This is a genomic window from Chryseobacterium sp. P1-3, from assembly GCF_000738495.1.
Taxonomy (GTDB): Bacteria; Bacteroidota; Bacteroidia; order Flavobacteriales; family Weeksellaceae; genus Chryseobacterium; species Chryseobacterium gallinarum.
Genome location: NZ_JPEQ01000002.1, coordinates 230687 through 288006 on the forward strand (window position 1 = coordinate 230687; position 57320 = coordinate 288006).

At 39.6% G+C, this 57320-nt stretch carries 59 protein-coding genes and 9 pseudogenes (2 of these 68 running past the window's edge); 28 read left to right on the forward strand and 40 right to left on the reverse strand.

The window, feature by feature from the left end; all coding sequences use genetic code 11:
- The 18 genes and pseudogenes from HX13_RS23140 to mobA form a co-directional block, all read right to left on the reverse strand.
- Positions 1 to 179, reverse strand: the start of a protein-coding gene (locus HX13_RS23140; protein WP_238554947.1) for an MFS transporter. The gene continues 445 nt to the left of window position 1, outside the view; only the first 179 of its 624 coding nucleotides appear in the window; the start codon lies at positions 177 to 179; the stop codon falls past the left edge of the window.
- Between the two features lie 38 nt (positions 180 to 217).
- On the reverse strand, positions 218 to 556 hold the full coding sequence (locus HX13_RS21785) for a MerC domain-containing protein (protein WP_061084768.1): 339 nt from the start codon (positions 554 to 556) through the stop codon (positions 218 to 220).
- 244 nt (positions 557 to 800) lie between these two features.
- Complete coding sequence (locus tag HX13_RS01715; RefSeq protein WP_024564668.1) at positions 801 to 1241, reverse strand: hypothetical protein; 441 nt, start codon at positions 1239 to 1241, stop codon at positions 801 to 803.
- A gap of 62 nt (positions 1242 to 1303) precedes the next feature.
- On the reverse strand, positions 1304 to 2344 hold the full coding sequence (locus HX13_RS22890) for a TonB-dependent receptor (protein ID WP_238554959.1): 1041 nt from the start codon (positions 2342 to 2344) through the stop codon (positions 1304 to 1306).
- The gene (locus HX13_RS22895; protein WP_202962899.1) at positions 2304 to 3710 is read right to left on the reverse strand and encodes a TonB-dependent receptor; all 1407 of its coding nucleotides are present in this window, start codon (positions 3708 to 3710) and stop codon (positions 2304 to 2306) included. The genes HX13_RS22890 and HX13_RS22895 overlap by 41 nt, the downstream gene beginning before the upstream one ends.
- A 74-nt stretch (positions 3711 to 3784) precedes the next feature.
- Positions 3785 to 4150 (reverse strand): hypothetical protein, encoded by a 366-nt coding sequence (locus HX13_RS01725; RefSeq protein ID WP_024564670.1) that lies wholly within the window; start codon positions 4148 to 4150, stop codon positions 3785 to 3787.
- A complete protein-coding gene (locus HX13_RS23145; RefSeq protein WP_078411585.1) occupies positions 4150 to 4470 on the reverse strand; it encodes a DUF6122 family protein in 321 nt (106 codons plus the stop codon). The genes HX13_RS01725 and HX13_RS23145 overlap by 1 nt, the downstream gene beginning before the upstream one ends.
- A 136-nt stretch (positions 4471 to 4606) precedes the next feature.
- Positions 4607 to 5029 (reverse strand): hypothetical protein, encoded by a 423-nt coding sequence (locus HX13_RS01730; RefSeq protein ID WP_024564671.1) that lies wholly within the window; start codon positions 5027 to 5029, stop codon positions 4607 to 4609.
- 30 nt (positions 5030 to 5059) lie between these two features.
- A complete protein-coding gene (locus HX13_RS01735) occupies positions 5060 to 6898 on the reverse strand; it encodes a heavy metal translocating P-type ATPase (RefSeq protein ID WP_024564672.1) in 1839 nt (612 codons plus the stop codon).
- A 215-nt stretch (positions 6899 to 7113) separates the two neighbouring features.
- On the reverse strand, positions 7114 to 8256 hold the full coding sequence (locus HX13_RS01740; RefSeq protein ID WP_238554948.1) for an efflux RND transporter periplasmic adaptor subunit: 1143 nt from the start codon (positions 8254 to 8256) through the stop codon (positions 7114 to 7116).
- Between the two features lie 75 nt (positions 8257 to 8331).
- Positions 8332 to 12727, reverse strand: a pseudogene (locus HX13_RS01745) (CusA/CzcA family heavy metal efflux RND transporter).
- A gap of 21 nt (positions 12728 to 12748) precedes the next feature.
- Positions 12749 to 13357 carry a hypothetical protein gene (locus HX13_RS01750; RefSeq protein ID WP_002979420.1) on the reverse strand — a complete coding sequence of 203 codons (609 nt, stop codon included), beginning with the start codon at positions 13355 to 13357 and terminating at the stop codon, positions 12749 to 12751.
- A gap of 11 nt (positions 13358 to 13368) precedes the next feature.
- Positions 13369 to 14053: pseudogene (locus tag HX13_RS01755) on the reverse strand (HupE/UreJ family protein).
- Between the two features lie 119 nt (positions 14054 to 14172).
- Positions 14173 to 14436, reverse strand: coding sequence for a hypothetical protein (locus HX13_RS01760; RefSeq protein ID WP_002979422.1), 264 nt, complete (start codon positions 14434 to 14436; stop codon positions 14173 to 14175).
- 91 nt (positions 14437 to 14527) lie between these two features.
- Entirely contained in the window at positions 14528 to 14884 is a 357-nt protein-coding gene (locus HX13_RS01765) for a hypothetical protein (protein ID WP_198418452.1), read from the reverse strand.
- Positions 14885 to 15049: 165 nt separating this feature from the next.
- Positions 15050 to 17050 (reverse strand): conjugal transfer protein MobC, encoded by a 2001-nt coding sequence (gene mobC, locus HX13_RS01770; protein ID WP_024564675.1) that lies wholly within the window; start codon positions 17048 to 17050, stop codon positions 15050 to 15052.
- A gap of 101 nt (positions 17051 to 17151) precedes the next feature.
- Positions 17152 to 18441 carry a conjugal transfer protein MobB gene (gene mobB, locus HX13_RS01775; protein WP_024564676.1) on the reverse strand — a complete coding sequence of 430 codons (1290 nt, stop codon included), beginning with the start codon at positions 18439 to 18441 and terminating at the stop codon, positions 17152 to 17154.
- Positions 18438 to 18881 carry a conjugal transfer protein MobA gene (gene mobA / locus HX13_RS01780; RefSeq protein ID WP_024564677.1) on the reverse strand — a complete coding sequence of 148 codons (444 nt, stop codon included), beginning with the start codon at positions 18879 to 18881 and terminating at the stop codon, positions 18438 to 18440. The genes mobB and mobA overlap by 4 nt, the downstream gene beginning before the upstream one ends.
- 740 nt (positions 18882 to 19621) lie before the next feature.
- Between mobA and HX13_RS01785 the strand changes: the two genes are divergently transcribed.
- The 4 genes from HX13_RS01785 to HX13_RS01800 are packed head-to-tail and all read left to right on the forward strand — an operon-like array spanning position 19622 to position 21751.
- Positions 19622 to 20389, forward strand: a complete 768-nt coding sequence (locus tag HX13_RS01785) for a ParA family protein (RefSeq protein WP_002979427.1) — start codon at positions 19622 to 19624, stop codon at positions 20387 to 20389.
- Positions 20390 to 20394: 5 nt separating this feature from the next.
- Positions 20395 to 20832, forward strand: coding sequence for a DUF3408 domain-containing protein (locus HX13_RS01790; RefSeq protein ID WP_024564678.1), 438 nt, complete (start codon positions 20395 to 20397; stop codon positions 20830 to 20832).
- Between the two features lie 11 nt (positions 20833 to 20843).
- Complete coding sequence (locus HX13_RS01795; protein ID WP_002979429.1) at positions 20844 to 21116, forward strand: DUF3408 domain-containing protein; 273 nt, start codon at positions 20844 to 20846, stop codon at positions 21114 to 21116.
- A 2-nt stretch (positions 21117 to 21118) separates the two neighbouring features.
- Positions 21119 to 21751, forward strand: coding sequence for a hypothetical protein (locus HX13_RS01800; RefSeq protein ID WP_002979430.1), 633 nt, complete (start codon positions 21119 to 21121; stop codon positions 21749 to 21751).
- A gap of 37 nt (positions 21752 to 21788) precedes the next feature.
- On the opposite strand, the gene HX13_RS01805 is transcribed toward HX13_RS01800, so the two are convergent.
- From HX13_RS01805 to HX13_RS01815, 3 genes are read right to left on the reverse strand one after another with little or no spacing between them, the layout of a single operon-like run.
- A complete protein-coding gene (locus HX13_RS01805; RefSeq protein WP_002979431.1) occupies positions 21789 to 23543 on the reverse strand; it encodes an ATP-binding protein in 1755 nt (584 codons plus the stop codon).
- 2 nt (positions 23544 to 23545) lie between these two features.
- A complete protein-coding gene (locus HX13_RS01810) occupies positions 23546 to 24751 on the reverse strand; it encodes an SIR2 family protein (RefSeq protein ID WP_002979432.1) in 1206 nt (401 codons plus the stop codon).
- Positions 24752 to 24808: 57 nt separating this feature from the next.
- A complete protein-coding gene (locus HX13_RS01815; RefSeq protein ID WP_002979433.1) occupies positions 24809 to 25093 on the reverse strand; it encodes a helix-turn-helix domain-containing protein in 285 nt (94 codons plus the stop codon).
- A 204-nt stretch (positions 25094 to 25297) separates the two neighbouring features.
- Between HX13_RS01815 and HX13_RS01820 the strand changes: the two genes are divergently transcribed.
- The 16 genes and pseudogenes from HX13_RS01820 to HX13_RS01900 all read left to right on the forward strand — a co-directional run bounded on the left by HX13_RS01820 (position 25298) and on the right by HX13_RS01900 (position 37038).
- On the forward strand, positions 25298 to 25603 hold the full coding sequence (locus tag HX13_RS01820; protein ID WP_002979435.1) for a DUF4134 domain-containing protein: 306 nt from the start codon (positions 25298 to 25300) through the stop codon (positions 25601 to 25603).
- A 12-nt stretch (positions 25604 to 25615) separates the two neighbouring features.
- The gene (locus HX13_RS01825; protein WP_002979436.1) at positions 25616 to 25948 is read left to right on the forward strand and encodes a DUF4133 domain-containing protein; all 333 of its coding nucleotides are present in this window, start codon (positions 25616 to 25618) and stop codon (positions 25946 to 25948) included.
- Positions 25945 to 28447: pseudogene (locus HX13_RS01830) on the forward strand (TraG family conjugative transposon ATPase). Before HX13_RS01825 ends, HX13_RS01830 begins: the two are co-directional and overlap by 4 nt.
- A gap of 45 nt (positions 28448 to 28492) precedes the next feature.
- Positions 28493 to 29107, forward strand: a complete 615-nt coding sequence (locus tag HX13_RS01835; RefSeq protein WP_372487774.1) for a DUF4141 domain-containing protein — start codon at positions 28493 to 28495, stop codon at positions 29105 to 29107.
- A 2-nt stretch (positions 29108 to 29109) separates the two neighbouring features.
- A pseudogene (gene traJ / locus HX13_RS01840) lies at positions 29110 to 30106 on the forward strand (conjugative transposon protein TraJ).
- A 24-nt stretch (positions 30107 to 30130) separates the two neighbouring features.
- Positions 30131 to 30754 (forward strand): conjugative transposon protein TraK, encoded by a 624-nt coding sequence (gene traK / locus HX13_RS01845; protein ID WP_002979441.1) that lies wholly within the window; start codon positions 30131 to 30133, stop codon positions 30752 to 30754.
- An 11-nt stretch (positions 30755 to 30765) separates the two neighbouring features.
- Positions 30766 to 31197, forward strand: coding sequence for a hypothetical protein (locus HX13_RS01850; protein ID WP_002979442.1), 432 nt, complete (start codon positions 30766 to 30768; stop codon positions 31195 to 31197).
- A gap of 20 nt (positions 31198 to 31217) precedes the next feature.
- Positions 31218 to 31505 carry a hypothetical protein gene (locus HX13_RS01855; RefSeq protein ID WP_024564681.1) on the forward strand — a complete coding sequence of 96 codons (288 nt, stop codon included), beginning with the start codon at positions 31218 to 31220 and terminating at the stop codon, positions 31503 to 31505.
- The gene (gene traM, locus HX13_RS01860) at positions 31492 to 32832 is read left to right on the forward strand and encodes a conjugative transposon protein TraM (RefSeq protein WP_024564682.1); all 1341 of its coding nucleotides are present in this window, start codon (positions 31492 to 31494) and stop codon (positions 32830 to 32832) included. The genes HX13_RS01855 and traM overlap by 14 nt, the downstream gene beginning before the upstream one ends.
- Before the next feature lie 25 nt (positions 32833 to 32857).
- A pseudogene (gene traN, locus HX13_RS01865) lies at positions 32858 to 33762 on the forward strand (conjugative transposon protein TraN).
- 21 nt (positions 33763 to 33783) lie between these two features.
- Entirely contained in the window at positions 33784 to 34344 is a 561-nt protein-coding gene (locus HX13_RS01870) for a conjugal transfer protein TraO (RefSeq protein WP_024564684.1), read from the forward strand.
- Positions 34345 to 34355: 11 nt separating this feature from the next.
- Positions 34356 to 34805, forward strand: coding sequence for a DUF3872 domain-containing protein (locus HX13_RS01875; RefSeq protein WP_024564685.1), 450 nt, complete (start codon positions 34356 to 34358; stop codon positions 34803 to 34805).
- Positions 34806 to 35237: 432 nt separating this feature from the next.
- The gene (locus HX13_RS01885; protein ID WP_002979449.1) at positions 35238 to 35681 is read left to right on the forward strand and encodes a VOC family protein; all 444 of its coding nucleotides are present in this window, start codon (positions 35238 to 35240) and stop codon (positions 35679 to 35681) included.
- Between the two features lie 141 nt (positions 35682 to 35822).
- Positions 35823 to 36134, forward strand: coding sequence for a helix-turn-helix domain-containing protein (locus HX13_RS01890; RefSeq protein ID WP_024564686.1), 312 nt, complete (start codon positions 35823 to 35825; stop codon positions 36132 to 36134).
- Positions 36115 to 36408: a helix-turn-helix domain-containing protein gene (locus tag HX13_RS01895; protein WP_002979451.1), complete on the forward strand. Its 294-nt coding sequence runs from the start codon at positions 36115 to 36117 to the stop codon at positions 36406 to 36408. The genes HX13_RS01890 and HX13_RS01895 overlap by 20 nt, the downstream gene beginning before the upstream one ends.
- 282 nt (positions 36409 to 36690) lie before the next feature.
- Positions 36691 to 37038: a DNA-binding response regulator gene (locus tag HX13_RS01900; protein WP_316931208.1), complete on the forward strand. Its 348-nt coding sequence runs from the start codon at positions 36691 to 36693 to the stop codon at positions 37036 to 37038.
- A 257-nt stretch (positions 37039 to 37295) separates the two neighbouring features.
- Here the strand turns inward: HX13_RS01900 and HX13_RS01905 are convergent, their stop codons facing one another.
- The 12 genes and pseudogenes from HX13_RS01905 to HX13_RS01955 form a co-directional block, all read right to left on the reverse strand.
- Positions 37296 to 38102, reverse strand: a complete 807-nt coding sequence (locus HX13_RS01905; RefSeq protein ID WP_024564687.1) for a PRTRC system ThiF family protein — start codon at positions 38100 to 38102, stop codon at positions 37296 to 37298.
- On the reverse strand, positions 38099 to 38821 hold the full coding sequence (locus tag HX13_RS01910) for a PRTRC system protein B (protein ID WP_024564688.1): 723 nt from the start codon (positions 38819 to 38821) through the stop codon (positions 38099 to 38101). The genes HX13_RS01905 and HX13_RS01910 overlap by 4 nt, the downstream gene beginning before the upstream one ends.
- A complete protein-coding gene (locus HX13_RS01915; RefSeq protein ID WP_024564689.1) occupies positions 38818 to 39981 on the reverse strand; it encodes a hypothetical protein in 1164 nt (387 codons plus the stop codon). The genes HX13_RS01910 and HX13_RS01915 overlap by 4 nt, the downstream gene beginning before the upstream one ends.
- An 18-nt stretch (positions 39982 to 39999) precedes the next feature.
- A pseudogene (locus tag HX13_RS21795) lies at positions 40000 to 40219 on the reverse strand (PRTRC system protein C).
- Positions 40220 to 40236: 17 nt separating this feature from the next.
- Positions 40237 to 40846, reverse strand: a pseudogene (locus HX13_RS01920) (PRTRC system protein E).
- 24 nt (positions 40847 to 40870) lie between these two features.
- Positions 40871 to 41209: a hypothetical protein gene (locus HX13_RS01925; protein WP_024564692.1), complete on the reverse strand. Its 339-nt coding sequence runs from the start codon at positions 41207 to 41209 to the stop codon at positions 40871 to 40873.
- A gap of 26 nt (positions 41210 to 41235) precedes the next feature.
- Complete coding sequence (locus HX13_RS01930) at positions 41236 to 41430, reverse strand: hypothetical protein (RefSeq protein WP_024564693.1); 195 nt, start codon at positions 41428 to 41430, stop codon at positions 41236 to 41238.
- Positions 41431 to 41482: 52 nt separating this feature from the next.
- Positions 41483 to 42556 (reverse strand): DUF932 domain-containing protein, encoded by a 1074-nt coding sequence (locus HX13_RS01935; RefSeq protein WP_050019699.1) that lies wholly within the window; start codon positions 42554 to 42556, stop codon positions 41483 to 41485.
- A 45-nt stretch (positions 42557 to 42601) separates the two neighbouring features.
- A complete protein-coding gene (locus tag HX13_RS01940) occupies positions 42602 to 42994 on the reverse strand; it encodes a single-stranded DNA-binding protein (RefSeq protein ID WP_024564695.1) in 393 nt (130 codons plus the stop codon).
- A gap of 656 nt (positions 42995 to 43650) precedes the next feature.
- Entirely contained in the window at positions 43651 to 44901 is a 1251-nt protein-coding gene (locus tag HX13_RS01945; RefSeq protein WP_002979474.1) for a site-specific integrase, read from the reverse strand.
- A gap of 379 nt (positions 44902 to 45280) precedes the next feature.
- Positions 45281 to 45514, reverse strand: a complete 234-nt coding sequence (locus HX13_RS01950) for a hypothetical protein (protein WP_050019700.1) — start codon at positions 45512 to 45514, stop codon at positions 45281 to 45283.
- A gap of 245 nt (positions 45515 to 45759) precedes the next feature.
- Positions 45760 to 46089, reverse strand: a complete 330-nt coding sequence (locus tag HX13_RS01955) for a hypothetical protein (protein WP_050019701.1) — start codon at positions 46087 to 46089, stop codon at positions 45760 to 45762.
- Positions 46090 to 46667: 578 nt separating this feature from the next.
- On the opposite strand from HX13_RS01955, the gene HX13_RS01965 reads away from it, so the two are divergent.
- Both HX13_RS01965 and HX13_RS01970 read left to right on the forward strand, forming a co-directional pair.
- On the forward strand, positions 46668 to 47069 hold the full coding sequence (locus HX13_RS01965; protein WP_238554950.1) for a hypothetical protein: 402 nt from the start codon (positions 46668 to 46670) through the stop codon (positions 47067 to 47069).
- A 162-nt stretch (positions 47070 to 47231) separates the two neighbouring features.
- Positions 47232 to 48317, forward strand: coding sequence for a fatty acid desaturase (locus HX13_RS01970; RefSeq protein ID WP_050019704.1), 1086 nt, complete (start codon positions 47232 to 47234; stop codon positions 48315 to 48317).
- 20 nt (positions 48318 to 48337) lie between these two features.
- Here HX13_RS01970 and HX13_RS01975 read toward each other — a convergent pair whose 3' ends face one another.
- From HX13_RS01975 to HX13_RS01985, 3 genes are all read right to left on the reverse strand, one after another.
- The gene (locus HX13_RS01975) at positions 48338 to 49504 is read right to left on the reverse strand and encodes a sensor histidine kinase (RefSeq protein WP_050019705.1); all 1167 of its coding nucleotides are present in this window, start codon (positions 49502 to 49504) and stop codon (positions 48338 to 48340) included.
- Positions 49488 to 49889: a hypothetical protein gene (locus HX13_RS01980; protein ID WP_050019706.1), complete on the reverse strand. Its 402-nt coding sequence runs from the start codon at positions 49887 to 49889 to the stop codon at positions 49488 to 49490. Before HX13_RS01980 ends, HX13_RS01975 begins: the two co-directional genes overlap by 17 nt.
- Positions 49890 to 49977: 88 nt before the next feature.
- Entirely contained in the window at positions 49978 to 50247 is a 270-nt protein-coding gene (locus tag HX13_RS01985) for a hypothetical protein (RefSeq protein WP_128572155.1), read from the reverse strand.
- 272 nt (positions 50248 to 50519) lie between these two features.
- Here HX13_RS01985 and HX13_RS01990 point away from each other — a divergent pair, with 272 nt between their 5' ends.
- Positions 50520 to 51026 (forward strand): outer membrane protein, encoded by a 507-nt coding sequence (locus tag HX13_RS01990; protein ID WP_050019708.1) that lies wholly within the window; start codon positions 50520 to 50522, stop codon positions 51024 to 51026.
- A 241-nt stretch (positions 51027 to 51267) separates the two neighbouring features.
- Here HX13_RS01990 and tyrS read toward each other — a convergent pair whose 3' ends face one another.
- Positions 51268 to 52563, reverse strand: a complete 1296-nt coding sequence (gene tyrS / locus HX13_RS01995) for a tyrosine--tRNA ligase (RefSeq protein WP_050019709.1) — start codon at positions 52561 to 52563, stop codon at positions 51268 to 51270.
- A gap of 183 nt (positions 52564 to 52746) precedes the next feature.
- Here tyrS and HX13_RS02000 point away from each other — a divergent pair.
- Both HX13_RS02000 and lipA read left to right on the forward strand, forming a co-directional pair.
- Positions 52747 to 53308 (forward strand): annotated as a pseudogene (locus HX13_RS02000) (RNA polymerase sigma factor).
- A gap of 175 nt (positions 53309 to 53483) precedes the next feature.
- Positions 53484 to 54351: pseudogene (lipA, locus tag HX13_RS02005) on the forward strand (lipoyl synthase).
- A 76-nt stretch (positions 54352 to 54427) separates the two neighbouring features.
- On the opposite strand, the gene HX13_RS23150 reads toward lipA, so the two are convergent.
- Together HX13_RS23150 and HX13_RS23155 are read right to left on the reverse strand one after the other, a co-directional pair.
- Positions 54428 to 54937 carry a helix-turn-helix domain-containing protein gene (locus HX13_RS23150; protein ID WP_238554951.1) on the reverse strand — a complete coding sequence of 170 codons (510 nt, stop codon included), beginning with the start codon at positions 54935 to 54937 and terminating at the stop codon, positions 54428 to 54430.
- Positions 54906 to 55328 (reverse strand): hypothetical protein, encoded by a 423-nt coding sequence (locus tag HX13_RS23155; protein ID WP_238554952.1) that lies wholly within the window; start codon positions 55326 to 55328, stop codon positions 54906 to 54908. Before HX13_RS23155 ends, HX13_RS23150 begins: the two co-directional genes overlap by 32 nt.
- Positions 55329 to 55491: 163 nt before the next feature.
- Between HX13_RS23155 and HX13_RS02015 the strand changes: the two genes are divergently transcribed.
- Both HX13_RS02015 and HX13_RS25855 read left to right on the forward strand, forming a co-directional pair.
- The gene (locus HX13_RS02015) at positions 55492 to 56364 is read left to right on the forward strand and encodes an MFS transporter (protein ID WP_316931209.1); all 873 of its coding nucleotides are present in this window, start codon (positions 55492 to 55494) and stop codon (positions 56362 to 56364) included.
- Between the two features lie 25 nt (positions 56365 to 56389).
- Positions 56390 to 56692 carry a hypothetical protein gene (locus tag HX13_RS25855; RefSeq protein ID WP_316931210.1) on the forward strand — a complete coding sequence of 101 codons (303 nt, stop codon included), beginning with the start codon at positions 56390 to 56392 and terminating at the stop codon, positions 56690 to 56692.
- 116 nt (positions 56693 to 56808) lie between these two features.
- Here HX13_RS25855 and HX13_RS02020 read toward each other — a convergent pair whose 3' ends face one another.
- The gene (locus tag HX13_RS02020) at positions 56809 to 57114 is read right to left on the reverse strand and encodes an STAS/SEC14 domain-containing protein (protein ID WP_316931211.1); all 306 of its coding nucleotides are present in this window, start codon (positions 57112 to 57114) and stop codon (positions 56809 to 56811) included.
- Between the two features lie 190 nt (positions 57115 to 57304).
- Between HX13_RS02020 and HX13_RS02025 the strand changes: the two genes are divergently transcribed.
- A protein-coding gene (locus HX13_RS02025; protein WP_050019710.1) for an NAD(P)/FAD-dependent oxidoreductase crosses the window boundary here: on the forward strand, positions 57305 to 57320 show its 5' end (the start). 1190 nt of this gene lie beyond the right edge of the window; the window shows 16 of its 1206 coding nt (coding positions 1-16); its start codon is at positions 57305 to 57307; its stop codon lies off the right edge, out of view.

Sequence of the window (57320 nt, forward strand, 5' to 3'; positions counted from 1 at the left end):
GCCAAAATAGCGGCGGCATTTTGGGGGCTTATCTCATACGTGAGCAAAGCCAGACCGAGCCACGTAAAAGCATCGCCGAAAAGGCTTGCTATCTGTGCGAAATAAAGCCTTGCGAAAGTCGTGTTTCGCAGGGTTTTAAATGGTTCTGTGATTACTTTTATTATATTATCTGTTGCCATTCAGTAATGATGTTTTTTTATATATTGATATACTTTCATTAAGTATGTGTTCTTCGATGATTGATGATGTGAGCCGTGATAAGTCCGGCAGAACCTACATAGATAAGCGGTAGGTGGATATGATAAACAAAATCAAGGACTACCGAAATTAAAATCGTAAGCAATGAAACGGCAAAAAGAGCAATGACCAGCTTGCTGTCAGTCGTCTTGCAGATTTTGAAGGCTATAATAGCTCCGATAATCAAAAAGGCTAAATCTATATACGGATTATGCGATATGCCAATCGGTATAATGACAAGCAAGGGGAAAATCAGGCAATGGATTAAACAGAGCGTTGCTGCCGAAATGCCGAGTATGTCGTATGTTTTATTTTTCATTTATGATTTCTTATAGTATTGTTCTGAAATTTTTTAAATAATTCTGTTTACATATCGCTTAAAACTGTAATTCCTGCTCCTATCCAATAGTTAGAAAAGTCGTTGATTTGTCCGTATTTCGGACTGCCAAATACTGCCCGATACTGTAATTTGGTTGTAAAGTAAATGTCAGGACTGTTAGTGTTTGAATAAATCTTGTACGAAATATTTAAGCCGGGTTGTAACAGGTAGAAATAATTTGTAGCTACTTCTTTTGCACGTTTTCCCGAACCAAATCTTGCCCAATATATTTTTCTTTTTCGGCATTATCCCCAAGCCTCGAAATAACAACACCATTATTAAGGCTTACCCCAAGACGGATTTTATCTTTCTGAATTATGTCATATTGATTAACCCAGCCTATTTCATAAAAATCAACCAATGGCTGTCCTATCGAATAAGTGAAATTATCTGTTATCTTTCTTCCAACAAGTGAAAAACTAAGCCCCGTAGCCCACCTTTTGACGGGGTAATATTTTAAATCCAAATATCCCCCGTAAAATCCCTTTTGTAGAATAGCGGTATTGACCGCCCCGGCACTAAGGGAAAACTCTTGCGGTGGTGTAGTATCGGAATGCTCCGAACGCTGTGCATTGGTAATTATGGAGCATATCAATAGTATTACTGTAATTGAAATCTTTCTCATATTTATCAAAAATTTTCTGCAAAGCCCTACCATACATTTGATAAGGCTTTACAGAGTTGTTGTTAAAAATTCATTATCATTTTCACGCTGATATTACGTCCCATATTGAAAACACCCATACGTCCTGTTGCGGGGTTTTCAAGGGCATACTTCAACCTGCTCAAATGATTTTGATAAGCCACGTCAGCCAAGTTTTCTCCACTGATATACAAAGACATAAAGTCGCTTCGGTTGAATGCCTTTATATTTGTTCCAATTCCTGCACTCAACAGCGTGTAAGCCGGTGTTGCCGTTTCTGTTCCGTAAGCACTGAAAAATCTGTTTTGCTTAAAGAAATAGTCTATACCGAATTTGATATAGGCGTTAGAAAATGTATGATTAACTTCCTTTAGTTCAGCTTTGATTTCTCCCCTGTACCTTGGGGCAGGAATAAACGGCAGATACTTTGAGCTTTCGGGCTGATTGCTTTGGGTAGCCTGCACATAGGAAAACGAATTTTCCAAATGCAACCATTCTATTGGGTGTGGGTGTATATCCAAATAGATTTCGCCACCGAGCAAAGTAGCATTTCCTGCCGTATATTGAAAGGCAGGTGCGCCGTCAGTCGGGTCGGGAATGATTTCAGTTCCGTCTTCCGCAACGAGTTTTTCCAAATAGATATAGTTTTGAATGAAGTTTACAAATGGTGTAATCTCCAACGTGATATGTTTGGAATTAAGAAAGTAGACAACGTCCAGCTGATGGCTGATTTCTGATTTTAAATCAGCTTTTCCGATGATATACCGAAATGTTCCCTCGTGTCTTCCGTTGGCAGAAAGCTCGGTGCTGTTCGGTGCTCTGAAACCTCTCGATACGTTAAATTTGAAAGTAGAATTTTTATCCACCTTATACGATAATCCCAAACTTCCCGAAATGCCATTGTAGCTTTTGTTAAAAGCACTAAATTTCAACTCCGCATCGGGGTCTGTACCGGAAACGGGATTTTCATCTTCATTGAGGTAAAGTTCCTTTGAGTTCATATATCGGTTGTCGAACCTGATACCTCCGGCTAAAGTGAGCTTGTCAAAAAAAAGTTTTCTGTGTGAAAACAAACCCGCCTGCATCAAACAGATGATAGGCAGGTATCATAAATTCCTCTCCTCTGTTGGTATTGGACTGCCACATACCACCAATACCGACCGAAGTTTCCCAACCTTTTGACTTTTCAAAATTATACCGTACGTTATAATTCAGCGTGTTCAAATCAAAGAACAAAGCGGGCTGGTCAGGAGCGGAAGGGTCTTCGTACTCTTTTCTTTTATTGTTCTGAAAACCAAAGTCGGCATTAAGCGTTCCTTTATCCAATATGAAATAATTGTTTGAAGCTACTCCAATATGATTTATCTTCTGATGCGGAAAACCTGTTTTATATCCTTTCAAATCTTTGTCGGTTGCTGCTACTTCATCGCCATTGGCATTTTCGTAGATAAATCTTCCTAATTCATCTCTTTCTCCCTCTACAAGATTAAGGGTGTTGTTATAAGAGCTTACGGTCAGGTGTGAGTGTCCCCAGCTTTTGTTTATTCCCAAAAACAGGCTACCATTGATTTCCTTAAATCCCGAATTGAAAACTTTTCCGTCGTAGGCATTTTGGTAGTTGCCTGCAAACTTGTTGCTGAACCTGCCAAGCCATTGCAAGCCGTCTTTATTCCCAGCGTTGGCAACGGAATAGCCAATGAGGTTGTTATTACTTTGGTAATTGGAGGAAACCTGTGTTTTTACCTGTCCTAACGGCAAGGCTTTCGGAGCAAGAAAATTAAGCACTCCCGCAATACCGTCCGAACCGTACATAAGGCTTCCGGGACCTTTGACAACTTCCACTCTGTCCACTGCATTCTCGTCTATCTCAATACCGTGTTCATCGCCCCATTGCTGTCCTTCCTGCCGGATATTATTGTTTAATGTAATTACTCTGTTAAACCCTAAACCTCTTATAGTAGGTTTTGAAATTCCTGTCCCTGTTGTTATTTGGTTTACACCGGGTACATTCCTTAAAGCATCAATCAGATTGGTAGCACTGTTCTGATTGAGTGTTTTACCGTCCACCGCTTTAACAATGACAGGGCTTAGTCTTAATTCTGTTGAGCGGGTTACGCCTGTAATGATTAACTCATTCAGTTCTGTAACAGCGGGGCTTAACAAAAAGTCCATAACCGTATCTTTGTCAATGCTTATTTTTTCGATTATTGGCTGATAGCCTGTATAATTTATCTCTAAAAGGTAGGTTCCCCTTTTAAGGTTATTGATTTTATAACTACCGTTTGTGTCTGTCGTTGCACCTGTTTTCAGGTCAGCAATATAGATGGATGCACCAGCTAAATTCTCGTTTGTGGTTTCGTCTTTTACCGTACCTGAAATACTGTTTTGTGCAAATATGTTTAAGGTTGCTGATACGAAAGCAACCAATAGTAATATGCTTTTTAAATTCATTGTTTGATTTTTTTAACGATTATTGTTTGATATGAGCAAACAGGCGTTTGACTGCTTGCGTCTATATAAAAAAATCAAACTGTGGGCGGTCCTTTGTTTTGGATTGTAAGGCGTTCCGCTTCGTAGAAACTTACCTTACATAAGCTGTATTCAAAATAAGGCTGTACATCAACGTAAACAATAATGGCATCAACGATAAGATGAGGCGATAAGCAATGATTATCGCACAGTGAACACTTTTTGAATGCTTTGGTAAGATGTGCCTTATGATTACAGGCATTGCTTTCATCCCCATAATATATTGCCTTCTCACATTGGCTTGCTTTTGAATAGGCGATAATTTCATCGTCGTGGTGGTGGTATAAGATAACCGGGCTATTTGCAAAAACGTACAATAGCAAAAGAAAAAAACCTTTTATATGTCTTATATCTTTTAACATCAACCGCAATTATTTTGGCTAAGAAAACAGTCCAAACCATCGGTAGCCATATGTAAAAGCAACCCCACGGCAACAACCCGTGTCGGTTTGAAAAACAACAGGATAAAGTAAATAGCAATAGCAAACCAGCTATGCAGGGGGTGGAAATTTATACTGCACCTGCAAGGGTCAAATATTGGTGTTGCCAAAAGGTGGTCTAAATCAACCAGCATAGTGAGCAACAATATTGCATAGCATCTTATCCAATTTTCCCTAAACAGAAAATAGGAAAGGATACCCGGAAAAATAAGGTGTAAAAAGTAATGGATAAATTGTTCCATATCGTTACTTTCTTATAGCCTTTAGCATTATTGTGTTATTTGTTTTTCTCACTTAATATTGATACACGGTATTTGAATTGACATACCATCTTCTTCCCCAAAAAGAAGAAGATAGTATGTTTCAACCTTCACAGATTTAATGTTGATGCCCGTGTGCTTTTTCAGCGGCAGAAACCTCATTTTTAAATTTTCCTGTCAGCGTTGTGCCATCAACCTTAATCGTAACAGTACAATTTGTATGAATTGCGTTTTTGGGCAATGCCACCTGTAATGCACCGTTTTTATCTGCTTTGAGATTTGAATTTGACTTAGTGCCATTCTCAAAAGCAAACTCTACCGAACCGGTAGCGGGCTTGTTTAATGTTTTAGCATTGGCATCCAGCACATAAAAGGTCAGCATATTGTTACCTTTTACCATTTCAATATGGTAATTGTCAACGTCTATCATTTTTCCGCCGTGAGGGGCAGAACCGTGACCCGACTGAGCCATTACAGGGCTTACGGCAAGCGTGGCTATGGCAACCACTAAAGCCATTCCGATTGATTTGATTTTTCTCATTTTTTTTGATTTTTAAAAGTGAATTAATAATTAAATTTTTACTCTAAGTAGTTTGACTGAATTAAGAAATACCAGCGTATCGGGCAACAGGTGAATGACTGCTGCTTCTACGGGTCCTAAAACCCCCAACAATACCAGTGTAATACCCAATACGTGTACCACACCAACACCCCCGATTATATTCTCTTTGATAGTTTTGAATGCTCTTTTGCTGATAGCTTTGGAACGGGCAATTTTTTCGAGTTTGTCTTCCACCAAAACAATATCAGCGGCTTCCATAGCTGCCTGTGTGCCTACAATACCCATAGAGATACCTACATTTGCCTGCACAAGAGCCGGAGCATCGTTGATGCCATCGCCTACCATTGCTACTTTTTCTCCTGTGGATTGGAGTTCCTGTATAGCTTTAATTTTGTCCTCCGGCAGCATATCCGCTTTGAACGAGGTAATGCCTAACTGACTTGACACGTGTTGTGCTGTTTGCGGATTGTCGCCCGTAAGCATTATAACATTTTGAACACCGCTTTTTTTCAGTTCATCAATCATTTCTTTTGCTCCCGGACGTATGGTGTCGGACACATAGAATACACCGGCAGCCTTATTATCAATTGCCATATAAATAGCTGTATCTGTAAGGTTTTCGCTATTTATTGTAACACTGATTTTATGGTCGTCCATCAATGTTTTGTTTCCTATCAACACTTTTCTGCTGTCTATTGAAGCTCCAAGCCCCTTTCCTTTAAATACCTCAAAGCCGGTCGGCTCTGAAAGCTCCACATCTAATTCTTCTGCACGGACAATAATCGCATTTGCCAATGGGTGGCTGGAACGGTTTTCGGCAGTAGCCGCAAAATACAGTAAGTCCTTTTCTGTATAGTTGCTATCCGATATATCTACTTTATTGAGTGTAGGTTTACCTACCGTAAGTGTTCCGGTCTTATCGAAAACAATGGTTTTTATCTTTGCGAGTTCCTCTAAATATTTACCTCCTTTTACCAAGATACCTTCACGAGCTGCCCTTGCAATGGCAGATATAGTTACTAAAGGGGTGGCTAAGCCTAATTCGGCAGGCGAGGTAAAAATCAACAGGGCGATGACCAGCTTTACATCTTTTGTTACTAAATAGACACCTATCACAAAAATGAACACGAATGGTATCAGCCACGAGGCTACCCTGTCAGTGAGTTTTTCAATGGGAGCTTTACTGCTTTCGGCTTCTTCTACCAAAGCGATAATCCTTGAAAACACCGTATCATTACCTGCTTTGGTCATTTGAACGTCCAATGCTCCCAACTCCAATATAGTTCCGGCAAAGACTTCGCTGTCGTTGACTTTTTCGACCGGTACGCTTTCTCCGGTAATAGGAGCCTGATTGACGGAACCGGAACCGGCAATGACTTTACCGTCAACGGGTATTTTTTCTCCTGCTTTTACTACGACAATATCGCCCATAGCCAGCGAGGTGATTTGGATTGTTTGCTCTTTTCCGTCTTTTTTAATGACGGCTGTTTGCGGTACAGAGCCTATCAATTCTTTGATAGATGCCCTTGCCCGTTCTCCGCTTGCACTGGCGATATATTCCGCTATCAGGATAATCATCAGTACCACGGAACCGGCAAGGTATTCTTTGCCCACAACCGATACAATTACGGCTATGGAGATAAAAAGCTCCGTGCCGACTTTACGTTCTTTGATAAGCTCGACAATAGCCGTCTTTAGCAAAGAATACAGACCGAAAGCCGTAGCTGCCAGTAATACAGGTAACGGAATGACCCCCATATAAAACAATAGGCTGGCAATACCTACTGTAATGATGCGTATGATTTCCCATAAAAACTGCCGGGAAAAAAAGGTTTTAAATGTGTTCATTTTTTATAATTTAATGTCTATGGTTATTACCTACATTAATATTGGGAAACACACCGAGCAAAATAAGAACGGATAGAAATAACAAGACTACCAATGCTATTAAACCATACTTTATCATCTTGTATCCCCATTTATTATTTGAAGATTTACCACCTCCCTGCCTTTGCGGAGGTGGTCTTTTCTTCTTTCTCTTATGCTTCGGTTTCCCGATATGGTTATTCTTCCTCTTCCGCATTTCTAATAGCTGAAAGGATAGTATAAGCGTTTTTCGTGACTACTTTTAACGATTGCTGATTGGCACTTTGAGGTAATTCAACTGCTGTATAACCTTCCTGCTCCACACCTTTGGCAATTTGCAACAACTGGAATGTATAGCTGTCATTATTCCCTGCTGTTTGGACGATGATGTAATCCAAACCATTCAACTGAACAATGGCATCGTTAGGTACGGCATTCTTTTGTTCCGTTCCTGTTTCTACCCACGCTTTTACATACATTCCCGGTAAGAGTTTTGCATCTTTGGTAAAGCGGCAAAGCACCGGTATCATTTTTTTGTCATTTGCAGCCTGACCGACCAAGTACACTTTTCCGGTATGGCGGTAATCATTTTCATTGGAAAGTGAAAACTTAACGGTCTGCCCAACCTGAATTTTGCCCAAGTCCTTTTCAAAAGCATTTAAAGCAAGATGCAGTGCATCTACACCCGTTATCTCAAACAGGACATCGGTTGGTGCGGCGTATTTCCCGATATTGGTATTACTGACTTTGATATACCCTGAAATGGGAGCATAAATACCCGCAGTTCTGGAAATTTGCTTGTTGTTTTTCAAGGCGTTACTGCTGATGCCGATAAGTGCCATCTGCTGTTCCAAACCTGCAATACGGGCTTTCATCACATTGTAATCAGAGCTTACCTGTTGGAAGGTTTTGGCTGCATTGACATCTTCATTTCTCAATTCCTGCTGTCTTTTGTATTCCTGTGACAAATATTCCAGCCTGCCGATGCTTTCCAAATACTCCTGTTGAATGGTGATGAACTCCGGATTTTCAATAGTGGCTAATTGCTGCCCCTTTTTTACAGCTTGCCCCGGCAATAACCCTGCTGTTTTGATATAACCGCCCAATGGTGCTGATACGGTGGCTATGCTGTTTGGTTCAGCTTCAATAGCTCCTGTCAGCTTGATTATATTGCTAAGGTTTCTTAATTCTATGGAGCCTGTTTGTATCTCCGACAGCTTGTACTGGTCAGCGGTAAACGTAATTTGTCTTACCGAAGGTGCTGTATCGGTCTTGCTCTCTGTTTCTGCCGGAGCCTGTTCGGCAGCATTCTCTTTTTTATCCTTACAGGACGAAACCACCAATACTGCTGACAGTAATAATGGTATATATTTTTTTAAATGATGACCTATTCATTATTCTGATTTTTTGAATGATTAATTGTTGCCTAAAATTGCCTCTATGGAAATAATAACCCGGTTAAGATTATACAGGTTGTCTATATACTCTGAATGGATATTATTGGATAGCGTAAGGTTTTGCAGATATTGTGTATAGGAAATATCACCGTTTCTAAAACTCTTATCCGAATTACTGATAATCAGGTCTGCCTGTGGCAATGCCTGTGTCTGATAATAGTTTAGAGATTTCTGAAATTTCACATACTGCTGTGCCAACTCTTTAAGCTGTCCGTTCAGATTTGTAGTCGTCAGTTCTACCTGTTTTTGTGCAATCTGTTCATTGATTTTAGCCGCATTGATTTGGGATTTATAACCACCCGGAAAAAGAGGTATGCTTATACCGACTTGGAAAAAACTAAACCTGTCTTTACCCGTATAAGTTCTATCGACACCGTTAATCGTTTGCAGACCTTTGTAGGTCTGACCGTTATAACCTAAAATAATGTCCGGTAACATCTTGCTTCTCTGCAAGGATATTTCTCTTTGGCTAACATTGATTTCCTGTTGCAGATATTGAATGATAGGATTGTTGGTAGTTGATACACCATCAATAGCCAATAATTCCTCCCTTACAACCAATGCCGTATCTGCTATGCTGATGTCATCGGTTGTATTAAGCAATGTCTGTAAAAGACGTTTGGCAATTTGTATATCGGCTTCATTCTTTTCCAGCTCATTCTGAATTTGTCGGTATTGGACTGACGAAGTAGCATTTTCAAGACTTGTGCTTTCTCCTGTTCTATACCTCGCATTACTTGCTTTACTTAGCTTGCTGTAAATCGTGTCCTGTTCCAACAATAGCCGTCTTTTCTCCAATATATACTGATATTGCAGGTAAGCCAGCTTTACGTCTTCAACAAGGTCATTTTCGGTTACAGCCTTGTATTTTTCGCTGCTGCGTATCCTTTCCTGTGCCAACTTTGATTGATTGCTGTAAACGGTCGGAAAATCAAAACGCTGTGTAACATTAATCAGGTTATCATTAATAGTAGGATTACTTACTACACCCTGTGTATAGGAAATTTCCGTTTTAGGAATAGTAACGCTTCCTTTCTTTAATGCCTGCTGTACATTGATGTTATACTCCGCTATCTTGATGCTGTTGTTGTTTTTCAACGCTTCATCAATGGATTGCTGTAAGGTCAGCACTCTTGTACCGGAATTTGTAGGTACTTGTGCATTCATTACCGACGGTAAACCTAAAAATCCTAATAGTAATATTGCCGTAGGCAAGGTTTTGGGCTTCCGCATCTTGAATGATGATTTTGTGAAATAGATATACAGTACAGGAAGTACCACAAGGGTCAGTGCAGTTGCCGTTATCAGACCTCCGATAACTACCGTAGCCAACGGGCGTTGTACTTCTGCACCTGATGAAGATGAGATTGCCATCGGTAAAAATCCTAACGAAGCTACTGCGGCTGTCATCAGTACGGGTCTTAATCTTACCCGTGTACCAATCCGAACCCTTTCGTAAATATCATTAACCCCTTCCTTAGCCAAACGGTTGAACTCTGCAATCAATACAATCCCGTTCAAAACAGCAACACCGAATAACGCAATAAAACCTACACCGGCGGAGATACTGAAAGGCATATCCCTGATGAGCAAAGCAAATACACCACCTATCGCCGATAACGGAATTGCAGTAAATATCAATAGACCTTGTTTTACCGAACGGAACGTAAAGTACAGCAATAGTAAAATCAGTAAGAGTGCCACCGGCAATGCTACTGCAAGCCTCGCATTGGCTTCTTCGAGGTTTTTAAATTGTCCGCCGTAGGTGATATGATAGCCCGCAGGCATTTTTACTTTTGCTCCCACAATATCCTGAATATCGTTCACGATACTTTTTACATCCCTGTTTCTTACGTTGAAACCAAGTGTAATCCGTCTTTTGGCATTATCTCTTTGGATTTGTACCGGACCCGGTTTGTATGAAATATCTGCTACTTCACTTAGAGGAATTTGCTGACCTGTGGGCGTACTTACAAATAAATTCTGAACATCCGTAATATCTGCTCTTGAAGCATTATCCAGCCTTACCACCAAGTCAAACCGTCTTTCGCCTTCATATACCAAACCTGCTGCTTTACCTGCAAATCCTGTTTCAATGGCACTGTTTACGTCTTCGATATTCATTCCGTACTGTGCTATCTTATCCCTGTTAAACTGTATGCTGATTTGTGGCAAACCTGTTATTTCCTCTACATATAAATCTTCTACACCTTCGACATTTTTTTATTTTACGACCCACATCCGAAGCAAGGTCTGATAGTACGTCCAAATCTTCTCCATAGATTTTTAGAACCACGTCCTGTTTTGCTCCTGTAAGCAACTCATTGAAACGCATCTGTATAGGTTGCTGGAAACTAAATGTAGCGTTAGGGATAACAGATAGGTCAGCCTGCATTTTTTCTATCAGTTCTTCTCTGTCTTTGGCACTTGTCCATTCCTTTTTCGGCTTTAGTTTCACTATCATATCGCCCGCTTCAATAGGCATCGGGTCTGTGGGAATTTCCCCCGAACCGATTTTATTTACTACTTCTTCTACTTCGGGATAGTTCTTCCGCAGGATAGTTTGGGCTTTCTGTGAAACATCTATCAATTGGTTGATAGAGCTACCGACCGGAACCCTTGTTTCTACCGCAAAATCACCCTCATCCAACTGAGGTATAAATTCTGCACCCATACGGTTGAATACAAAAAGTGTAATGATGAAAAGACCTACTGCAATAGAAACGACCAATAATTTCATTTTCATTGCTCCCTCGATGATAGGCGTATAAACTCTCTGAATAGCCTTCATCATTCTGTCGGAGAAGTTTTCCTTATGGGTTGTTTTCTTGCTCAACACCAAAGCCGACATCATCGGTACATAGGTAAACGAAAGCAAGAAAGCTCCTAAAATGGCAAAAGAAACAGTCTGTGCCATTGGTCCGAACATTTTACCTTCTACACCTACCAACGCTAATAATGGCAGGTATACAATCAGAATGATAATCTCACCGAATGCAGCCGCAGAGCGTATTTTACGGGACGATTGATAGACTTCTTCATCCATTTGCTCCTGTGTCAGTTTTGCCACACCTCCGTACCGGTCTTTACTTCCCGTTATTCGATGCAGCACAGCCTCGACGATGATAACTGTCCCGTCCACGATGATACCAAAGTCTATCGCTCCCAAGCTCATCAGGTTGCCCGATACGCCAAAGAGGTTCATCATAGATATGGCGAACAACATTGCCAATGGAATTACGGAAGCGACCACAAGCCCGCCACGCAGGTTTCCTAAGAAAAGTATCAGTACAAAAATCACGATTAATGCACCTTCAATCAGGTTGGTTGAAACGGTAGAAATAGCTCCGTCCACCAGCTTTTTACGGTCAAGAAAAGGCTCAATTTCCACACCTTCAGGCAAGCTGCTTTCTATTTCTGCTACCTTAGCCTTTACATTGGTAATTACTTCAGATGAATTAGCTCCTTTAAGCATCATCACTACCCCTGTTACAGTTTCGCCCTCACCATTACGGGTGGCTGCTCCGTATCTCGGTCCGTTTCCAAACCGTACTTCGGCTACATCTCTTAAAAGAATAGGTACGCCAGCTTCGTTTTTGACCACTATTTTTTTGATTTCCTCGATGTTCTTTACCAAGCCTTCGCTTCGGATAAAGTAAGCATTAGGACCTTTATCAATGTAAGCACCACCGGTATTCTGGTTGTTCTTCTCCAATGCCGTGAAAATATCGGAGATATTGATGTTCTGGCTGGCAAGCCTGTCAGGCTCGATAGCGATTTCGTATTGCTTTACAAATCCACCGAAGCCGCTTACTTCTGCAACGCCGGGCGTACCTAATAATTGCCGTTTAATAATCCAATCCTGAATAGTTCTTAATTCAGTGGCATCGTACTTGTCTTCATAACCTTTTTTGGGGTGAATGCTGTATTGATAGATTTCCCCAAGACCGGTAGTTACCGGAGCCATTTCGGGTGTACCGACACCCTCGGGAATACTTTTTTCCGCTATGGTCAATCTTTCCTGTACCTGCTGTCGTCCCCAATAGATGTCAACATTTTCTTTAAATACAATGGTTACGATTGAAAGCCCGAAACGGGAAAAGGAACGCATATCCTTAATACCGGGAATACTGACCATTGTCTGCTCCACCGGAAAGGTTACAAGCTGTTCCACCTCCTGTGCCGCCAATGTAGGCGATACAGTAATGACCATCACCTGATTATCCGTGATATCGGGTGTGGCATCAATAGGAAGTTTGGTAAGGGAGTACGTACCCCAGCAAATTAATGCCAGGGTAAATAATCCTATTATCAACTTATTCTTGATTGAAAAATGAATGATGTTATTTAACATACCATAATGTTATTAGAATAGTTATTGTTTAAGGAGATACTGTCCTTTCATTCTGATTTTGACAGTGATGTCCTCATTTGAATTGTTTTTGAAGTACCATCCTTGCGGACCTTCAAACGGAGCGAGCAATGACCCCACCATATTGTTGGAATAGGCAATGGTGTAGCTTTCAAAATAGTTGCTGTTGTTCTTAACCTCTCCGTGAAAATCAAAGTATAGTTCTCCTTTATCGGTAATCCATTCGTACTTCAACTGACCGTGCTTCAACATATTTATCTTATATTCCAATCCTTCGCCTGCCGGAATAACGACACTTACTTCGTCTGTCCGCTCTGCGAGCTGGGTAGCGGGTGGCGGATTATCTGCTGCCGCAGGTTTGGCTACATCTGCCGGAGAACCTACGTTTTCCAATTGCAATATTTTATGTGGTCCCGAAGCAAGCGTTTCCGAACCGCCGTCACCAACATATAATTTGCTAAAACCGGTTGCTTTACCGATACCCAAAGGGTCTATACCGTATTCTGCCGGTAATACGGCACTAACAAGAAGTACCGCTCCTATAATTAAAGCATAGATGACCTGCTTAATGATAGATTTCTTATCTAAGATTTGATGTGCTATTTCTGACATTTTGATAATTTTTAAGAATTAAAATAACCGACCAACTGATAGCCGAACAATAAAAAAACCTGCTGCCATAAGCAACATATTGGTAACTGTCGAGAATTTGAGAAAACTCGGTGACCTTCTCCAATTAGTGATAATAAATAATACAAGGGCTAAGGCTATGAACTGACCTATTTCTACACCGATATTAAAACCAAGTAGGTTGGTCAACAATCCGGTACGGTCAAAACTCAATTCCTGTAATTTACTGGCTAAACCAAAGCCGTGAAAAAGTCCGAAGATTAAAACAGCCGCTTTGGTATTGGGCTGATACCCCAAGAACCTTTGAAAGCCACCCAAATTATCGAAGCCCTTATACACAATGGACAAGGCTATGATTGCATCAATCAGGTAAGCATTGATTGCCATATCTGCCAATACGCCCAACAAGAGGGTAATACTGTGTCCAATGGTAAAAAAGCTCACATACAGCAATACTTCTTTCGGACGGTAAAGGAAAAATATAACCCCTACGAGAAATAATAAATGGTCATATCCCGTCAACATATGTTTGGCTCCTATGTACAAAAAGGGTACAAAGGCAACGCCTGAATTTCCACTGAGGAAAGTTTGGGTATCCTCATCTACACCGTGAGCATACACCGAGCCTGTTACCAATAGCAACAGCACTATTGATAAAACTACTTTTATATACCGCATTATAATTGAATTTTTAAGTTAGGCAGTACAAGCCCGGCTGTATTGCATACAGGTGTATGCAATACATTATAGCCAAAGCCCTGACCGCAATGATTGAAAAACGTTGCTTAAAAAATTAATTAATGCTTATGTCCGTGAGCTTTATCAATACTATCCTGATTAACAGGTGCAACCTTAGAACTGTCTTGTTTTGCTGCCGGTGCGGTATGTCCGCCGTTAGGGTCGTGCGAATGACCGTGAGCCTTGTCAATGCTGTCTTGATTGACTACCGGAGCTGACTGCTCTTGTTCTGTATTGGAATTGTCGGAAGAAGATTTTCCACTGTTATTGCAAGCTACAAATGTAAGTGCAGCAAAAGCCGCTATAATGAATGATTTTTTCATCGTTAAAATAAAATTTGATAATTAATAAAGAAATAACCTGCCCATTGAATTTTGGGCATAACTCAAATTTTAACTTTCGGAGAATTGAAAGTTAAGCAACGATGAAAGAGGGAGGACCCCGAAGGGTATATGCTCCGTGGAGCGGTGGTAAGTAAATGATATGCCTATCGGGTGGAAACGTGTGTTTCTGATAGACTACGATATATTCAACAGGCTTGGTAAAATCGACAGGCAAAGCCTTTACTGATTTTACATCGTCCTTTGATATGACAACTCTTGTTTCGTCAGAATTGGTAAAAGAAACGTGTTCGCCAGCGTGTATAAAACCGGAGAAAGCAAGCTCTAATGGTGTTTCCTTACTGTCTTTATGATGGCTATTTTTACCATTATGATGCCCATCATTAACGATGTCAGCGTGGTGGTGGTGCGATACAATGCCGTGACCCAAAATTACAATTTGGGCAACAACTAAAAACAATATGGCAGAATACTTACGCAACATTATCGCAAATGTATGTAAATAAATTCATTTGGGTATCAATTCGATGCAAAAAAGTGAATTTAGATACCGGAAAAAACTAAATTATCGTATTTATTTTTTGATATGTCCAAACTATCCCTCCTGTATCAAGTGCTGTAAATTCGGGTCGTTCTTGATACGCTCCATTTCACTATCTATAATGTGAACAATATCTAATTTTATCTGACGGTAATTGTTATCAATATCCCGTTTCATATTATCCACTCCATTCTCATCAACAAAGGATAAAATTTCCGGTATCTTCTGATACGCTTTTGTTTCGGCAGCAACCTTTTCATTATCTACAACTATTTCAGCGTGAAATATCTTTTGTTCGATACGTTCGTCAAAGTTATCGGAAACAGCACCCACGAACATACCTTGTGTTAAGGTACTGATTTTTGAAGCCGGAATAAGGCTGTCTAATTGGGTTGAAATTGAAGTAGATTTATCATTACGATTAATCGTCATACTTTGGCGTTTTTGTAAAACTTTTCCGAAACGTTCGGATAAATTTTTCGCTGTTTCGCCGACAACCTGACCGCTAAAAATATTACCGACTGTGTTCTGAATTACCTTACTTTCTTTGTCGCCATAATCACGTATTAATTGACTAAAGTCCTGAAAACCAAGACATACCGATACAAAATTACTTCTCGCAGTTGCGATTAATTGGTCAAGTCCCCTAAAATAAATTGTGGGCAATTCGTCTATGATAACGGAGCTTTTAAGCTGTCCTTTTTTGTTGATTAATTTTACAATTCGGGAGTTGTATAAACCCAAAGCTGCCGAATAAATATTTTGTCGGTCGGGGTTGTTTCCGACACACAAAATTTTTGGCTCTTTGGGGTTATTAATATCTAAAGAAAAATCGTCGCCTGTCATAACCCAATACAGTTGCGGACTAATCATTCTTGACAATGGAATTTTAGCGGAAGCTATCTGCCCCTGTAATTGGTCTTGTGCTCCGCCTTGCCAAGCATCCATAAAGGGCGATAAATAGTTTTCCAATTCGGGATAAGAAGTCAAAATTGTAAATACGTCTGCATATCTTTTATTTAGTAATTCTATGGCGTGGGGAAAGGAACAATACTTACCATTGTCATAAATTTTCAGATACCAAATAATGGCTGCCAATAGAATAATTGGGCTTTCCACGAAGAAATCCCCTTGTTTCTGTATCCAGCTTTTGTTCAGGTTTAACATTATCGTATATGCCGCTTCGTAGGCATCTGATATGTCCGTCATAAATTCGGGATTGAGCGGATTGCAACGGTGGCTCTTGCGTGGGTCGTCAAAATTTATCACGTAAAATTTTGGCGGTACTTTGTATTTATGCCTGTTCTTTAATAAGTGATTGTAGGCAATCGTGGACAGGTCGTCAAACTTAAAATCGTAGATGTACATTGAGAAGCCTTTCTCAATCTGTTGCTTTATATAATTATTTACGATTGCATACGATTTTCCGGAGCCAGGGGTTCCCAGCACAATCGTTGCCCGAAATGGGTTTACAATGTTTATCCAACCGTCATTCCATTTGTTTTTGTAGTAAAACTTTGTAGGCAGATTAACAGAGTAATCATTCTGCATTAACTTGGTTTCCTGCTGAAAGCTCTCATTTTCGTTGTTGAAAACGTCGTCCATTAAATTGCTACGGAGCAAACGGCTCATCCAAACCCCTGCAACCATTAAAGCGATATAACCTAAACCCGTCGTCAGGATATAGAGAAATGTGGCGGTGTTTAGTGGTAGCTTTAGCAATGGGAAATTCAAAAAGAAAAGGACGAAACCGATACCCAAAGCCACATAAATTTTGCCCCAAGTAATCTTTTCGTCCTTAACGCCCTTTGTACCCAAACAGCTTAAAGCCAACAATACCAAAGCGAAGACTTTGGTATATAAGGTGTGTTCAAACAGTCCTGCTGTTCGGTTGAAATTCCCTAAAATCTTATTGATGATTTCCAATGTCCAGCCACGGTGTATAAAGAACCCGTAGCAAAACCAATACAAGTGCATCAATACTATAATGATGCTTACGGCTCGCATAAAAGCCATAATCTTGGCTAAGCCTCTTAAATCGTCTTCTCCCTGCATTTCTAAAGTTTTAAATGTTCGGGCGTGAATTTAAAGGCTCAAAAGAGTGGCTATAAGAATGTGGCAGTCAATGGCAGTGGGTGGCGGTGTTTGGCTAAATGTTATTGCAGACCTCTCTTGCGTTTCCGCTTTTTCTTCATTTTATTAGCAAAGTCCTGTTCTTCGTAGTCCTCGCCCTGTGCTTCAGGGATAAGCAAACCGCCAAAGGCTTCAATCAAGCCGTCGTCTTTTTTATCGGGAATGTTTAAGTCGAACAAATGATGCAGTTCTTCCGCAGGAAGATCCGCATCATTTGATGTGGATTTCTTTTCTTTTGGCTCGTCCAGTTCTTTAATGTCCGGTTTAATGTTGTTGTTCCAATAATCATTAAAGGTATTGGCTGAAAGTTCCTTTGCTAATCGTGAGCCATTCCAAACGGTTTTGGAATTGTGGTCGATGAATGTGATACCGTAAATACGTCCTGTGTCGTTCCTGCGAACCACTACATTAATACCTTGTTCGCCCAACTGCTTTTTAAAGCTCAATTCATCAGCCGTAGATTGCAGGGCAATGGTAACGGCTGCTTTTAAAGTCTGCTGGGTCGGGTGGTCTTTCAAAGCTGTTTTGCATTTCGCAAAATGCAATTCCAATGCTGGCAGTCCAGCATTCTTTCCGAACAGGGAAGCCTTAAACGGGTGTCCGGCTCTTTCGCCCTTTTCATTTAATGGAATATACAATAAACCTTTTCGCATTTTTCCCTGCAATTCGCCCTCGATTTTCTCGGTGGTAATATTGAACAGGGATAGCAAAGCATTGTATTCTCCCAAAGTCTGAAATTGATAGTAGTTCGGCAAATGTCGTACTACCGAAGCAATCTGACTTTTTATGTCGCCTGCTTTATAATCCACAGGTTTAAAAATCTTGTCGTTATGCTGGCGTTCCTTGTCCGTAGCTGGTATGAGATTGTATTGCTTTTCGAGTTCTCGGCAAATATTCATCGACCGTACTTTCTCAAACTTATCAGGGATTTTTTTGCCGTTTTCGTCCACGCAAACCGATACGATATGAATGTGAGAGCGGTCAATATCGGTGTGTTTGAATACGACAAAAGGCTGGTCGCCATAGCCTAATTCTTTCATATACTGCTGTGCCATTTCCCTGTAAGTATCATCGCTGACCTTATCTTTTGGGTCGGGATTGAGTGAAATATGCAAGGTATGTTTCTCCGTATTTTGGTTTGCCAACAGATAAGGGGCAAAAGATTGGGCTAATTGTGCAACGGAATATTGCCCGTCTGACGTTTCAATAATCTTATTGGTAAACAGAATTTGTCCGTTTTCCTTTTCAACTTTGAGATTATTGTACGCCAATGCTCCGTATAAATTTGCACTTCTTCCGATTTTCGCTATCATTTTTCAGGCTGTTTTTTGAGGTGTTTTTGGTTAAATTCCTCGGTTATCTCCACAACTTTTTTGAACAATTCGACCATTTCTGCCGTCTGTTTTTCCAACTTGTACAGGTATGCCGATGCCTTTTTCTCGGAAAAACTCTTGTACAATAGCTTTACAATCTGATTATAGTTTACCCCGATAGAGCGGAATTGACTGTGAAACGAAGTCAGTCGCATATAGAAATCAACTGTTCCTTTGTCAATATGTACCGATTTTATCGTCTTATTGAAGATGCAAGACGTTATAAAATGTGCCTTTATCTGCATACCCGATTTATCAAAGAGGGCAAGAAAACGGGCGTGTTCCTCCTCGTTAAAAGAAATCGTGTAGCGGATTTTCGCAGGGTCGTTTTTAAGCGGTCGCCCCGTCTTTTTTAACTGTTTTTTGCTGTTCTCATTCATCACTAAGCCATTTTAATTCACACAAAAACGCCGACTTCGGAGGACGTTTTTCTGCTCCCTGCAAGGGCAAGTGGTTTTGAGCATCCGAAAAGTTTTCGAGATGCTCAAAACACAACTTGCCGTGTTCTGTTGAACACAAAAATCCTCCCTACGGTCGGATTGATTTTAACAGGGAAAAACGGCTCGAAGCCGTCGCTGTAAAAGTCCAATTTGTCTATTCGATTTTGCATAAATCCGTTAATAAAATTCTTTTTACAAAGTAAAGCCCTCTTTCTGAAAGGATTGTACTGTAACAGAGTGCCAAACACTGCCAATGAACGCCAAACACTGCCACATAAATAAAACTGCTTGTTTATCTCTTTTCCTTTGTACCAACAAAAGGATATAAGTGCGTAGATAGCTATGCAGGTAACAACATAAGTACCTCAATACCGAGATAGGTAAATGAGTAAACAGGTACATAGAAAAGTACCTATTCAGATACCTGCCTATGCAGTCCTGTACGGACAAATGCAGGTACATAAGTAAGTAGGTCTGCCCGTACAAACCTACTTACCCGCATACCGATATAGGTATGTATTCAGGTACATAGATAGCTTGTTGCATAGGTGCGTAGCTACCCAAGTATATCGGTACAGAGCTACCTATCTATTTGCAGAGCCACATAGGTATCTGACTACGGATATAAGCACCTACGCACATAGGTAATTAAGTATGTAAATAATTAAAACAGTTGAAATATGAATGCAAAACACAAAACAGTATTTATCGCCTTTTCTTCTCAAAAAGGCGGTGTCGGTAAGAGTACATTTACAACTCTTGCAGCGAGTATCCTGCATTATCGGTTGGGCTACAACGTAGCCGTATTTGATGCGGATTTTCCACAGCACAGCCTGATGAAAATGAAAGAACGTGATTTATCTATGGTAATGGAAAACGAGGCTTTGAAAAAGCTGGCTTACAAACAATTTACCACAATCAACAAAAAAGCCTATCCGATTATACAGCACAAAGCGGATAGCGTGTTGGAAGCGGCACACGAATTTGTAAACGCTTCAGCCGTTCCTGTTGATGCCGTGTTCTTCGACCTGCCGGGAACTGTAAATACGCCGGGTATTCTGAAAGCGTTGGCAGGAATGCACCACATTTTTACGCCTATCACGGCAGACCGTGTTGTAATGGAGAGTACCCTCGTTTTCACACAGCTATTAAAGGACGTGATTATGAAAAAGGGCGAAACCTCGATAGAAACCATTAACCTGTTTTGGAACCAAGTGGACGGCAGGGAAAGCACCCCATTGTATGAGGTCTATAACAAACTTATAGACCAATTAGGTTTAAGCCTGATGCAGAGCCAAGTCAAGAACAGCACACGCTTTCGCAAAGAAAGTGAAGTAAACAGCAAAGCCGTTTTCCGCTCAACGCTGATGCCTCCCGATGAACGACTGATGAAAACCTGTCAATTGGACGAGTTTATGAGCGAATTTTTAAAAATCATTCAATTATAGGCACTATGGAAAAAGAAAACAAGAAAAAGGTTACTCCCGACATTAACGAGGAATTTATGATGAACCTTATGGTTGATGGCGTAAAGAAAGAGGGTTTACAGCCATTGCAAGAACCTCCGAGCGAAGCACCCGAAACGGAAGCCGAAAAGCCAAAGGAACTGCCACGGGAGAAACCCGTTATCAGGGAAAGAAGCCGAAGCAAACGAAGTTCCGATGCCGATTACGAAAGTATCTTTTTCAGGAAATCGGAAACCAATGCCCGTGACGGGAAAACGGTTTATATCCGTCCTGAATTTCACGAAAAGCTGACACGCATAATACAGGTAATTGGCGAAGACAAAATAACCATTTATGCTTATTTAGACAATTTGCTGGATTACCATTTTCAGGAATTTGCCGAACAGATTACCAAAAGTTATAACGAAAAATATAAACCCATTTAATTAGTAGAGATATGGAAACGAATAAAAAAACAGCCGGAGCAAAGAAGACAGGCAAAACTTATAGTGCTAAATTTCTAAAAAGAAGTAAAATGAAAGGTAGAGGCGATAAAGCTATTTATGTAAGTCCCGAATACCACGAAAAGCTAACACACATTGTAAAGGTAATCGGTAAGAGCGAAATCCCATTGTACGCCATTTTGGATAATATATTGGAACATCATTTTGAATTGTTTTCCGAAGAAATTATCAAGGAGTATAACAAAAAATTCAAACCTCTTTTTTAGCTATGGAAACGATAATCGTAATATGTCTGTTGGTAATTATTGTCCTGCTTGTACAGGACAAGATTATCATTAAAAGGAAATTGAAACAGAAACCTACGCAGGAAAAAGTCAATCCGAAACTACCCGATATTATGGGACAACCTAAGCCCGTAAGAAGCCAATCAGTGCCAAACACTGCCAATGAGAGCCAAATTGCAGAACCGGAGATTAACCCTGCTAATTTGGTCATCGAATATGACAAATACGAAGAAGTCAATATTCAAATTCCGCAGGAAGAATTGGACGAAGTATTCAGAAATGTACCTGATTTGACGGAGGAGGTAGAATTGAACAGGTATAGAGCTTCCGTAGGCGATGACGGTTTTGCCCAAGGGGTTACCTTTCAGGAACTAAACAACGTGGGGGTCTTGCTTCAGAAAGAAAAATTAGAGCCAGCCCAAAAGGAAACAGCGATTGATATAGTTCAAAGATTACAAGGAACCGAATTATTTGCTCTGCTGGAAAGTTCAATGGAGGGAGCTTCCCTAAAGATTGCCGAGCTTTTGGATAGCACTCTTACAACTGATACCAAAGACAATTCTTCCAATTTGCGGAAAAGTGATTTAAGTGATTTTGACATTGGGGAGTTTATATAGACTTCCCTTTGTCTTTTAGAAAACAAGGGAATATCTTTTAACCTCCGGTTGCCTTTACGAATTTTGGAGTGTCAAACTTTGGTGTAATTGTAGGCAAATCCACTTTGACAGATATAGGCATTGGAAAATCAACACCCATTACAATGGCTTCTCCAGACCCCAAAGACGGCAGAAATGAAAGTGTTTCTTTATTAGCTGTTGAACAAGCACTTGCTATCGCTTCTTTATCTTGGTAGTTTATCAGTCTATGAGTAATAAATGTTCCCATCTGACTTAATGTTCCCACAGGAATATCTCTTGGCATCTGTGTCGATAAACAGAGGAATAATCCATATTTTCGGCTTTCCTTAGCTATATTGTCAAAAGCATTTAACTCTGTACTTTCAAAATATTCATCTTTAACTTTTTTATTCAAGAACTGATGTGCTTCATCAACAAAAAGTATTAAAGGGTTTTCTCTAAAGGCATTGGTTCTTGCTTTGTTTAATAAATATCTTCCCAATGAGTTTGCTAAAATTTCTCGTACCTGAAAATTATATGGGACGTTTTCAAACCCAATTCTCAATACGTTTAAATCAGGATTGTCTAAAAACTCATTAATCTTCGTTATCAAGTTGTTGGTTGTTGGTGCATTAAATCCAAACATTCCTGCATAATCATTGTCAGATATGACATTATTGACACGCATTATTAGGCTGGTTGCATTTCCATAATTTCTTTCATCCCTATTTGTTGCCCAACGGTCATTAAATATTTGAAAACATTCGTTTCCAATTTGTCTATGAAGTAGGTTTATACCAAAATTATTTATTGAAAAATCTTCTACTATCGCCTTGTAAGTAAAGTAAGCATTATTATATGCGGCAGTAAAATTTCCCTGTTTTACAATCAATCCATTGTTTATCACAACTTGCTGCCCTCTAAAAGTGAAATTGTCATTTGTTCCATCATTAAGATGTCCATTATTGGGAATATTACTCATTAAACAGTGAGCAACTTTCAAAGATTTTATCGCTTCCAACAAAACAGGCTGTTGTACTTGTCCTGATGGTCTGAACAGGACAAACAAGTCATTTATAGTTAAATTTTGATAAGGAAAATAACTTTCTGAAATAAGCACGGAATGTGCGACTTTCGGATGTGCATCAAACGTGGAATATTCTCCTGTTGGGTCTAAAATAATAGCCTTTGCGCCAGTTTCAATAACACCCTCGATAAATTTACTAATTGTATAACTTTTTCCACCACCCGTTGTACCCACCACAGCACAATGCCTACTGAAGATTGCTTGCAATGAAATATCTACGGGAACATTTTTATCATAAATCAAATTACCCATTCTAAATGTCGGAGAATGCTCAATATTTTCTGGTTTTATACCGAAAGTTTTGAAATGAGTAGATAAAAATTCTGAAGAACAAATGAATACCTTAGAGCCAATAAGTGGTAAACTGTTTATGCCTTTTTCTATTTTATTGGGGTTAAATAAGTCAAATGATAGCAAAATCTCAATTCTGCCAACCGGATGAAATGCCTTAGTTGAAAAGGTTCTTTCGCTTAATTCTAATCGTTCTTTCTCGGGCAACGATATTTCCAACATTTTTCCTAAAAACCCCTTGTCTTCTCCCTCAATAACAATATAATTGCCAACAAGACCACCCCGCAACACTTCTGCGTGATGCACAAATGTTTTCATCAAAACTGATGAAGGAAAATGCACTTTGACAAAAGCAGGGGATACAAAATTTATGTACCCAAGAAAGTGGCTGTGATTAAAAGGACTATTACTCATAGTTAGGAGTTAGGAATGTTAATTACTATTTGTCTTGTATCTTCCTGATTATAAGATTTTAAGTCAGGATAATTTTTGGCGAAATCTTCAAAGGTTTCTGATACAATACTTAAATTGGAATATTTCTTTGAAGCATCAATAAATGGCTTCAGATTTTCATTAGTTTCATCTATTCCACGATTGATAATCATTAATTGGAAACTTGGATTTTGTTCAAGAGCTTCGATAATAGCAGTAACTATATGTTTATCTCCGAAGCTGAACCCTATCGTTATGAGAAAAACATTATCCTTTCGGAGATTAGATTGGAACCTCGACATCATCTCGAAATACGGCTGTTCATAAGAACTTTCGTATTTAGACTGATGCGGGTAAATCATCAATGGGTTGTCAGGGTTTTCTTTCTGTATAATTTTGTTGTCTTCTTTTTCCCAATTTACAGAACCGTGTAACTTATACAAGTGAAAAACCTTTTGAATGAAATTATCTTCCTCTTTTACCCTGCTTTGATTTCGAGAAACAATATCATAATCATAATTACGTCCGCTAAATATTCTTGGTTGAGAAAATGAAAAGCCATCAATAACCACAAAATTGCTTTCACAAGCCGCCTGTTCAAACATCATATCGTAGTTCAATGTGAACAATTTAAATCGTGGTAGCGTAACCTTTCGTTTGGTTATTTTATTTAGTAAAAGCGTATGAGGTGAATTATCAGGTAAACTCAATTGACAAGCATCTTTGATAAAATCTTTAATCTTGTTTACACAATCTTCTATGTCAATATCGCCTTTAGGTACATAAGGAATAGCAGGGGTAGCCATAGAAAGAACTTTTTCTAAATTTTTCACGATTGTACCATCTTCCCATTTCTCTTCATAGCCAATCGTTTCAAGCAACTTGTTAAAAACATCAGTAGTCAAAAGGGCTTCCGCATCATCCCATAAATTAGCCATCGACTTACCTAATTTTTCATCCTTGCCCCAACCAATGGACGAGCCAGCCCCTGTGAGGAGTAATAAATTTTCAAACTGATTATTTAAAGTTTGAGAATACTTGTTCCTCTTTGTTGCAATAGCATAATCTATCCTGTTTTCAGTGCTTTCTTTGAAATCGTGAAGTTTACCGTCGATATACACTTTGACATCGGCAGCATCACTATCATCATAAGCAACAGAACTGTTATTGTTGAGTAAAATATAATTCATACACTCATATTTTGTTTATTAAAACTCGTGTTTATAAGAAGTTTTCAAGGCACTGCCTTAACTATGTTTCAATTGATTTAATACTATTTTCAAAGCCTGTTTTCCTATTTCTTTATCGTCAATAAGACTTTTTATTTTATCAGATAACCACAAAATCAATAATTCATCTAATGGTACGTTCAGAAATTCAGCAAGATTTTCTAAATGCTTTCTTGGTAATAATCTTTCCTCATTTTCTACCTTACTGATAAAAGCATTATCCAATTCTAAAGCTGCCCCAACCTCTCTTAGGAACAACCCCTTACTTTCTCTCAATTCTTTTATATGTTTTCCAAATGCCATTTTGATTTTTTACGACTTGTCTAAAAAGTTCAAATTTACAAAAATACTTTTAATGAGTAGATAATTTAAGCCAACATTATGCCATTGAACGCCAAACACTTCCTTTGACTGCCACTTTAAAAGACCGCCTCCATTTCCATTAGACATTTGTGCCGTAAGCCCGTAAGGTACGGGATAACAGTAACAAATTAATCTTTTTCAAAAATGGAAAAACAGAGAAAAAAAGTTTTGCTGGCAGCCGTGGCGATGCTGTCAGGAATTGGTGCGTTCGCACAGGGAAACGGGTCGGCAGGTATCAACGAAGCTACCCAAATGGTAACGTCCTACTTTGACCCAGCTACCCAATTGATTTATGCGATTGGGGCGGTCGTCGGGTTAATCGGGGGCGTGAAAGTGTATAACAAATTTAGTTCGGGCGACCCTGATACGAGTAAGACGGCAGCAAGCTGGTTTGGTGCTTGTATCTTCCTGATTGTGGCGGCTACAATCCTACGTTCATTCTTCCTGTAAATCCTCTGCCTTATGAATAGTTACAACATTAACAAAGGCATTGGCAGGACGGTTGAGTTCAGGGGCTTAAAGGCACAGTATCTTTTCATCTTCGCTGGTGGTCTGTTGGGTACGCTCATCTTCGTGATGATACTGTATATGGCTGGCGTAAGTAATTACGTCTGCCTGTTCCTCGGAGCTGGCGGTGCTTCGCTCATTGTGTGGCAAACATTCTCGCTGAACAAAAAATACGGCGAACACGGATTGATGAAAGTAGGTGCAAGAAAACGACACCCTCGCTTCATCATTTGCCGCAAGCCTGTACGCAGGTATTTAAAATTCACTCCTAAACCTAAAGCCGTATGAGAAATGTAGCCAAGACAGCCACATTGGAGAATAAATTCCCTTTGCTGGCAGTAGAGAACAACTGTATCTTATCCAAAGATGCAGACATTACCGCCTGCTTTGAGGTGCGGTTGCCGGAACTGTTTACCGTAGCCTCTGCCGAGTATGAAGCCATTCATTCGGCTTGGCATAAGGCAATCAAGACCTTGCCCGATTTTACGGTAATCCACAAACAGGATTGGTATATCAAAGAGAGCTATGCTCCCGATTTGGCACAGGAAGACCAAAGTTTTTTATCAAAGTCGTATCAACGCCATTTCAACGAACGACCGTTCCTGAACCATTATTGCTATCTGTTCCTGACGAAGACGTCCAAAAACAGAATGCGTATGCAAAGTAACTTTTCATCGCTTTGCAAGGGTACGCTTATTCCAAAGGAAATCAATAAGGAAGCAATACACCGATTTATGGAAGCGGTCGCACAGTTTGAGCGTATCGTGAACGATAGCGGTTTTATAACCCTGCGACGTTTGACAGAAGATGATATAACCGGAACGGACGAGCAACAGGGATTGCTGGAACAATACCTCACGCTTTCGAGAGAAGCCGGAACACCAATGCAGGATATTGGCTTAGGTGCTGAAGAAGTCCGTGTAGGGAACAAAAGATTGTCCTTGCACACGCTGTCCGATACTGACGACTTGCCTGCAACCGTTTCGGCTGATACCCGATACGAAAAGCTATCCACTGACCGGAGCGACTGCCGTCTGTCCTTTGCTGCTCCCGTAGGATTGTTGTTGAGCTGTAACCACATTTACAATCAATACATATTCTTGGATAACAGCGAGGACAACCTACAACGGTTTGAGAAGTCTGCCCGTAATATGCACTCTTTGGCAAGGTACAGCCGTGCCAACCAAATTAACAAAGAGTGGATTGAAAAATACCTGAACGAAGCACATTCGTTCGGTCTTTCTTCTGTTAGAGCACACTTTAATATTATGGCTTGGTCGGAAGACCCTGCGGAACTCAAACAGTTGAAAAACGATTGCGGTAGTGCATTGGCACTAATGGAATGTAAGCCTCGCCACAATACTACGGACGTGGCAACCTTGTATTGGGCTGGAATGGCTGGTAATGCCGGGGACTTTCCTGCGGAAGAAAGTTTTTACACGTTTATTGAGCCTGCTCTATGTTTCTTCACGGAAGAAACCAACTACCACAATTCGCCCTCTCCGTTCGGGATAAAAATGGCTGACCGTTTGACCGGAAAGCCAATCCATTTGGATATTTCCGATTTACCAATGAAAAGGGGAATTATCACGAACCGGAACAAGTTCATTCTTGGTCCGTCAGGTTCGGGAAAATCTTTTTTTACCAATCATATGGTAAGGCAGTATTTCGAGCAAGGTGCTCACGTTCTGCTGGTAGATACGGGTAACTCTTATCAGGGATTGTGTGAACTGATTAAAGGAAAAACCAAAGGCGAAGACGGTGTTTACTTCACTTATACCGAGGATAATCCGATTGCCTTTAATCCTTTCTACACCGACGACGGTGTGTTTGATATTGAGAAAAGGGAAAGTATCAAAACTTTGATACTCACGCTTTGGAAACGGGACGATGAACCGCCTACAAGGTCTGAAGAAGTGGCACTTTCCAATGCCGTTTCGGGTTACATCGAACGTATCAAACAAGACGATACCTACCCGTCATTTAATGGTTTCTACGAGTATGTAAAAGGCGATTACCGCAAGGTTTTAGAGGAAAAACAAGTCAGGGAAAAAGACTTTGATATTGCCAATTTCCTGAACGTTTTAGAGCCTTACTATCGTGGCGGAGAGTATGATTATTTGTTGAACTCCGACAAGCAATTAGACCTGTTATCCAAGCGATTTATCGTGTTTGAAATTGATGCGATTAAAGACCACAAAATCCTGTTTCCCATTGTGACCATCATCATTATGGAGGTGTTCATCAACAAGATGCGGAGGCTGAAAGGTATTCGCAAGCTGATACTGATTGAGGAAGCGTGGAAGGCGATTGCGAAAGAGGGAATGGCGGAATACATCAAGTATTTGTTTAAGACAGTCCGCAAATTTTTCGGAGAAGCCATAGTCGTCACGCAGGAGGTCGATGATATAATCCAGTCGCCCATTGTAAAGGAAAGTATCATCAACAACAGCGATTGCAAAATTCTCTTAGACCAAAGGAAATATATGAACAAGTTCGATGACATACAGGCGATGCTCGGACTTACGGACAAAGAGAAAGGACAGGTACTATCTATCAATATGAACAACGATGCCAGTCGCTTGTACAAGGAAGTTTTGGATAGGATTGGGCGGAACACACTCGGCAGTGTACGCAACGGAAGTAAGCCTCGAAGAATATTTGGCTTACACGACGGAGGAAACCGAAAAAATGGAAGTGATGCAACTCGCTTCCGAATTGGACGGTAACGTAGAACTCGCCATTAAGCATATCGCTATGCAAAGGCGTGACAATGCAAATCAATAGTAATTAACAATCAAAAATTTTAAGACAATGAAAAAGATGTTTTTAATGGCAATCACGGCATTAATGCTTGCCGTTGCCCCAAGTGCGAAAGCTCAATTTGTGGTAACTGACCCTGCAAATTTAGCATCAGGTATTCTCAACTCGGCGAACGAAATCGTACAGACTTCTTCGACCGTGAGTAACGTAGTCAAGAACTTTAACGAGGTCAAGAAAGTGTACGAACAAGGTAAGGAATATTACGACAAGCTCAAAGCCGTAAACAACCTTGTGAAAGATGCCCGTAAGGTGCAACAGACTGTTTTGCTGGTGGGCGATGTATCGGAAATGTATGTGCAAAACTTCGGCAAAATGATGAACGACCCGAATTTCTCCGCACAGGAACTGACCGCAATCTCAAATGGTTACTCGGCTTTGCTGAATGAAAGTACCGAGTTGCTAAAGGAACTGAAACAGATTGTAACCTCCACAGGCTTGTCACTAAATGACAAGGAGCGAATGGACATTATCGACCGTGTGTATAAGGAGGTCAAAGAATACCACAGCCTTGTCAGATACTACACGAATAAGAATATCTCTGTCAGTATCCTGAGAGCAAAGAAACAGAATAATACCAAACGAGTGCTTGACTTGTACGGAACTCCTAACCAAAAATATTGGTAGTTATGGAATTTCAAAATCTGCACGAAGTCCTACGCTCATTGTATGATGAGATGCTCCCACTGTCCGCCGATATGGCGGCAGTGGCTAAGGGCGTAGCCGGCTTGGGTGCTTTGTTCTATGTCGCCATAAAAGTATGGCAGGCATTGAGTAGAGCCGAACCCATAGATATGTACCCTTTGCTCCGTCCGTTCGCTTTGGGTATCTGTATTATGTTCTTTCCGACAATCGTGTTGGGAACAATCAATGCGGTACTAAGTCCGGTGGTACAGGGTACACACGCTATTCTCGAAAATCAGGTGCTTGACCTGAACGAGTTGCAACAGAAAAAAAGACCTGCTCGAACGGGAAGCGATGCTCCGCAATCCTGAAACGGCATATCTCGTAGATAATGAGGAGTTCGACGCAAAGCTCGAAGAATTGGGCTGGTCGCCGGGCGACCTGATTACTATGTCAGGTATGTATATGGACAGGTTTGCCTACCAAACCGAACAAGCCATTAAGAATTGGTTTCGCAACCTGCTCGAAGTGCTGTTTCAGGCTGCTGCATTGGTCGTCGATACGATACGAACATTCTTCCTGATAGTCCTGTCCATACTCGGACCAATAGCCTTTGCTATTTCCGTGTGGGACGGCTTTCAGAGTACGCTCACGCAGTGGCTCACAAGGTATGTGAGCGTTTACCTGTGGTTGCCCGTCGCCGACCTGTTCAGCTCAATGCTTGCTAAAATCCAATCCCTGATTATCGAAAAGGATATACAGATGTTGGCTGACCCGACCTACATACCCGATACGGGTAATACCGTGTACATCATCTTTATGATTATCGGCATCGTGGGGTACTTCACTGTACCGACCGTAACAGGCTGGGTAATTCAGGCTGGTGGTGCTGGAAACTTTACCCGAAATGTAAACCAAGCTGCTATGAAAGCCGGAAATGTCGCAAGTGCCGGAGCTGGTTCTGCTGCCGGAAATATCGGAGGGCAATTGCTTAAAAAATAATGTAAAACGAATAATCATTTAACAATGGAATTTAAAACGCTTAGAAATATTGAAAACAGCTTCCGTCAGATACGTCTGTATGCGATAGTGTTTGCCGTTCTCTGTATTGGCGTGGTAGGATTTGCCGTGTGGAAATCGTACAGCTTCGCCAACGAGCAACGCCAAAAAATCTATGTGCTGGACAACGGCAAATCTTTGATGCTTGCCTTATCACAAGATGCAAGCATTAACAGACCTGTGGAAGCAAGGGAACACGTTCGGAGATTTCACGAACTGTTTTTTACGCTTGCACCTGATAAGAATGCTATCGAGAGCAATATGGCAAGGGCATTCAACCTTGCCGACAAATCAGCCTTTGACTATTACAAAGACTTATCGGAGAAAGGTTATTACTCCCGTATCATATCGGGGAATGTTCAGCAACGCATTGAGGTCGATAGTGTCGTGTGCAACTTCGACAACTATCCCTATTCGGTGCGGACGTATGCGAAGCAATTTATCATACGGTCGAGTAACGTAACACGCCGTAACCTGATTACCTCCTGCTATCTCGTAAACTCCGTAAGGTCGGATAATAACCCACAGGGATTTAATATCGAAAAGTTTGCGGTGGTTGAAAATCGGGATATCGAAGTCATTGAACGCTAAAATTTACGGATATGGATAAGCTACTTGATTTAGACACATTCGCAAAAACATTGACTGACAAAGGTTATGACGGATATTTCCATACGGAAGCTGATTATCCGGGCAAAGTCAAAGAAAGTATCAACAGGTTTTTGGAGGCTTGTAAGAACGGTACGGACAAACCGCTGTATGCTGATAGCATTTCGCTAAAAACATATCTCGAATGGAACGGAGATGACAAACCCTATACTGATTGCTATATGCGTGTACGGTATGAAGACGGCAAATTCGATGTACAGAGTTTGGAAATTGAAAGGAAAGACCGTTACGGGCATTCAATGAAAAAATCGGAACTGACCAACCTTACAACGGGGTCGGTTCCGACCGCAAAGGAAGCCCTTTCCAAAGTCCTTGATACACCTAAACAACAGTTTTCTCCCCGAAAAAGAGGGTTTAAAATGTAGTAACCCTAAATAATAAGAGTATGAAAAAATTAAGGGAAAATATCGACAGGTTTTTTGACAGGCTGGACGAAAATTGGAGGACAATGCCCGTTCGCAAACAGCACCAATACACGCTATACCTGTTTGTGGGCTACCTGCTACTGACCGTAGGGGTTGTTGCAAAAGTGTGGTACGATACAAGCCAGTCAAAAAACGATATGCACATCGACCATATCGAAAACCCTGTCCTGAAACAGAACGAAAGCCCTGCAAGATTGCAGGACACATTAAAAACAATTTTAAAAAATCAGATTTATGAAAGAAAATGAAAAAAAGGTCAGTTTTCTCGTTGAGGGGGACGACCAAAACGGAGCATCAAATCTGCCCGAAGAAAAAAAGAACAATACCGAGAAATTGAAAAAGCCATTGATTTTTGGCTTAATGGGTATTGTTTTCGTGGGCTGTATGTATTTGATATTTAAACCGTCGGAAGACAAAAAGGAAATCGAAAACATTGGTCTGAACGATGCCGTTCCGCAAGCTACGGGAGCAGGAATGCCCGACAATAAGGGCAAGGCTTACGAGCTTGAAATGCTGGAACAAAAGGAGCAAGAGAAACGCAATGCTTTAGCAACACTTTCAGATTATTGGAACACGGACGATAAGGAAGAACCGATAGACGAATTTGCCCAGGAGGAAGAAAGCTACGGCTATGGTAATGGCGGTCGAAGTTCAGGGAGAAACGGGGGCAATCCTGCATTGAACAGCTACCGCAATATGCAAAGTACATTGGGGTCTTTCTATCAGGACGACAATTCGGAAACAATGGAACTCCGCAGACAGTTGGACGAACTCAAAGAGCAATTAGCGGAGCAAAATGTACCGAAACCAACAACCGTAGATGACCAGCTTGCATTAATGGAAAAATCGTATCAAATGGCAGCGAAATATCTTCCTGCTAATACGCCTGCAAGCTCCGCAGAAAATGCACCTGCAAACGGTACGGCAACAGGAACAACGGGGACAAATCAAAAGGAGCATTTTGTGGTGTTCACTCCGGCAAGGAAGAACACCGTATCAGCCTTGTACCGTGAACCTACGGACAGTGCCTTTTTAGCCGATTGGAGCGAAACCCGAAATCGGGGATTTTATACTGCTGGTGCTAAAGAGCAAATTGTACAACCTAAAAACAGTATTAGAGCCTGCGTACACGATGCACAAACGGTAGTTGGCGAAACAGGCGTAAGGTTACGGCTGTTAGAACCTGCAAAAACGCCAATCCGTACAATCCCACAGGGAACGATTGTAACAGCTAATGCGAAATTTCAGGGAGGGCGTTTGCAACTCAAAATAACCTCTATCGAATTGGAGGGCAATATCATTCCCGTAGATATAACCATTTACGATTTGGATGGTCAGCAGGGTTTGTACGTTCCGTATTCCCCCGAAATGAATGCACTTACAGAAATGGCTGGCAATATGAGCCAGACAGGTGGAACGAGTGTAATGCTGACACAAAATGCAGGACAACAAGTCGCTGCCGATTTAAGTCGTGGCGTGGTACAAGGAATTTCGGGCTATTTCGCCAAGAAAGTACGCACACCAAAAGTCACGCTAAAGGCAGGACACCAAGTATTCCTTGTATCAAAACAATAATTGTATAACTCAAATATTTAGACAAATGAAAAATCTTTTTAAAACCTTTTGGGCGGTTGCCCTGACTATCGGCTTTGCCGTACAATCTTTTGCACAGGATAGTGTAAATATCAAAACTCCGCTTGCTTTGGGCAAGATTGAGCCTTACAAAATGGAAGTAACCTACGATAAAACTTCGCATTTGATTTTCCCGACCGCCATTCGGTACGTGGATTTGGGAAGTGAATACCTGATTGCAGGAAAGGCGGAAGATGCGGAAAATGTATTGCGTGTAAAAGCTGCCGTAAGGAGTTTTGAAACCGAAACCAATTTTTCGGTCATTACCAATGACGGGCGTTATTACTCTTTTGATGTGTATTATAGTTCCTATCCCGATGCGTTGAGCTATGACCTGCTGACGATGCAAAAGGCAGTAGATAAAGCCAACGGTAATGATGTGCTTTTCGAGGAACTCGGAAACAATTCTCCGTCTTTGGCTGGTCTGCTTTTGGAAACGATTTACAAAAAAAGACAAGCGTATCGTTAAGCATATCGGGGCTAAGAGCTTCGGCATTCAGTTTATCCTGAAAGGCATCTATATCCATAATGGTAAATATTATTTCCATACGGAATTAAGGAACAAAAGCAATGTACCGTTTGATATAGACTTTATCAATTTCAAAGTCGTGGATAAAAAAGGTCGCTAAGCGTACCGTAGTACAGGAACGGGCATTGACACCGCTAAGAACCTACAAGCCATTAGAGGACGGTATTAACGGGAAATCTACCGAGCAAAATGTTTTTCTCTTAGACAAATTCACGATTGCCGATGATAAGGTTTTATTGATTGAGATTTTCGAGAAAAACGGCGGACGACACCAAACGCTTCAGGTGGAAAATTCGGACTTAATCAATGCCCGTGTAATCAGTGATATGCACTTGAAATTTTAATAACCTTTTAAAGCAAGAACAATGAAAAAGTATATCTATACCGTGATGCTACTCTTTGTGGCCATCACGGTTGCACAGGCACAACGAATGTTGCCAAAGCAAAAAGGATTGGAAGTGAGTACGGGCATTTTGTCCGATGATAAAATCGGTAACGATTATTATATCAATCTCGGAATGACCGTGAACGGCAAAAACGGTAATTATCAGATTTGGGCTTTGGAGTACACGCACCAATATCACGACTATAAAGACCAACGCATACCGCAGGAAACTTATACTGCTGAGGGCGGTTACAGTTTCTTCCTGCTGGGCGATGTCCGTAAGAACATTACGCTGAATGCAGGAATAACGGGCGTGGTCGGTTACGAGAGCATCAACAGAGGCGAAACGATGTTGTATGACGGTGCAAAGATAGTAAGCGAGGATAATTTTATTTACGGAGCTGGTGGTCGGCTGACCTTTGAAACGTACCTGTCTGACCGATTTGTATTGGTACTGCAAGGGCGTACAAAAGTGTTATGGGGAACTGACCTGCGACAATTCAGACCGTCCGCAGGTGTGGGAATAAGGTTTAATTTTTAAAACGTAAAACGATGATAGCAATATTTAATAAATTCAGAATAGGATTGTTGCCAATATATCTAATGCTGGCAATCCTGACAGGTTCTATTTCGCTGGTATCTTGTAGCAAAGATGACGAGCTTGAAATACAGAACGATTTTCCTTTTGAGGTCAATGTGATGCCCGTACCTAAAGAGGTCGCCAATGGGCAAACGGTAGAAATCAGAGTAACGATAAAGCGGAGCGGTAACTACCAAAATACGCAATACTATCTCCGCTACTTCCAATTTGACGGACAAGGCTCGTTGAGGTATTACGATGAACCTCCGTATCTGCCAAACGATTTGTACCCGTTACAATCGGAGCAATTCAGGTTGTATTATACTTCGGCTTCTACGGTATCACAATCCTTTGAAATTTGGATTTCCGACAGCTTTGGCAATGAGAAACAGATAAGTTTTCAGTTTAACAGTAGTGATTAAAACGACAGCAAATTAGATAAGCAAAAACCGACTTTCAACAGGTCGGTTTTTTACTTTTTAGCTTCCAATGTTAGGGGGTTTTGTTTAAATTTACGGTATTATAAATCATATAGCTATGGATACGGTTACAGCTCAATTAGTGTTTGGTATTTTTGTTATCGTTGTTGCGGTTGTACTTATCTATTGGATAAACCGCAGGAGGTTTTACAGGCGTAATGCTGCTGGTGTAGAAATGTTTTCGGGATATACTAAAGCTATATCTGTGCGTTTTTTTAGAACGTATCGGCAAGTTGTTTGCCTATGGTCTTATTATTCTCGGAGTGGTCTGTATATGGACGTACACCCAAATGAAAAAGGATAAGGAAAAACAACCGATAGAAGCCCAAAGCACACGATAGTTTTTACCTTTATTTGGAGAACATTAAAAATAGTATGAACATAACAAGTACAATCGTTTATTTACCCGTAGCGTTTCCGGAGGTATCGGTAACATTCTACAAAAACCTATTCAGTGAAACGCCCGAAATATTTCTCGAAGACGGATTAATCATTGTGGAGCTTCCGAACCTTAATTTGTACCTGATAGACAAAAACAGATATGAAGCCTATTACATCCTGAAAACAGGTCGTAACGTTAAGGTTTCAAAGGACAATGTTTCTACGATTATCAGTTGTGTTTTGCCGTCCGAAGAAGATGTAAATATTGCGTTGGCAAATGTTTCAGCGTGTGGCGGAACGGTAACGAGCAAAGCGACAACAAACGAAGCACTCGGTATATATGCAGGGTATTTTTCAGACCCTGACGGGCATATATGGGAGCTGGCTTATTATCCACCCGAATATAACAGGGTTTTGAATTTCGTAAATCCCAACTAAACAAATAGGATAGCCCAAAAGGTTATCCTATTTGTTTTTTATTACGCCAAACACTGCCTTTCAAAGCCAAAGGGTGCAATCTTCCGCAACCCTGCAACAAGCCTTAATATCTTCGACTTCCACAGAAAAAATATGCAAACTATGGAAGTTATCGCAATAGCAAAATCCGCATTGGACGGAATGACGAATGATATAAAAGAGCTTTTGGAACTGACCGAAAACGCTACCCGTAAATATGACCCGATTTTCAAAGGGGAAAAGTGGCTCGACAATCAGGAGGTTTGTTTGATGATGAACATTACCAAACGGACTTTGCAGACCTATAAAGACAAGGGTTTACTGCCTTATTCCAAACTGAACCGCAAGAATTATTATAAACTCTCGGACGTACAGGCTTTGCTCGAAGCTGGCGAACCGTACAATACAAATGACAATGGATTTACTGACGAATGACACCGAAGAAATCGTAGCCTATCAGGAAATGATAACACGGTTACGAAACCGTATTGAGGATATACTGAAAAACTACCGTCCTGTAATGAATGGCGAAATCTATTTATCGGGCGAAGATGTATGCAGGTTGTTACATATCAGCAAACGCACTCTCCAGCAATACCGTGATGACAATATCCTGCCGTTTATTCAGGTTGGCGGTAAAATAATCTACAAGGAAAGTGATATTCTGACTATATTGGAGCAAAATTATATAACCAATAAAACGCATTGATTGTAATTAATTTCATTCCGATTATGTTTCAATCGGAACTACTTTAGTATATTTGTATTTGAAAATATAGACATTATTTAAAGTGTTTTTGCTTTAAAACTCGGTACTAAAAACTGGTAATTTTTCGTAACCCCGAGGCAATAAGTAAGAACGCTCACGCAATAGGCGTGGGCGTCCGCTTATTCGGGGTTCAGGGCGTACCAGTGCCTTAGTATCGGTAAGTGTGATTGCCTACGCTCTTTTTTTGGGTAGGTTCCACTAACAAAAGAAAAATTATCAGTTATGGACACAGGAAACAAACCCCACAAAAACAGTATTGCATTTATCAATGATAAAAGCCCTCTAATTGACATTATCTGCAATGACCTTACTGCTTCAGGAATTGAGATACTGTTCCGTTCGGAGAACATTCAGGACGGTTTAACTCAATTATCTGCTTTGACCGAACTCCCCAAAGCAATTATTATTGACCTCAACTTTGAGGATAAGAATGTGCTGGCACAAGTTCGGGAACTAAAGGCTAAATATCCAAGCATCAGATTAATTGGCTACGGAGATATTGATGATACAGATGAAACGGTACAGGCTCTTACGGAAATAGGAATAAAAAAGCTATCTGCCTATTGGTAGCGATGCAGACGATTTTAAAAAGAGTTATCGAGAAAGTATAAAAATATCTGTCCTTAATAAAGCGACGTTCTTTTGCTTCTTTTCTTTGGTCGCAACGGAAAGAAAAGAAGTCCAAACAAGCACAACCTGTTTGATGAAATGTAGGGCAATGGGGTTGTGTAGAGATACATTTTGGCAAAGTGGTTGTACCAATTTAAACGCAAAAATGCGTTTCCGACCGAAGCGAGGAATTGCATTTTTGCCCGATTTTTCGGACTTTAACCGACTTTTATCGGTTGGGTACGGTAGTCTTTCAGATTGTGGAAAAATCCCCTGTATTCCGTCATTCCGTAGCGAAATAAATCCCAAAGTAAGGAACAACCCATTTGAGCCAATGAACTATTGATAAATAAATCCTGCTTTTGCAATGCTTCGGCAAGTGAACAACTTGGCGTGTCGTCCTGTTCTTCGGATTGCTTCAGCAATTCTCCAAATTCTTCGGTAACAAATGGCAGACTTGCCACCGCTTCGTATTTTTGCGTATCGGGTTGTTTAATCTCTCCGATAGTAGATAGTAAGACTTGACCTGTGTTCCTGTTGTTCCCAAAGTCCAACCAATATTTTGGGGTATCTCGGTAATTTTTACGGTTGCCCAATACGTTCAAAATTTCAGCAACTCCAAAACGTGCCTGTACGTTATCCACGCAAGTAATGGTAATGGTTGCCTGTGCTTCTTCGGGTATCATTCCGAAATTATCCCTTTCAAATTTTCGGCTTTCGGCTTTCCAATTTGTACCGATACAACGGTTTACACGATTGATTAAAGCAACGGATTTGTACAATCCTGTTTCGCTTTCAAAAAACCGCTGTCTGCCTAAATTGGCGGTCGTGATAATATCATCGTCCCACAACCTTACGGAAAGTCCTGCGTGTTCCAAAGCCGTCAAACTTTCATTTGTCTCTAACAAGGCTGTCAGAACTTTTGAGCCTGTGCCACCTGCTCCGATAAGGTTTACCGTAATCGGGTTAGTTGGGTTTAACAGATAGTTATCTGTGAAATGTACTTTTGTTTTTTCGCTGTTCATCGGAATAGATTTTTAAGGGTTTTATTATTCTTTTTTAATGCTTCTGTGGGAAAGGGTTTATCTGTATTAACGAGGTCTTTCCAAAGGCTTACAATGTTTCGTTTTGTCAAATTACTGCATAATGAATGACTGAAATAGGAATTGAAAAAATAGTGTTCCCACGCCTGTATAAATTCCTCAACCGAAGCCGAATTTTTAATGTCAATACTGACTGTCCCCATACATACGTTGCCCTTTTCGTAGATGTTGAAAAATGGGGCGTAATGCAAAGGCGTTTTTTCGGTTGGTCGCCTGTTGTTTGCCAAAGCAAATACGGAAAGACTGCTTTTACTCGCTAACCAAAGCATTGCAGGAACTTGTGCCGTTCCGTTGGGTATGCCCAAATCGTCCACGAAATAAAGTTGCTGTTTCTTTGCTTTGGTGTGCCATAGCACTGTGCCGTTGTCGCTCGGATTGATATGCAGGATATTTGTAGGCAAAATTCCCTTTGGTTTTAAAAATGCCGTGTTCTTATCTTCATCGGTCTGTAAACACTTCGACAAAATATTGGCTTCTCTTACGGTCAAGGGGTGGGCGTTGATTGGGTTGCCGTCCTTATCCATATCGAAATGCTCTACATAGGTTTCTTTGTCCGTGCCTTTGTTTTGGTAAAAAACCAATGCCGATTTTGGAAAATAAAGCGTTCCGAAATTTGCGGTTATGTCAGTTAAATTGTTCATTCTTCTGTTGTTTTATAGTTTCGCAATAGTATTTTGAGGTCGTCCAATAGGTCAAACAAACGGTTTTCAAAATCAAGGTTTCCTGCTGTTATTTTCTTGCCGTCAAAGACTTTGGTAATACTTGGTTCTTCCAATGCTCCCAACTCGTTAAAGTCTGAATTGATGCTTTCAACAAGGCTATCAAATAACCAACCTTTGGTATCTGCCACGAATGAAATGTACCTTTCCATTCCAACGTATTCGATACTGTCGTCATCGTATGGGTCTTGTTCGGGCATTGGTGCATTTCTGAAAATACTTGCGTTCGGGTATTCCGTGTATAGGGCAAAGGCATTACACGCAATATGCCAACATTCTTTGTCGAATGTATCAAGGCTTTTAAATTGGCTCAAACGCTGTTCAAATGCTTCTAAATTAGTACGGTCAGATATTTCCAATTCTATTTTGTCGCCAATCATTTCGGATTGTTCAATCTCTTTTTTGTTGCACTCGCTTTCTTCTGCTTCTCCGTATTCTGCCCAATCCTTATACATCTCATACAACTCATACAGATAGGTGTTTTCGTCCCTGTAATATGGTATTCGGGCAAAATGGTATAAGTAACTGCATACTGATAAAAGTAGCTTTGCCGATTGCTTTCGCTGTTTGTCCTGCAACATTCTGAAAAGCGGTACAACGGGAATATAGAAAAGCGTTGTATTGGTTTTAAACCGTTCGTCAGTTACAAAATAGGTTTTCCTGCTGTCCTGTACCAATTTAAAACCGTCCCAATTTATATTTGTCCGCTTCTGTTGGGTGTTCATATCCCACATAGCCAATACAATATTGTAGGGAAAGGCGTAATCCTGTCGGGTCTGCATAGGCTCAATGCTGTAATGCTCGGCAAGTCTGGAAAGGGAATTATAAAAATCCCTTTCCGTTTTCTGACAAGCCTGTACGGATTGTGCCGTTTTCAGTTTAGGCAGAAACGTACACTTTAAAAAACCATTGGTAGCATTGCTATCGGTACGGATTTCCGTTTGTCTTTCCGGACTTGGTCTGCGTCTTTTGGTCTTTGCATCCATTGGGCGAACTCGCCTAACTGTTGGTGCAACTGTCGTTGCCGTTGCTGTTCGGGAATGCTGATTGTTCCCGCTATTTTGTTGCGTTGCATAGTTCATTGTTTTTACGGTTTTAAATTATCCTTTCGTACCCATTACGCTCTCAAAACGATATTCAACTGCATCGTCTTTTTATCTTCGGTGCTGATACCTTTGCGGTAGTCAGTATCGGGTACATATTGGCGTAATAATTCATTACAGCTTCCACGCTCCACCGTGCTTCGGGGTCGGTTAGTCTGATGTCCTGTCCTTTATCTTTGAGTATAAAAACTCTCGGTAATACTGTTGCTAATAACATAACTTTTGATTTTTGGGTTAATACTGTTCTGCTTCGTCTGTTTCTTCAATGGGGTAATCTGCTGTAACTTCTTCCGCTTGTGTCGGTGCTTCTTCTGTTGCTCCCATTGTTACGAATAGGTCGGGTGTAGCGAACTTTGCAGATAGTGAAGATTTGCGTTTGCGTATCTCGTCCGCTTTTTCGGGAAACTCGGTAATGTCGGGTACTTTTATCCACGCTTCACGGAATTTGCCCTCTTTTTCCAACTCGTCCGCCTTTGCCATACCGTCTTTGTACTTCTTGTCTTTGGCTTCTTTTTCCTTTTTGAGTTTCTCGGCTTTCTGCTTTTCCGCTTCGGATTGTAGTTTGACTATTTCCATTTGCTTCATAAAGGCTTCCATATCTACCATTACGCCCGAAATAGTCTGAACAGGTTTTTTAATCTGCTCGAAAAATCCCTCGTCAAACTCCTGCGGTGTGGCGTTGAATGTCAAAGGGGGAATGAGATTTTTTTGCACCATCTCTGCATTGCTCATTGTTGAGCAATACAGTTACAATTAGGTTGTTTTCCGTGCCTTTGGTTATTGTCAGTTGTAAATTGCCTGTAAAATCCAACTGTGCTATCTGATTGAAAAAATTTGTGTTCATTGTTCTGAAATTTTAATGTGTTCGTTAATTCCTTATTTCTGCTATCTCGTCTATCCTGCCATAAATGAAACTGCGTAGGCTCGTTTTGTCGGGTGCATTGTATTCGTGCCAACTTCCGTACTGCTTCACTATATAGGTTTTTAGAATATCCTCAAAACCAAACCGATAACCCATTAGCGGAATAGCTGTGCGGAAAAAACCATTGTAGTTTACTTCTCTTGCAATCCAATTTTTATCGGCTCGGCTCAACTTCTCGCCCTTGTTCAGTTTTTCCCTTAATTGGTAAACCTTTGCGGTTTTCAGCGTTTCCAATTCGGGTATCTCGTGGCTGATAAATTTTGTTGCTATTGCTTTCGTTTCCATTGTAACTGCTTTTAAATGTTATGCGTTTATTCTTTGGTATAAACTCCGTTTACATAGTAGCCAAATGACTTTTCCCAAAGGCGTACTAAACCATCTGTGTCTATATAGAAATACTCTGTACGATTGCAGTAAATAATAAATATGCTTTCGTCTTTGTGTTTCTGTTCAAGGCTCTGTGCCTTTGCCAACTTTTTCGCTTCTTCTATTGTTGTCGCTTTCATATCGCTTGTTTTTAAAAGGCTACCACCGATTAAGGCGGTAGCCTGTTGTTATTTAATTAAGGTTTAGGATTTCCGCACCGTCCAAAGCAAAGGCGGTACAGTATTCAAATGCCTTTTGCGATTTCAGTTGAGCCGTTCCACCCATTACGATACTCTGTAATTTGGCTTCGTTGTCCTTGTAATTACGAACATTCTGAAAGTAGCCTGTAACCGCATTGTACGCTCCGAACAGTGTTCCCTTTGTAGTGTCCATTTGCTGTGTGTCGCTCATCATTGCGTAGCCAAATGCGTCATCTACGGTGTTTTTGAACACGGTGGAAACTTCATCTTCCGCACCTTTTTTGAGTGAATCAAGGGTTTCTTTATTTGGGCAAAGTGCCAACTGTATCAACTTTTTAACTTCTCGGTCTGATACTCTGACCTTTGCCCAATCGTTGAAAATGCCCTGTAATTGGTCGCTCAACGTGTTGGCTAATCCCATAATCTTGTGGGCGTTCTCGATACGTTGTTTTGCTCCCGAAGTATGTTTGATACGCACTACATTTGTCATATTCCGCAAACTTGCGTTTAAGGTATTTTGGCATACGATACGGATAGGCGTAAACGCTGCGGTAATACTTCCGCTTCCGTCGTGGCTTGTGGTTAGGAAGATGTATTTTTCTGTAACATCATCGCCATTACCTACACGGATATAGTCAGGCAATTTGGCTGTGATAAAAATGCGCTCTCCCTTGCCCAATGCTCCTGCGGTTTCGTATAAAATATCGTCCCCACCGCCTACGATAGCATCAAAGAAATTGAACGCTTCACGGTTTTGTACGATATGGTAATCTTTCCCGACTACGCCCAATACTGCATTATTATCGGTGCGAATGTTGGCGAAATAGTTAGGTACTTCCAATTCGGTACTGCCTAACTCAATACCCTGTGCAGTTTCAATAAATCCCGAACCTTTGGTAAATAGTGGGGATTTTACAACTTCGTAATCTAACCCTGCGTGTTTGATTGCTTCCTCGCTTGTCGGATATTGCTCTACGAGTTGCCCCAAACCGTGCCACGCTTTTTGCTGTACTGTAAAGAAACTGTACTTTCCTGTTCTCTCGTTGAAATTTAGATTGTGTGCCATTTTGATAAAATTTTGATGTTTAAAAAATTGATTGAATACTTATTTTTAGAATGGTAGGTCGTCCTCTGTTCCCTCTGCTGTAAATCCGTTGTTTTCATATTGTGCAGTAGCCAGTACGGTTTCGGCTCTGTTTCCTCCGCCGTGCAATTTGATTTGTGAGGTATGGAAATTCAAACCTGCTCTCGCTTCTCCGTCTTTGCCTGTCCACGCTCTTGTGCTTACACGTCCTGTGAGTTCTACCAAAGTGCCTTTTGTCAGTAGCCTTGCCACGTTTGCACTAATCCAATAGGCACAATCGAAGTAAGCCGTTTGCTCTACCCATTCGCCCTGTCTGTTTTTGTAGCCGTCATTTACCGCTACGGAAAAGTTTACTACCTGTTTTTCGTTCGACAATGTGCGTACTTCCGCATTTCTTGTCAGTCTGCCTGTGATGTTCATTTTTTCTGATTTTTAGTGATTGATATTTGATTTAATTTTTTTTGATTTATTCGGTAATGAGAGGAGGTGCTGTTTCGTTTCATTACCATTTTCAATGCTTATAATTTTCATAACTGACATTTTTTTTTATTCGTCCAAAGAGCCGGAGTATGCTATGTTTCGTTTCACGAGCATTAAAGGTTCGTGTTTAGGCGACACAAGGTTTTGGAAAACAAATACTACCCAACGGGTGGAGATTTTTTTCCAAACTTGCTTGACCTTTTGGCGGCGTTAAGAACACGGAAATACCTTTGCTCTTGAAATGGGACAATAGTGCATACAGGCTTCTTTGAATAAAAAAAAATGTGGAAGCCGAGAAAATTGCATTAGAAGATGGTCTGTCTTGAATTGAAATAACACTTCTATTTCCCTTAATTGATAAATGTTTTTTTTTAGTTAGGTGGCTTCCAAAGCCACGCTGATAGGGATTTTAAAAATGTCGAAAAGTGGAATGAGCGGAGGGACGTTTTTCAAATTTCTGTTTCAGATATAGCCGAAAGCTCTTTTACTGCGAGGGGATTAGAAAGGGTGGTAAATGTGCTTTGGGTATAAAAAAATTGAGGCAAAAAAAAACAGAGCCGTTAAGCTCTGTTCAAAAAAAATGTTTATGAATTTAATTAGATAGCCATTAAAAATGCTTCTTCCATTGCTTTAAATTTCGGAGTTACCAAATCCATATCCTTACTGATTTTTTGGCTGGTAATCTTCGCATAAATTTGTGTAGTAGATATATTTTTATGCCCCATCATTTTGCTAAGACTTTCGAGAGGTACGCCCTCGGTCAAAAACATTGTTCCGAAAGTATGCCTTGCCGTGTGGAAAGTTACTTTTTGCTCCGTAATAATTTCTGCATTTTCAATCAACTTAGCGACGTGCTTATTACAAGTCGCATTGGTTGGGATAGGGAATATAAACTCATTACGGGTAGTGCCGATATACTTTTCAATGATACGTTTTGGAATATCCATTAGACGAACATTGGAAGCAACGTCTGATTTCTTTCTACGGCTGATAATCCATTGATGCCCGTCAAAGAATGATTGTATATTGCTCCTTTTTAATTTCTTAATATCTGCATACGCAAGCCCTGTAAAACAACTGAAAATAAACAGGTCTTTTACAACTTCATACCGTTTGTGCGGAGGCTTACTAAGCATTAGTTTCTCAACGTCCTCTTTCAATATGTAACCTCGGTCGGTTTCCTCCATACTGATTTCGTAATCCTCAAAAGGATAATCACGTATCAGCCCTTTTTTAATCGCTAACTCCGCCAAAGCCAAAACAGGCATTGTGTACACCCAAATAGTATTATGGCTTAACTGTAAATCATAGCGGAGGTAAAAATCAAACTCACGGATAAAATCGTTATTCAATTCACGAAAAGCCATATCGTCACGATGATACCGTAACTCTATGAAGTTGGAAAGATGATTGTAAACTGTGATGTACTTATTGTAAGTACCCTCTGAACGTTCTTCCTTTTCGACCAATTTTTTAAATTGTTCGTTTTGGTCGTTGAAAACTTTTAGGATAGCATCGTCCATTACACCAACACCCAAAAAGGAGAGCTTCACTTTCTGCGAAGTGGCAAAGCCCTCGTGTTTGAGCATATCTTCATAAATCGTATCAATACGACCTCGAATGTTGTCTAATTTCTTGTTTACTTTTAATGCTTCTGCACTTTTGCCTAAAACTCTACCGAATTTTAAATCCCAATTATCAGCGTTAATTTCTAACTTTGTTCCGAAAGTTTTAGGCACTCCGTCAATGGTAATACGTGCCATAATCGGAGCATTACCATTCTTTTTTGGTTCGTTCTTTTTCAGGTAGAAAAGCAATTTAAACGTTGACCTTTTTGTCTGTTCCATAACCACAATGTTTAATGTTTAAAATTAAATTACATTGAGTTACAAGGAAACGTAAAAAGGGGTGCAAAAGACTGAAATATAATCAGTTAGATTTGGGTAGTTACCGACTGAATTGGTAACGATTTAGGAACCTAACTTTGTATTTTCCAGCCCAAAACCTATCGGACAGAGAGTTCTCAAAAAAGACTACACTTTTATAAAGCATTGTATAATAACGGGGTTAACCGTTTTGCCTATCTTTGCTTTTTATTAATCTTTTTTTATTAAAATAATAAAGAGGAAAATCAAAAGACTTAAAACAAGTAATAAAATAAGGCTTAATCCCCAGAGATAGGAATTTTTCCTGCTGACCTCCAGGTCTTTTTGATTTTTTTCAGCATTAAGGAGTGCTATTTTTCTTTTCTTTTTCAGCAGCATTGAATTTCGATTCAATTTTATTGATTTCAAGCTTTACGTTTTCGGTATTTAAGCTGTCGTTGAGTGTAGAATATTTTTGTTCCCATGCCAGGGCCTCCTTGGCATTTCCCATCTCTTCATTAAGTACGGAAAGTTGTTTGTAAATTGTTTTCCTGTTGTTAAGATCTACAGCGAGCGTTTTTTTCAGCCAAAACATCTTCTAATGTGTTTTTTAGCTCCATTATATTTTTTTTAATTTTTTTTAAAATATCATATTTATTGAAGTAAAACATCTGCGCCAACAGATTCTGATTAAAATTTTTTTAGCATAGAAAATTCCTTTGTCTATAACGGGTAATGCCTCCGCGTTTTTTTTGTTTGGTGATACAATAAAGTGTTTTAGCGTAGTAATAGGATGCATTAGCTGAAGATTCCGGGTAGGGCGCAATGAGCTTTTCAGCTTTATCTAAAAATTTTTTTAGCCTCATCTCCTTTAGCCTGATAGCAAAAATTGCTGGTAGAATTCAGGTAGGCATACAATAGTTCTGCAGAATGGGGTGCATTTTTTTCCAGAATTCCTAATGCTTTATTATTGTAGTTTTCTGCCTTGGCAAACTCAGCATTATACGTAAGAATAATGGCCAGCTGAGTATATAAAAAACCCAGGTTTTTGCTGGTTTCATACTTCTTGATCAGTGGGATGCTCTTTTCAAGAATAGTTTTTACCAGAAAGGGATATCCTTCTTTATCTTTTTGGGTTACTGCATAGTTGTACCAGGCCAGAGACTGCATAAATTCCGATTCTTCATTTCTGAATTCTGCTAATTCTTTAATGGCTTTCAGGTAAGATGCAGCTGCTTTCTTTTTATTACGGTCAAGGTTATACTGTCCTTCGTAATAGTGATATTTGGCGGAAAGAAAAGGACTGTTTTTTATGAATGCTTTCCCGGTTTCCAGGTATTTTTTGCTTAAAAGACTATCTCTGTTTCTGTAATAATTTGACAGTAGAAAACAGGCATTTACTTTTGAAGTGTTGGGAGCTGTATTTTTTTATAATGTTTTGCAGGCTGTCTGAATAAGATTTCTCGTCAAGGGGGATGATCTGCTGTGAAGACAGGCTTAAAGACAGCAGTATGCTTAATAGGATCAGGAATCTCTTCATTCTGTATCAGTTCTGTGAAAAAATTTTAACTGCTCAATTTAATTAAAAAAAACAGCATAAAAAATACCTGAATTCCGGTAGAAAAAAAATACAGATTTTTGAGGATTGATTAGGGTTTATGATTCCTATAGCTTTGCACCGACAAGTCACAGTTCATAGAATATTCAATAAAATCACTAAAAATTTAAACAGAAAGTTTATGAGAAAAATGAGAAAGAGTCAGCTACTGAGAGGTATGTTTGTAGTATTGTTGACAACAATGTTTGTCGGGTTTGTGTCATCCTGCAGCAAAGATGATGATAATGGCCCGGCAGGAAAAAGCCATAAGGTAGTTTTTAAAGCCATTGCATCTTCGGGAAGCAATATTGATATGGCGGTGTACGGAATAGATGGAAATCCTACAACAGCAACAAGTCTTAGCGGAACAACCTGGTCAAGTCCTGAAATAACTTCTGAGCCGGGCTCCTATAATGCTAATGTAGCAGTCAACGCAATGGGAGCAAATGCATCTTCTACCTTAAAAGTTCAGATCTGGGTGGATGGAGAACTAAAAAAAGAAGGAACTTCCAGTGGTGAGATTTTATCAGCTTCTGCAAGCTATACATTTTAATATCAGATCATTTTCAGAATAAAACATCGGCGCCGGTATAAATCCCGGCGCCGATGTTTGCTTTAAACCGACGGAAGCCTTAATTATTTTGTGTTATTTATTCATATATATTTATTAATATGATAGTCATAACAATTTAATTTATTTTTAAATAGATATTTATTGAAAAAATTTTTATTTTTATGGAAAAATCACACGGAAGTGAAACATCAGGAAACATCACGGTTGATCAGGAAAGAGATTAATCAATCCTATGAACAGCTTAAAGAAGCATACCCTTTATTAAAAAAGCAGAATGGTATAGGACTGGCGATATTTTTAATTGCTGTTACGGCTATTATGGTGACATCTGTTGGCTGGTACAAGGCTGTTATTCCCACCTGGCTTATGATTGTTGTTAATGCTTTTTTCATGGGAATTCTTCATGAGATTGAGCATGACCTTATCCATTGGCTTTATTTTAAAAAACAAAAACCTGTGCATCATTTGATGCTTTTCAGCGTCTGGATCTTACGTCCATTAACGGTTAATCCCTGGATCAGGCGCACATTACATTACCATCATCATAAATTTTCAGGGACACTGCATGATGTAGAGGAACGTAGTGTCACCAATGGTGAGCGTTGGTCTTTCAAAAGGTTGATCACAACTCCTGATATCGTTCTGGGAGGCCTGTTCCGTCTTCATCGTATGTACCATGATATGGACCGGGAAGTGAAAAACGGTAACCTTAAAATGGAAACTTCTGCCACATTGAAACGGATCACATTTTTAAGCATTATCCCCGTAACCGTTTTTGCCCATGTTATACTGTATCTCTTTTTTGCAGATCAGCTATTGGTTTGGATCAATACAAAATTCATGACAGCTTTCAGTTTTCCGTATTATATCGATAGTATGCTGGATAGCCTCAATGTGGTTATTTATACCATTCTTCTTCCTAACCTGTTGCGCCAGTTTTGTTTGCATTTTATAACCTCCAATATGCACTATTTCGGGGATGTGGAAGAAGGGAATGTCATTGAACAAACACAGGTACTCAATGTCTGGTGGACTTTTCCCATGCAGCTGTTCTGCTTCTTTTTTGGCTGGACGCACAGTATCCATCATTTTGTAGTGAATGAAACCTTTTATGTACGTCATATCGGCCGTAAGAAGGCACAGAATATATTACGGAAATATGGAGTACGTTTCAATGATCTGGGTACCTTCAGGAGAGCCAATCGCTTCCGGGAATATACAGAATAACATTCTTTTGAAGTCCCTTTTTATTCCCCATGTATATTGAGCTCTATATTAATCGTTCTACCCTGACTGTCTGAGCTTACTTCCATTGTTCCTTTCATATAATCCACTCTGTTTTTCAGATTCCGGAGGCCCATACTTTTGTTATTCTGTACTTTGCTATTTTCAAATCCCTTTCCGTTGTCTTCAATGGTGATAAAGAAGTTTTCCTGAGATTGGGAACATTGTAACAAAATATTGGTGGCTTCAGCATGTTTTATGGCATTGGCCAATAGTTCCTGTACAATTCTATAAATATTGAGCTGGGTGTTTAAAGGTAACTCTTTATCAATATCAATAGCCTGGAAGTCAATTTCAAGATCTTTCCTGGTGTAGAACTCACAAAGATCACGCAAAGCGATTTCCAACCCAAAATTGAGCAAAGATTCGGGCATCAGATTTCTGGCAACATGGCGAAGTTCACTTACAGAATTGTCCAGCTGGCCTAAAATTTTATAAAAGTCCCGATGCAGGTCCGGGTTTAGATGAGTGGAAGACCATGTTGATAAATTGATTTTAACACCTGCCAGCATACCTCCAAGGCCATCATGCAGGTCTTTGGCCACCCGTTCACGTTCCCTTTCTTCACCCTCTAAAATAGCTTTTGTGAGGGCAAGCTCTTCCTTTTGTTTAATATCTTTAATTTTTTGCTGAAGATTGATCTCTTTCTGTTCAGATAACTTTTTGTTGTTTCTGTAAATAATAAATAAGAAAATTAAAAGACCTGTGAATGATAACAAAGCAAGGCTTAATACCCACAGATAATAATTTTTCTTATTGACTTCCATTTGTTTCTGATTTTTCTCCGCACTAAGGAATGCTATTTTCTTCTCTTTTTCAGAAGTGTTGAATTTAGTTTCCAGTTTATTGATTTCAAGTTTTACATTCTCGGCATTTAAACTGTCATTTAATTGTGAGTATTTCTTTTCCCATAACAATGCCTCACTTGGATTTCCCATGATTTCGTTAATACCGGATAAATGGCTGTAAATAGTTTTTCTGTTATTGAGATCCTGCCCGAGGGTTTTTTCCTTTAAAATTTCCTCCAGAAGGCTTTTAGCTTCCGCATATCTTTTTGATTTTTTAAAAATATCATACTTGTGAAAATAGAACATCTGCATTTGCAGCCTCTGATTAAATTTTTTTAGCATAAAACAACCCTTTTTCTATAGTTCGTAACGCATCTTCATGTTTTTGCATGCCTATAAAGTATAGCGCTTTATTGTAGTAGTAAAAAGTATTTGAAGAAGAATCGGGATAAGGTAAAACCATGTTTCCGGCTTTGTCTAAAAATTGTTTTCCTGAACTGCATTTTGCCTGATAGCAATAATTACTGTTGGTATTAAGATAAGCATACAATAATTCTGCGGAATGAGGAGCCTCTTTTTCCAGCATAGTAACTGCTTTAGCATTATAAATCTGTGCTTTTTCAAATTCTGCATTATAAGTAAGCATAAGGGCCAGCTGGGTATATAAAAAACCAAGCACTTTACTGTCACCATATTTTTCGGCAACAGGAATGCTTTTTTCAAGCATGGTTTTGATTAAAAACGGATAACCTTCTTTATTTTTTTGTACAACTCCGTAGCTGTACCAGCATAATGCAATATAAAAATCGGATTTTTTATTTTTTATTTTTTGACAGAGCTTCTATAGCTTTCCGGTAAGCTGCTGCTGCCTTTTCTTTGTTGAAATCCTGGTAATACTGTCCCTCATAATAATAGTATTGAGCAGTGGTAAAACTGTCTTTTCCCCCAAGCCTTTTTCCTATCTCCAGATATTTTCTGCTCATCACAGTATCCGTATTCTTGTAGAAATTTGAAAGCAGAAAGTAGGTGTCCGCTTTGGCAACGCTGTTGGCATTATTACTGATACTGATCCGCAGACTGTCCACATATCTTTTTTTCATTGAGCGGAAAGAGACCTTGCGCCTGTAAGGTGAAATGGATGAGGATCAATAAAATGCAGCCAAGTCTCTTCATCAGTTTAATTTCAATATAGGTTAAGTTTTTTTTATTAACTGTGAATATAATTAAAAATGCAAATACCGGAAATACCTAAAAATCAGTAGAAAAAAAAATACATTTTTTTTTAGGATTGTGTTCTATGGAACTGTGAAATAATTTTGTGATATAGAAACAATAAACATAAAAACTTATTTATCGAATGAAAAAGAGAATCTTTATATTGGGTCTGATTTCCCTTTTCGCAAGTATGAATGCACAAAGAATACAGAAAGGGGAAGCTCAGATCAATGTTGGCATAGGAGTGGCAAACGGCTGGGGAACTCCGGTATCTGTTGGAGTAGATTATGCTGTTCATAATGACATTACAGTAGGTATCGAAGGAAGCTATGCAACAAAGAAATATACTGGAGATATCAAAGGATCCTGGTTTGGGGCAGGCCTCAACGGAAATTATCATTTTAACACCTTGCTTAAAATTCCTAACAAGTGGGATGTATATGCGGGAGCTACACTGGCCTATAATTCTTTTTCATACAAATACAACGGATCAGATTATGACTATTTTGACGGGAAGTCTTCAGGAGTAGGCTTTGCGGGACAAGTAGGAGGAAGATACTTTTTTACAAACAACCTTGCATTCCATGTAGAGTTGGGCGGAGGTACTGTAGCATCAGGAGGAAAAGCAGGTCTTACCTACAAATTCTAAAACAAAGAATATCCTGAGGGTAAAGACACACAGTAAACAAAATTATTCTCAATACAATACAGTTTTTTCAGAGCTTTTTATAACAGCCGATAACGATCGTTATAGCTTTTTAAAAAATGATAGCTTTCTCAGGAGCCGTGAATCCTTTCACGGCTTTTTGTGCGTGATATTGCTTTTCTAAAATAAAAAAACTGCCTTTTAAAAAAGCAGTTTTTGTTTTATATAGAGAAGAAAGCTGATCTTATTGAACCTTTACAATAAAATAGCTTTTTTTACCCTTTTGAAGCAGAAGGAATTTACCATCGATAAGATCTGTCTCATTAGCTGTATAAGTATCATTTACTTTTTGCTTGTTGACAGAAATAGCATTTCCCTTAATTTCTCTTTGAGCTTCACTTTTAGACTTTAAAAACCCTGATTTTTCAGAAAGCAGATCAATGATATTGACTCCTAATACATCTGCTCTGGCAATTTCTTTTTGTGGAACGCCATCAAAAACTTCAAGGAAAGTTTCCTCATCCAGGTTAACAAGATCTTCTGCTGTAGAACGGCCGAACAGAATTTCAGAAGCTTTCAGTGCTTTTTCATATTCTTCTCTGCCATGAACCCAAACCGTTACTTCTTCAGCTAGTTTTTTCTGCAGCTTTCTTTCATGCGGAGCCGTTTTATGTTCTTCTATTAAAGTTTCAATTTCCTCTTTCCCCAGGAATGTATAGAATTTAATAAATCTTTCAGCATCCTCATCCGTAGCATTAAGCCAGAACTGGTAAAATTTATAAGGTGAAGTTTTCTTCTTATCCAGCCAGTAGTTTTCCCCGCTTTCAGATTTCCCGAATTTGGAGCCATCTGCTTTTGTAATCAAAGGAACTGTTAATGCAAAAGCTTCTCCTTGAGCTTTTCTACGGATCAATTCTGTTCCTGTAGTAATATTTCCCCACTGGTCAGAACCTCCCATCTGAAGTTTTACATTATTGTTCTGATATAAATGCAGGAAATCATATCCCTGGATCAGCTGATAAGTAAATTCAGTAAAGCTCATTCCATCTGCACCTCCTTCTCCTGAAAACCTTTTTTTTACGGAATCTTTAGCCATCATGTAATTGACGGTGATATTCTTCCCGATATTTTTAGCAAAATCAAGGAAAGAAATATTTTTCATCCAGTCATAATTATTCACTAATTCAGCTTTATTAGGCTCATTACCATCAAAATTCAAAAATTTTGAAAGCTGGTTTTTAAGACAATCAACATAATGTAAAAGGGTTTCTTCATCCAGAAGATTCCTCTCCGCAGATTTTCCTGAAGGATCACCGATCATTCCCGTAGCACCTCCCACCAAAGCAATAGGTTTGTGCCCATGCTGCTGGAAGTGAGCTAAAATCTTGATCTGGATAAGACTTCCGATATGTAAAGAATCGGCTGTAGGATCAAAACCAATATATGCAGTAGTTACCTCTTTATTCAGTTGTTCATCGGTTCCGGGCATCATATCGGCAAACAGACCACGCCATTTTAGTTCTTCTATAAAGGAATTCATTGATTTTTTCTTTAAAATTTTAAGTGGCAAAGATAGTAAATTCATAAGGAAGAGAAAAAGACAAAACTAAAATCGTAAAACAGCAAAACCACAAAATAACAGTACAAAACTCAGTTTAAGCTTTCCCGGTATCTTGTCTTTTTACCTTTGCAATTTACTTTAAATACCCTATATTTGTTATTAATGAACGACGAACAGCTATTTCTGCTCATCCAAAAGGCCAAAGACAAAGATCAGAAAGCCCAGACTAAACTCATTAATATTTTTTGGGTGGATGTTTTCTCTTTTGTGATGAAAAAAGTAAGAGATGAAAATGATGCCGATGAAATTACCGTCAATGTTTTTTCTAAAGTATTGTCCAAGCTGGATATGTTTGATCCGCATTTTCAATTTAAAACCTGGGTTTTAACAATAGCCCAGAATACCGTCATCGATTTCTGGCGGAAAAAAGAACCGTGAAAATGAAGACCCTGTTGAAAATCTCGGTGAAGTAAAAAACCAATATGCAAAATCACCTGAAGAATTGATGATCTCTGATGAAGAACAGAAAAAAATCATCAAAACCATTGAATCATTGGATGCTAATTATCAGGATATCATCAAACTAAGGTTTTTTGAAGAAAAAAGTATCAAAGAAATTGCTGAAGAACTGGGAATTTCAGTGGCTAATACCAAAGTAAGGGTCATGCGTGCAAAGAAAGTGCTTGCAGAACTCCTGAAAAATAATGAATTTGAGGACAACTAGACAAATATTCCATGGTCCTTTTATACAAACAAAATATATAAAGAAGGATAATATATTCTTTTTACCAATAAATTTAGATATTTGATGGCACTGATACCGGATTATAAGTTTCATCAATTTTTCCGGTTGATGGTTTCCATTAAAAAATCCTTAACTTTGAACTTCAATTTTAGAAATGGAAAATTCAGTTCAAGACACTACCGTTCAAAAACCAAAATGGATCCGAGTAAAACTTCCTACCGGAAAGAATTACAGAGAGCTGAGAACCTTGGTTGATAAATATAAATTAAATACCATTTGCCAAAGCGGAAGCTGCCCGAATATGGGAGAATGCTGGGGTGAAGGTACGGCTACCTTTATGATTTTGGGAAATATCTGTACCCGAAGCTGTGGATTCTGTGGCGTGAAAACCGGAAAACCACTTGACGTAAATTGGGATGAACCTGAAAAAGTAGCCCGCTCCATCAAATTAATGAGGATCAAGCATGCAGTTCTTACCTCTGTAGACCGCGATGATCTGAAAGATATGGGATCTATTCTCTGGGGAGAAACTGTGAATGCCGTAAGGAGAATCTCACCCGGAACTACTATGGAAACACTAATTCCGGATTTTCAGGGAATTACCAAACATCTTGACAGGCTGGTAGAAGTAGCACCGGAGGTAATCTCCCATAATATGGAAACGGTAAAAACGTTTGACCAGAGAAGTAAGAATTCAGGCAAAATACGAAAGAAGCCTTGAAGTACTGAGATATTTAAAAGAAGCTGGGCAGAGAAGAACAAAGACAGGAGTAATGCTTGGTCTCGGGGAAACCAGAGATGAGGTTTTCCAGACAATTGAAGATATCAGAAATGCCAATGTGGATGTTATTACCCTTGGGCAATACCTGCAACCTACCAAAAAGCATCTTCCTGTGAAAAAATTCATTACGCCGGAAGAATTTGATGAGTTTGGAGACTTTGCAAGAAGTCTGGGCTTCAGACATGTGGAAAGCTCACCTCTTGTGAGAAGTTCGTACCACGCAGAAAAACATATTCACTAAAAATATAAACCGTTCAGCAATGAGCGGTTTTTTTGTTGCATCCAGATGATTACCAACAGGAGGGATTTTGCTCTCATTACCGGTTACAGGAAGATTCACGGGTGATAAATCCTATCCGTCCGTTAATCTCAATGGCTTTAAAATGCTTTTTCTTAAATTCTGAAGGCGTTTCTCCTGTATGTTGTTTGAAAAGCTTATTAAAATAAGAAAGACTTTCAAACCCGACCTGGAAACAAACTTCTGTAACGGAATAATCCTTCAGCAGAAATATCTTAGCCTGATTAATCCTGTAATTATTCACAAAATCTGTGAAGGTCATATTGGTTTGTTTCTTAAAATACCGGCAAAAAGCAGGAGTACTTAAGCTCACTATTTTTGCAATTTCATTAACGTCCGGTTTTTTATCATAGTTCTCATGAATGTAATCATAGATAGTACCCATTCTGATCTTATCGTTCAGGAACCACTTAACCCTTGTGTCTTCCTGGTTAAGTTCTTTCACTTCGGAAGAATCTGCGAGAATCTGTAAAATTTCAATCAGCCCTACCAGGGATTCAAAAGAATTTTTTTTCTTTAATGAGGGCAAGTTTTTCAATTACAATATGCTTGGTTTCTCCAAAAAATGAGAGACCCAGATAAGATTTTTCCAAAAGCCGTTTAATATTTTCAAATTCGGGTACAGGAAGAATGATATCCTGGAGAAAATTTTCCCGCATTTGTAATACCAGTTGCTTGCATTCAGTTTGTATACCGTAATCGAAATTAAGATGGGGAACGTTGGAACCAATAAGCAGCAGGTCACTTTCCGTAAAGCCGGAAATATCTTTCCCTACATGGCGGATCCCATTTAAAGCTTCCACATAGACCAGTTCTATTTCAGGATGATAATGCCAGAAAAAGCAGTTTTTTAAAGAAGGCGAAAAAATCTTGAAAGATTTCCCTTTTTCAAACTCAATAATTTCTTTCTGGATTTTCATTTTGTTCTCTTTTGATTGTTTAAGGATTTAAAATTAAATAAAAAGGTTAATAAAGAGCAAATATTTATCATTTTAAAAGAAGTGAAATTCAATCTTTCTTTCGATTTTTGCACTTTCATAGTAAAGATGAAATCATTTAATTCAGCTAAAAGACTTAGATACAATGAAGATTGATAAAAGAATAATACCACTGGCAATCGGTGGCTTAGGAATCGGAACGACGGAATTCACCGTAATGGGGTTACTACCTGATATAGCAAAAACATTACAGATTACCATTCCGCAGGCGGGGCATTTAATTTCTGCCTATGCGATGGGAGTGGTCATAGGAGCCCCTATACTTATCGGATATTCAGTGAAATTCCCACCTAAAAAAGTATTGATTGCATTTATGATTTTATTTACTTTATTTAACGGGCTTTCTGCAATTGCTCCTAATTACACCACAATGATGATCATCCGGTTTATGTCCGGGCTCCCTCACGGAGCGTTTTTCGGAGTAGGAACTGTGGTGGCCTCCAAAATGGCAGGAAAAGGGAAGGAAGCGTTTTATATATCCATGATGTTTACCGGTCTCACAGTAGCGAATCTGGCTATGGTCCCTTTGGTGACTTATATCGGACATACCTATCATTGGAGACTGTATTTTGCCATTGTAGCGGTGATTGGAGTTTTGGCTTTATTGTTCTTAAAATTATGGCTTCCGGCGATGGAATCTAACCAGAATACCCATTTCCTGGAAGAACTGAAATTTTTGAAAAATAAGCAATCCTGGCTGGTCCTTGCCATTACAGCAATCGGTTTCGGAGGACTTTTTACATGGTTAAGTTATATTACTCCCCTGATGACCGTCATTTCAGGAGTTCCGGGCAGTCAGATGGCGTATGTCATGGTTCTTGCCGGAGCAGGAATGGTTGTGGGTAATCTTGCAGGAGGTATTGTTTCGGATAAACTGGGGCCGGAGAAAACATGTGTTCTCCTGATTTTCCTGATGATGATTGCTTTAGGCGGTGTATTTTTTTCTTTCCGACCATAAGAATATTGCTTTTGTATTAACGTTTATGTGCGGGGCATTATCAATGTCTATTGCAGCACCCATCAATATTATGATGATGAAAGCAGCACCCAAAAGTGAAATGATGGCGGCTGCTTTTATGCAAGCCGGCTTTAATATTGCTAATGCTATGGGCGCTTTTCTGGGGGGAATTCCTTTAGAATACGGATTACCTTACAATTATCCTTCATTAGTAGGAGTAGGAATGACCTTTATAGGATTTGTAATCAGTGTGAGATATATGTATTTGTATGGAACAGGTACTCCGGATGAAAAGGAAATACAGGAATGTGTTTCATGTGATCAATAAATCTGTGCTTATGGTTTGTATAAATCAGCAAGCGTTGGAAGAAAGCTGTATAATACAATCCACAAGACATAAAAAAAGACTGCATCTGAAAGTGCAGTCTTTTTTGTATCCATAATCTATGCCTCTACCTCATTCCCATTCTTACACCAGTATAGGGCATTGTATAAATTTTCTTTAGGAAAGGATTTGAACTCTCCCGGCATCAGGACACTGAAGATATCTGTGAAATCCTGCACCCCTTCTTTATCTGTGACAATGGCTGTACGATTCCAGTTTGTCAGGTTCTTTAGACCTAAAAGAGCATCTTGAAGCCATGCACCTATGGTGAATTTATCCAGATCAGTATCCAAATACAATAAGTAATTCAGCTCACCAAATTGGTCTACTTTCTCTTTGACACGCGGAATTACCAGTTTTTTCAAAATCTTCTCTCGTTACTTCTCCCGTTGCATTGAATGCTGCAACATTTTCCGGAGCTTCTGGAATAATTGTTATCATAGTAAATATTTTATGGTGGTTTAGTTGTAAGTGCCAACAATAATTACACCATATAATGAAATATAATCGTTAAAATAGTCATAAATATTTCTATTTTTAATGTAAAAAAGTAATATGAATCTGAAATCAA

Excerpts from the sequence above, each read along its gene's own strand:
- HX13_RS21785 (WP_061084768.1), bottom strand. The coding sequence starts at position 556 with ATGAAAAATAAAACATACGACATACTCGGCATTTCGGCAGCAACGCTC.
- HX13_RS01715 (WP_024564668.1), bottom strand. The coding sequence starts at position 1,241 with ATGAGAAAGATTTCAATTACAGTAATACTATTGATATGCTCCATAATT.
- HX13_RS22890 (WP_238554959.1), bottom strand. The coding sequence starts at position 2,344 with ATGCAGGCGGGTTTGTTTTCACACAGAAAACTTTTTTTTGACAAGCTC.
- HX13_RS22895 (WP_202962899.1), bottom strand. The coding sequence starts at position 3,710 with ATGAATTTAAAAAGCATATTACTATTGGTTGCTTTCGTATCAGCAACC.
- HX13_RS01725 (WP_024564670.1), bottom strand. The coding sequence starts at position 4,150 with ATGTTAAAAGATATAAGACATATAAAAGGTTTTTTTCTTTTGCTATTG.
- HX13_RS23145 (WP_078411585.1), bottom strand. The coding sequence starts at position 4,470 with ATGGAACAATTTATCCATTACTTTTTACACCTTATTTTTCCGGGTATC.
- HX13_RS01730 (WP_024564671.1), bottom strand. The coding sequence starts at position 5,029 with ATGAGAAAAATCAAATCAATCGGAATGGCTTTAGTGGTTGCCATAGCC.
- HX13_RS01735 (WP_024564672.1), bottom strand. The coding sequence starts at position 6,898 with ATGAACACATTTAAAACCTTTTTTTCCCGGCAGTTTTTATGGGAAATC.
- HX13_RS01750 (WP_002979420.1), bottom strand. The coding sequence starts at position 13,357 with ATGTCAGAAATAGCACATCAAATCTTAGATAAGAAATCTATCATTAAG.
- HX13_RS01760 (WP_002979422.1), bottom strand. The coding sequence starts at position 14,436 with ATGAAAAAATCATTCATTATAGCGGCTTTTGCTGCACTTACATTTGTA.
- mobC (WP_024564675.1), bottom strand. The coding sequence starts at position 17,050 with ATGCAGGGAGAAGACGATTTAAGAGGCTTAGCCAAGATTATGGCTTTT.
- mobB (WP_024564676.1), bottom strand. The coding sequence starts at position 18,441 with ATGATAGCGAAAATCGGAAGAAGTGCAAATTTATACGGAGCATTGGCG.
- mobA (WP_024564677.1), bottom strand. The coding sequence starts at position 18,881 with ATGAATGAGAACAGCAAAAAACAGTTAAAAAAGACGGGGCGACCGCTT.
- HX13_RS01785 (WP_002979427.1), top strand. The coding sequence starts at position 19,622 with ATGAATGCAAAACACAAAACAGTATTTATCGCCTTTTCTTCTCAAAAA.
- HX13_RS01790 (WP_024564678.1), top strand. The coding sequence starts at position 20,395 with ATGGAAAAAGAAAACAAGAAAAAGGTTACTCCCGACATTAACGAGGAA.
- HX13_RS01795 (WP_002979429.1), top strand. The coding sequence starts at position 20,844 with ATGGAAACGAATAAAAAAACAGCCGGAGCAAAGAAGACAGGCAAAACT.
- HX13_RS01800 (WP_002979430.1), top strand. The coding sequence starts at position 21,119 with ATGGAAACGATAATCGTAATATGTCTGTTGGTAATTATTGTCCTGCTT.
- HX13_RS01805 (WP_002979431.1), bottom strand. The coding sequence starts at position 23,543 with ATGAGTAATAGTCCTTTTAATCACAGCCACTTTCTTGGGTACATAAAT.
- HX13_RS01810 (WP_002979432.1), bottom strand. The coding sequence starts at position 24,751 with ATGAATTATATTTTACTCAACAATAACAGTTCTGTTGCTTATGATGAT.
- HX13_RS01815 (WP_002979433.1), bottom strand. The coding sequence starts at position 25,093 with ATGGCATTTGGAAAACATATAAAAGAATTGAGAGAAAGTAAGGGGTTG.
- HX13_RS01820 (WP_002979435.1), top strand. The coding sequence starts at position 25,298 with ATGGAAAAACAGAGAAAAAAAGTTTTGCTGGCAGCCGTGGCGATGCTG.
- HX13_RS01825 (WP_002979436.1), top strand. The coding sequence starts at position 25,616 with ATGAATAGTTACAACATTAACAAAGGCATTGGCAGGACGGTTGAGTTC.
- HX13_RS01835 (WP_372487774.1), top strand. The coding sequence starts at position 28,493 with ATGGCAATCACGGCATTAATGCTTGCCGTTGCCCCAAGTGCGAAAGCT.
- traK (WP_002979441.1), top strand. The coding sequence starts at position 30,131 with ATGGAATTTAAAACGCTTAGAAATATTGAAAACAGCTTCCGTCAGATA.
- HX13_RS01850 (WP_002979442.1), top strand. The coding sequence starts at position 30,766 with ATGGATAAGCTACTTGATTTAGACACATTCGCAAAAACATTGACTGAC.
- HX13_RS01855 (WP_024564681.1), top strand. The coding sequence starts at position 31,218 with ATGAAAAAATTAAGGGAAAATATCGACAGGTTTTTTGACAGGCTGGAC.
- traM (WP_024564682.1), top strand. The coding sequence starts at position 31,492 with ATGAAAGAAAATGAAAAAAAGGTCAGTTTTCTCGTTGAGGGGGACGAC.
- HX13_RS01870 (WP_024564684.1), top strand. The coding sequence starts at position 33,784 with ATGAAAAAGTATATCTATACCGTGATGCTACTCTTTGTGGCCATCACG.
- HX13_RS01875 (WP_024564685.1), top strand. The coding sequence starts at position 34,356 with ATGATAGCAATATTTAATAAATTCAGAATAGGATTGTTGCCAATATAT.
- HX13_RS01885 (WP_002979449.1), top strand. The coding sequence starts at position 35,238 with ATGAACATAACAAGTACAATCGTTTATTTACCCGTAGCGTTTCCGGAG.
- HX13_RS01890 (WP_024564686.1), top strand. The coding sequence starts at position 35,823 with ATGGAAGTTATCGCAATAGCAAAATCCGCATTGGACGGAATGACGAAT.
- HX13_RS01895 (WP_002979451.1), top strand. The coding sequence starts at position 36,115 with ATGGATTTACTGACGAATGACACCGAAGAAATCGTAGCCTATCAGGAA.
- HX13_RS01900 (WP_316931208.1), top strand. The coding sequence starts at position 36,691 with ATGGACACAGGAAACAAACCCCACAAAAACAGTATTGCATTTATCAAT.
- HX13_RS01905 (WP_024564687.1), bottom strand. The coding sequence starts at position 38,102 with ATGAACAGCGAAAAAACAAAAGTACATTTCACAGATAACTATCTGTTA.
- HX13_RS01910 (WP_024564688.1), bottom strand. The coding sequence starts at position 38,821 with ATGAACAATTTAACTGACATAACCGCAAATTTCGGAACGCTTTATTTT.
- HX13_RS01915 (WP_024564689.1), bottom strand. The coding sequence starts at position 39,981 with ATGAACTATGCAACGCAACAAAATAGCGGGAACAATCAGCATTCCCGA.
- HX13_RS01925 (WP_024564692.1), bottom strand. The coding sequence starts at position 41,209 with ATGGAAACGAAAGCAATAGCAACAAAATTTATCAGCCACGAGATACCC.
- HX13_RS01930 (WP_024564693.1), bottom strand. The coding sequence starts at position 41,430 with ATGAAAGCGACAACAATAGAAGAAGCGAAAAAGTTGGCAAAGGCACAG.
- HX13_RS01935 (WP_050019699.1), bottom strand. The coding sequence starts at position 42,556 with ATGGCACACAATCTAAATTTCAACGAGAGAACAGGAAAGTACAGTTTC.
- HX13_RS01940 (WP_024564695.1), bottom strand. The coding sequence starts at position 42,994 with ATGAACATCACAGGCAGACTGACAAGAAATGCGGAAGTACGCACATTG.
- HX13_RS01945 (WP_002979474.1), bottom strand. The coding sequence starts at position 44,901 with ATGGAACAGACAAAAAGGTCAACGTTTAAATTGCTTTTCTACCTGAAA.
- HX13_RS01950 (WP_050019700.1), bottom strand. The coding sequence starts at position 45,514 with ATGTTTTGGCTGAAAAAAACGCTCGCTGTAGATCTTAACAACAGGAAA.
- HX13_RS01955 (WP_050019701.1), bottom strand. The coding sequence starts at position 46,089 with ATGCAGTCTCTGGCCTGGTACAACTATGCAGTAACCCAAAAAGATAAA.
- HX13_RS01965 (WP_238554950.1), top strand. The coding sequence starts at position 46,668 with ATGAGAAAGAGTCAGCTACTGAGAGGTATGTTTGTAGTATTGTTGACA.
- HX13_RS01975 (WP_050019705.1), bottom strand. The coding sequence starts at position 49,504 with ATGCTAAAAAAATTTAATCAGAGGCTGCAAATGCAGATGTTCTATTTT.
- HX13_RS01980 (WP_050019706.1), bottom strand. The coding sequence starts at position 49,889 with ATGCTTGAAAAAAGCATTCCTGTTGCCGAAAAATATGGTGACAGTAAA.
- HX13_RS01990 (WP_050019708.1), top strand. The coding sequence starts at position 50,520 with ATGAAAAAGAGAATCTTTATATTGGGTCTGATTTCCCTTTTCGCAAGT.
- tyrS (WP_050019709.1), bottom strand. The coding sequence starts at position 52,563 with ATGAATTCCTTTATAGAAGAACTAAAATGGCGTGGTCTGTTTGCCGAT.
- HX13_RS23155 (WP_238554952.1), bottom strand. The coding sequence starts at position 55,328 with ATGAAAATCCAGAAAGAAATTATTGAGTTTGAAAAAGGGAAATCTTTC.
- HX13_RS02015 (WP_316931209.1), top strand. The coding sequence starts at position 55,492 with ATGAAGATTGATAAAAGAATAATACCACTGGCAATCGGTGGCTTAGGA.
- HX13_RS25855 (WP_316931210.1), top strand. The coding sequence starts at position 56,390 with ATGTGCGGGGCATTATCAATGTCTATTGCAGCACCCATCAATATTATG.